44 protein-coding genes (1 of these 44 running past the window's edge) are annotated in these 57,671 nt (G+C 61.9%); 27 read left to right on the forward strand and 17 right to left on the reverse strand.

What is annotated here, in order from left to right:
• Window positions 1–909: 3-hydroxyacyl-CoA dehydrogenase (locus VL752_RS01355; RefSeq protein ID WP_325351933.1), on the forward strand; the 909-nt coding region annotated here is incomplete at its 5' end.
• Window positions 910–1,079: 170 nt separating this feature from the next.
• A complete protein-coding gene (locus VL752_RS01360) occupies window positions 1,080–2,003 on the forward strand; it encodes an NAD-dependent epimerase/dehydratase family protein (protein WP_325351934.1) in 924 nt (307 codons plus the stop codon).
• Window positions 2,004–2,069: 66 nt separating this feature from the next.
• Here the strand turns inward: VL752_RS01360 and VL752_RS01365 are convergent, their stop codons facing one another.
• Entirely contained in the window at window positions 2,070–2,768 is a 699-nt protein-coding gene (locus VL752_RS01365) for a pirin family protein (RefSeq protein ID WP_325351935.1), read from the reverse strand.
• Window positions 2,769–2,854: 86 nt separating this feature from the next.
• Here VL752_RS01365 and VL752_RS01370 point away from each other — a divergent pair, with 86 nt between their 5' ends.
• The 3 genes from VL752_RS01370 (at window position 2,855) to kch (ending at window position 6,485) form a co-directional block, all read left to right on the forward strand.
• Complete coding sequence (locus VL752_RS01370; RefSeq protein ID WP_325351936.1) at window positions 2,855–3,832, forward strand: LysR family transcriptional regulator; 978 nt, start codon at window positions 2,855–2,857, stop codon at window positions 3,830–3,832.
• Between the two features lie 63 nt (window positions 3,833–3,895).
• Complete coding sequence (gene adhP / locus VL752_RS01375; protein WP_325351937.1) at window positions 3,896–4,927, forward strand: alcohol dehydrogenase AdhP; 1,032 nt, start codon at window positions 3,896–3,898, stop codon at window positions 4,925–4,927.
• A 295-nt stretch (window positions 4,928–5,222) separates the two neighbouring features.
• On the forward strand, window positions 5,223–6,485 hold the full coding sequence (gene kch / locus VL752_RS01380) for a voltage-gated potassium channel protein (protein ID WP_325351938.1): 1,263 nt from the start codon (window positions 5,223–5,225) through the stop codon (window positions 6,483–6,485).
• 64 nt (window positions 6,486–6,549) lie between these two features.
• Here the strand turns inward: kch and VL752_RS01385 are convergent, their stop codons facing one another.
• The 3 genes from VL752_RS01385 to VL752_RS01395 form a co-directional block, all read right to left on the reverse strand.
• Window positions 6,550–7,503, reverse strand: a complete 954-nt coding sequence (locus VL752_RS01385; RefSeq protein ID WP_325351939.1) for a sugar phosphate isomerase/epimerase family protein — start codon at window positions 7,501–7,503, stop codon at window positions 6,550–6,552.
• Between the two features lie 45 nt (window positions 7,504–7,548).
• The gene (locus VL752_RS01390) at window positions 7,549–8,403 is read right to left on the reverse strand and encodes a sugar phosphate isomerase/epimerase family protein (protein ID WP_325351940.1); all 855 of its coding nucleotides are present in this window, start codon (window positions 8,401–8,403) and stop codon (window positions 7,549–7,551) included.
• A 127-nt stretch (window positions 8,404–8,530) separates the two neighbouring features.
• Window positions 8,531–9,217 (reverse strand): GntR family transcriptional regulator, encoded by a 687-nt coding sequence (locus tag VL752_RS01395; protein ID WP_325351941.1) that lies wholly within the window; start codon window positions 9,215–9,217, stop codon window positions 8,531–8,533.
• A gap of 495 nt (window positions 9,218–9,712) precedes the next feature.
• On the opposite strand from VL752_RS01395, the gene VL752_RS01400 reads away from it, so the two are divergent.
• From VL752_RS01400 to VL752_RS01450, 11 genes are all read left to right on the forward strand, one after another.
• A complete protein-coding gene (locus tag VL752_RS01400) occupies window positions 9,713–10,765 on the forward strand; it encodes a TIM barrel protein (RefSeq protein ID WP_325351942.1) in 1,053 nt (350 codons plus the stop codon).
• Between the two features lie 23 nt (window positions 10,766–10,788).
• Entirely contained in the window at window positions 10,789–11,931 is a 1,143-nt protein-coding gene (locus VL752_RS01405) for a Gfo/Idh/MocA family protein (protein WP_325351943.1), read from the forward strand.
• Window positions 11,932–12,405: 474 nt separating this feature from the next.
• The gene (locus VL752_RS01410) at window positions 12,406–13,905 is read left to right on the forward strand and encodes an ABC transporter substrate-binding protein (protein ID WP_325351944.1); all 1,500 of its coding nucleotides are present in this window, start codon (window positions 12,406–12,408) and stop codon (window positions 13,903–13,905) included.
• A 113-nt stretch (window positions 13,906–14,018) separates the two neighbouring features.
• Complete coding sequence (locus VL752_RS01415) at window positions 14,019–14,882, forward strand: carbohydrate ABC transporter permease (protein WP_325351945.1); 864 nt, start codon at window positions 14,019–14,021, stop codon at window positions 14,880–14,882.
• Window positions 14,879–15,712 (forward strand): carbohydrate ABC transporter permease, encoded by an 834-nt coding sequence (locus VL752_RS01420; protein ID WP_325351946.1) that lies wholly within the window; start codon window positions 14,879–14,881, stop codon window positions 15,710–15,712. Before VL752_RS01415 ends, VL752_RS01420 begins: the two co-directional genes overlap by 4 nt.
• A complete protein-coding gene (locus tag VL752_RS01425) occupies window positions 15,712–15,987 on the forward strand; it encodes a hypothetical protein (protein ID WP_325351947.1) in 276 nt (91 codons plus the stop codon). The genes VL752_RS01420 and VL752_RS01425 overlap by 1 nt, the downstream gene beginning before the upstream one ends.
• Window positions 15,984–17,063: an ABC transporter ATP-binding protein gene (locus VL752_RS01430; protein ID WP_325351948.1), complete on the forward strand. Its 1,080-nt coding sequence runs from the start codon at window positions 15,984–15,986 to the stop codon at window positions 17,061–17,063. The genes VL752_RS01425 and VL752_RS01430 overlap by 4 nt, the downstream gene beginning before the upstream one ends.
• Window positions 17,056–18,138 carry an ABC transporter ATP-binding protein gene (locus tag VL752_RS01435; protein ID WP_325351949.1) on the forward strand — a complete coding sequence of 361 codons (1,083 nt, stop codon included), beginning with the start codon at window positions 17,056–17,058 and terminating at the stop codon, window positions 18,136–18,138. The genes VL752_RS01430 and VL752_RS01435 overlap by 8 nt, the downstream gene beginning before the upstream one ends.
• 59 nt (window positions 18,139–18,197) lie before the next feature.
• Window positions 18,198–19,418, forward strand: coding sequence for a Tm-1-like ATP-binding domain-containing protein (locus VL752_RS01440; RefSeq protein WP_325351950.1), 1,221 nt, complete (start codon window positions 18,198–18,200; stop codon window positions 19,416–19,418).
• A 10-nt stretch (window positions 19,419–19,428) separates the two neighbouring features.
• Window positions 19,429–20,250, forward strand: coding sequence for a phosphoenolpyruvate hydrolase family protein (locus VL752_RS01445; protein ID WP_408863041.1), 822 nt, complete (start codon window positions 19,429–19,431; stop codon window positions 20,248–20,250).
• A gap of 23 nt (window positions 20,251–20,273) precedes the next feature.
• Window positions 20,274–21,206, forward strand: a complete 933-nt coding sequence (locus VL752_RS01450; RefSeq protein WP_325351952.1) for an SRPBCC family protein — start codon at window positions 20,274–20,276, stop codon at window positions 21,204–21,206.
• Window positions 21,207–21,274: 68 nt separating this feature from the next.
• On the opposite strand, the gene VL752_RS01455 is transcribed toward VL752_RS01450, so the two are convergent.
• Entirely contained in the window at window positions 21,275–22,174 is a 900-nt protein-coding gene (locus VL752_RS01455; RefSeq protein ID WP_325351953.1) for an NAD(P)-dependent oxidoreductase, read from the reverse strand.
• 102 nt (window positions 22,175–22,276) lie between these two features.
• The gene (locus tag VL752_RS01460; protein ID WP_325351954.1) at window positions 22,277–22,996 is read right to left on the reverse strand and encodes a FadR/GntR family transcriptional regulator; all 720 of its coding nucleotides are present in this window, start codon (window positions 22,994–22,996) and stop codon (window positions 22,277–22,279) included.
• Window positions 22,997–23,344: 348 nt separating this feature from the next.
• Here VL752_RS01460 and VL752_RS01465 point away from each other — a divergent pair, with 348 nt between their 5' ends.
• The 8 genes from VL752_RS01465 (at window position 23,345) to VL752_RS01500 (ending at window position 31,088) form a co-directional block, all read left to right on the forward strand.
• Window positions 23,345–24,037 (forward strand): fumarylacetoacetate hydrolase family protein, encoded by a 693-nt coding sequence (locus tag VL752_RS01465; protein ID WP_325351955.1) that lies wholly within the window; start codon window positions 23,345–23,347, stop codon window positions 24,035–24,037.
• Between the two features lie 11 nt (window positions 24,038–24,048).
• Window positions 24,049–24,840, forward strand: coding sequence for an alpha/beta fold hydrolase (locus tag VL752_RS01470; RefSeq protein WP_325351956.1), 792 nt, complete (start codon window positions 24,049–24,051; stop codon window positions 24,838–24,840).
• A gap of 6 nt (window positions 24,841–24,846) precedes the next feature.
• Window positions 24,847–25,221 carry a DUF1636 family protein gene (locus tag VL752_RS01475; protein WP_325351957.1) on the forward strand — a complete coding sequence of 125 codons (375 nt, stop codon included), beginning with the start codon at window positions 24,847–24,849 and terminating at the stop codon, window positions 25,219–25,221.
• 41 nt (window positions 25,222–25,262) lie between these two features.
• Window positions 25,263–26,552, forward strand: a complete 1,290-nt coding sequence (locus VL752_RS01480; protein WP_325351958.1) for an amidohydrolase family protein — start codon at window positions 25,263–25,265, stop codon at window positions 26,550–26,552.
• A 64-nt stretch (window positions 26,553–26,616) separates the two neighbouring features.
• Window positions 26,617–27,657, forward strand: a complete 1,041-nt coding sequence (locus VL752_RS01485) for a substrate-binding domain-containing protein (protein ID WP_325351959.1) — start codon at window positions 26,617–26,619, stop codon at window positions 27,655–27,657.
• Window positions 27,641–29,200: a sugar ABC transporter ATP-binding protein gene (locus tag VL752_RS01490; RefSeq protein ID WP_325351960.1), complete on the forward strand. Its 1,560-nt coding sequence runs from the start codon at window positions 27,641–27,643 to the stop codon at window positions 29,198–29,200. Before VL752_RS01485 ends, VL752_RS01490 begins: the two co-directional genes overlap by 17 nt.
• Entirely contained in the window at window positions 29,197–30,147 is a 951-nt protein-coding gene (locus tag VL752_RS01495) for an ABC transporter permease (protein ID WP_325351961.1), read from the forward strand. Before VL752_RS01490 ends, VL752_RS01495 begins: the two co-directional genes overlap by 4 nt.
• Complete coding sequence (locus tag VL752_RS01500) at window positions 30,144–31,088, forward strand: ABC transporter permease (RefSeq protein WP_325351962.1); 945 nt, start codon at window positions 30,144–30,146, stop codon at window positions 31,086–31,088. The genes VL752_RS01495 and VL752_RS01500 overlap by 4 nt, the downstream gene beginning before the upstream one ends.
• 96 nt (window positions 31,089–31,184) lie before the next feature.
• Here the strand turns inward: VL752_RS01500 and VL752_RS01505 are convergent, their stop codons facing one another.
• From VL752_RS01505 to VL752_RS01540, 8 genes are all read right to left on the reverse strand, one after another.
• Complete coding sequence (locus VL752_RS01505) at window positions 31,185–31,985, reverse strand: carbohydrate ABC transporter permease (RefSeq protein ID WP_325351963.1); 801 nt, start codon at window positions 31,983–31,985, stop codon at window positions 31,185–31,187.
• Between the two features lie 7 nt (window positions 31,986–31,992).
• A complete protein-coding gene (locus VL752_RS01510; RefSeq protein ID WP_325351964.1) occupies window positions 31,993–32,856 on the reverse strand; it encodes a carbohydrate ABC transporter permease in 864 nt (287 codons plus the stop codon).
• A gap of 25 nt (window positions 32,857–32,881) precedes the next feature.
• The gene (locus VL752_RS01515) at window positions 32,882–34,183 is read right to left on the reverse strand and encodes an extracellular solute-binding protein (RefSeq protein WP_325351965.1); all 1,302 of its coding nucleotides are present in this window, start codon (window positions 34,181–34,183) and stop codon (window positions 32,882–32,884) included.
• Between the two features lie 133 nt (window positions 34,184–34,316).
• The gene (locus tag VL752_RS01520; RefSeq protein ID WP_325351966.1) at window positions 34,317–35,453 is read right to left on the reverse strand and encodes an ABC transporter ATP-binding protein; all 1,137 of its coding nucleotides are present in this window, start codon (window positions 35,451–35,453) and stop codon (window positions 34,317–34,319) included.
• 78 nt (window positions 35,454–35,531) lie between these two features.
• Entirely contained in the window at window positions 35,532–36,455 is a 924-nt protein-coding gene (locus VL752_RS01525; RefSeq protein ID WP_325351967.1) for a sugar phosphate isomerase/epimerase, read from the reverse strand.
• Window positions 36,452–37,573 carry a Gfo/Idh/MocA family protein gene (locus tag VL752_RS01530; RefSeq protein ID WP_325351968.1) on the reverse strand — a complete coding sequence of 374 codons (1,122 nt, stop codon included), beginning with the start codon at window positions 37,571–37,573 and terminating at the stop codon, window positions 36,452–36,454. The genes VL752_RS01525 and VL752_RS01530 overlap by 4 nt, the downstream gene beginning before the upstream one ends.
• 126 nt (window positions 37,574–37,699) lie before the next feature.
• The gene (locus tag VL752_RS01535; protein WP_325351969.1) at window positions 37,700–38,740 is read right to left on the reverse strand and encodes a LacI family DNA-binding transcriptional regulator; all 1,041 of its coding nucleotides are present in this window, start codon (window positions 38,738–38,740) and stop codon (window positions 37,700–37,702) included.
• Between the two features lie 6 nt (window positions 38,741–38,746).
• Entirely contained in the window at window positions 38,747–39,901 is a 1,155-nt protein-coding gene (locus tag VL752_RS01540) for a zinc-dependent alcohol dehydrogenase (RefSeq protein ID WP_325351970.1), read from the reverse strand.
• 845 nt (window positions 39,902–40,746) lie between these two features.
• Here VL752_RS01540 and VL752_RS01545 point away from each other — a divergent pair.
• Entirely contained in the window at window positions 40,747–41,760 is a 1,014-nt protein-coding gene (locus tag VL752_RS01545) for a fatty acid desaturase (protein WP_325351971.1), read from the forward strand.
• 75 nt (window positions 41,761–41,835) lie between these two features.
• Here VL752_RS01545 and VL752_RS01550 read toward each other — a convergent pair whose 3' ends face one another.
• Window positions 41,836–42,060: a hypothetical protein gene (locus VL752_RS01550; protein ID WP_325351972.1), complete on the reverse strand. Its 225-nt coding sequence runs from the start codon at window positions 42,058–42,060 to the stop codon at window positions 41,836–41,838.
• 1,601 nt (window positions 42,061–43,661) lie between these two features.
• On the opposite strand from VL752_RS01550, the gene VL752_RS01555 reads away from it, so the two are divergent.
• Window positions 43,662–48,515 carry a hypothetical protein gene (locus VL752_RS01555; RefSeq protein WP_325351973.1) on the forward strand — a complete coding sequence of 1,618 codons (4,854 nt, stop codon included), beginning with the start codon at window positions 43,662–43,664 and terminating at the stop codon, window positions 48,513–48,515.
• 23 nt (window positions 48,516–48,538) lie between these two features.
• Window positions 48,539–52,108 (forward strand): hypothetical protein, encoded by a 3,570-nt coding sequence (locus VL752_RS01560; RefSeq protein WP_325351974.1) that lies wholly within the window; start codon window positions 48,539–48,541, stop codon window positions 52,106–52,108.
• Here the strand turns inward: VL752_RS01560 and VL752_RS01565 are convergent, their stop codons facing one another.
• Window positions 52,109–54,772, reverse strand: a complete 2,664-nt coding sequence (locus VL752_RS01565) for a hypothetical protein (RefSeq protein WP_325351975.1) — start codon at window positions 54,770–54,772, stop codon at window positions 52,109–52,111.
• Window positions 54,769–57,671, reverse strand: the 3' portion of a protein-coding gene (locus VL752_RS01570) for a glycosyltransferase (RefSeq protein ID WP_325351976.1). The gene runs 208 nt beyond the window's last position; only the last 2,903 of its 3,111 coding nucleotides appear in the window; its start codon lies beyond the right edge, outside the window; the stop codon is at window positions 54,769–54,771. The genes VL752_RS01565 and VL752_RS01570 overlap by 4 nt, the downstream gene beginning before the upstream one ends.

The following is a 57,671-nucleotide window of genomic DNA, read 5'->3' on the forward strand; positions in this document are numbered from 1 at the left end:
GGTTCCGGCCTTATCGGCCGCGCCTGGTCCATCGTCTTCGCGCGTGCGGGGCATGAGGTGGCACTCTGGGACCCGGTTCCGGCGGCGGTGCCGGCGGCGCGGGATTTCATCGCGGCCCGTCTGCCGGAGCTTGCCGAGGCCGGTCTGTTGCGGGGCGAGACGCCGGAGGCGATCATGGCCCGGCTGCACCCGGCAGAGACGCTGGAACAGGCGCTGGCTGGCGCGGACTACGTGCAGGAGAACGGGCCCGAGCGCATCCCCGACAAGCAGGCGCTGTTCGCCCGCATGGACGCGCTGGCGGGACCCGAGACGATCCTCGCAAGCTCCACCAGCACGATCCGCGCGAGCCTTTTTTCGGAAACACTGCCGGGACGGTCGCGTTGTCTTGTCGCCCATCCCGTCAATCCGCCCTATCTGATCCCGCTCGTGGAACTCGCCCCAGCACCATGGACGGCACCCGACGTCGTCGCCCGCGCCCGCGCTCTGATGCAAGGAGCCGGCATGGTGCCGGCTACGGTGAAGCGCGAGATTGACGGTTTCCTCCTCAACCGTCTGCAGGCGGCGCTGATCGCTGAGGCGATGTTTCTGGTAGAGGAAGGCTATGCCGATCCCGGCGATATCGATGCGACCGTGAAGGACGGTCTCGGTCTCCGCTGGTCCTTCATGGGACCTTTCGAGACGATCGACCTCAACGCACCCGGTGGCCTTGCCGATTACTGTGCGCGTTATGGCGGGCCGTTCCGGGAGATGCTGGCGGCGAGCAAGACGCCCTCGTGGAGCGATACCCTCATCGGGGGGTTGCACGAGGCTCAGCGCGACCGCTTGCCGACGGAAGACCATGCCGGCCGCCAGGCCTGGCGGGATCGGCGCCTGATGGCGCTCCTCGCCCATAAGGCGCGCCAAAGCTAACGCTCGGGGACCGCCAGCCGGTCTCCGGTTCTTCCCCTTGCCAAGCCTGTCATGGTCCTTAAGGTCGCGGCAGCGAGGCCGAACGCAAGCAGAAGACCCGCGCAGGAGACACCGAAGGCGAGACGGGCGGGACTCCTGACGAGATTCGGTCGCACGGATGGAGGATGCACGTGACCGAGGCTGAATTCCGTCGGCCGGCAACCGTGATGGTCACGGGGGCCGGAGGCAATCTTGGCCGCAAGGCCGTGGAGGCCCTGGCGGTCGCGCCGTGGTGCCGCCAGATCATCGGCACGCTTCACGGCGATGAGGCACCGGATTTCTCTGAGACGGCGCGCGCCAAGGTCAATCTCATCCATGCCGATCTCACCCGGCGCGAAAGCGGCTGGGAGGGCGCGATGGCCGATGCTGATGCCGTCCTGCATTGTGCGGCGGCCCGCCCCGTGCCGGAGGCAACCTGGCGGGAGGCCGCCATCTCCTTCGACATGGTGCAGTTTGTGGGTCTTGCCGCGCTGCGCTTCGGTCTGCGGCGGCTCGTCTTCTTCTCCTCGAACCATGTCATGGGCGGCTACAAGGATGCGCCGCTCGCCGAACGCATCGCTCCGGGTGGTCTGACTACCGATCTGCCGCCCGCGCCCGGCACAAAGTGGCGCAATGGTGCAAACTTCACCGATGCCACGCCCTATGCGGCATCAAAGCTGATGGGGGAGCGGGCGGTCGCCGGTTTTGCGCGGGAAGAGGCCAGCCGGCTTACCACGGTCACCATCCGCATCGGCTGGTGCCAGCCAGGGGAGAACCGGCCGGAGGGCATCAATATTTCGGGTTCGCCCGGCCTGGTGGGGGAGGAGCCGAAGGACCCGGAGGATCAGCGCACCTTGCGCTGGTTCCGTTCCATGTGGCTCTCCAATCATGACTTCGCGCGCCTCGTGCGGAACAGCATCGGTGCCGATCCGGCCGGCTGGCCCGGCCCCGCCATCCTGGTCAACGGCATGTCCCGCAACCGCGATATGGGTTGGAGCCTGACCGAGGCCGAAACCTGGCTCGATTACGCGCCGGAGGACGACCTTTACGCGACTGTTCCTTTCCCGGAGGGCTAGAGTCCGAAGCGGGATCTGTTCGGCTGACGCTTCCCTGTTGTTTCGAGGGAAGCGCCAGCCTCACCGTTAGGCGGCGTCGACCAACACCACCTCTGCCTCCTCGACGGCGGTGAAGCTGAGGGTCGTCTCGCCGGTGATGGCGGCGCCGTCTCGCGCCCCGAGCGCCGTGCCGTTGACTGTTACCGAACCGCGGGCGAGCACGAGATAGGCGTGGCGGGTCGGGTTGAGCGTCAATGTCAGCTGCTCGCCGGCCTTCACCGTTGCCCCCAGCACCCGCGCATCGGCGCGGATCGGCAAAGCGTCCTCGTCACCCGCAACACCGCTCGCGAGGGTCACGAACCGGCCAGAGCGGGCGTCCTTCGGGAAAGGCCGTGCGCCCCAGGAAGGCTTGCCGCCGCGCGTCTCAGGCATGATCCAGATCTGGAAGATGCGCGTCGTCTCATCTTCCTCATTCCATTCGGAATGACGGATGCCGCTGCCGGCGGACATCACCTGAACGTCGCCCGCTTCGGTCCGGCCGGCATTGCCAAGGCTGTCCTTGTGGGTAATGGCGCCTTCCCGGACATAGGTGATGATTTCCATGTCCGCGTGCGGGTGCGGCGGAAAGCCCGACTTGGCGGCGATCTCGTCATCGTTCCACACCCGGGTGGCGCCCCAGTTCATGCGCTCCGGGTCGTAGTAATTTGCGAAGGAGAAATGATGCCGGGCATTGAGCCAGCCATGGTTGTCGCCGCCGAGGTCCTTGAAGGGTCTGACATCGATCATGAAAAAATCTCCTGAAGAGAGGAACCTTGTTGTTCCGTCCTTGGGACAGAAAATGGACCTGGACAGGGCTGCGTTAAAGAGAAAAGATGGAAGCTTATCCTTTCCATTTCTTTTGGGTGACCATGGCGCTACCTGATCTCGAGGCCTGGGCGATCTTCGCGAAAGTGGCGGAAACCGGCTCATTCGCCGCCGCAGCCGCCGATCTCGGCATCACCGGGCCCACGGTCTCCAAAGCGGTCGCCCGGCTCGAGGCGCGCTTCGGCGAGCGGCTGATCCACCGCACGTCCCGCCGCTTCGCACTGACCGAGACGGGGCGGGTCCTCGCCGTCCGTGCGGCGCAAATCCTGTCGGACGGCGAGGCGGTAGAGGCCGAGGCCCAGGCCAAATCCGCCCAGCCCCGCGGGCGCCTGAGGCTCGCGGCACCGATGTCCTTCGGGCTGCGCCATGTTGCCCCCGCCGTGCCGGGATTTCTGGCCGCCTACCCCGAGGTCTCGCTCGATCTCCATCTCGAGGACCGGATGATCGATCTCGTGGCGAACGGGATCGACATCGCGCTGCGCATCGCGCGGTTGCCGGATTCCGGCCTCATCGCGCGCAGGCTTTGTCCGGTGCGGCGCCATGTCGTGGGCGCGCCTGCCTATTTCCAGCGCCACGGCCGGCCAATCAAGCCCCGTGATCTGGCAGGCCATCGTTGCTTCGGCTACGCGAATCTCGCCAGCGGAAATGCCTGGCACTTTCACCACGCGAAGGACGGGGAGGAGAGCGTCTACGTCACGCCCCGGCTCAGCGCTAATAATGCCGAAGCCCTGTCAGCCTCCCTCGAGGCGGGCGAAGGGATTGCGCTGCAGCCGGATTTCATCGTCTGGGAAGCGCTCGCGGCCGGCCGCCTCGTCTCCGTGCTCGACGAGTGGGAGAGCCCCGAACTGGCGCTGCACCTCGTCACCCCGGCGGGCGGGCCGAGACCCATGCGCACCCAGGTCATGGTCGATTTCCTCGTCGCACGTTTCGCGTCCGGCGCCGCTCCATGGTCCCTAGCCGCCAGGGACCGCACCGCGAGGGTTTGATTTCGGTCAAGGCATGAGCCCCGGCTTCGGTGCAGCATCTCTCCAACAACCCGGAGAGTGACGATGGTTCAGACGATGAAGGCTGCAGTCGTTCGTGAGTTCGGCAAGCCGCTGGTGATTGAGAACCTGCCGATACCCAGGCCCGGCCGAGGCGAGTTGCTGGTCAAGGTCATGGCCTGCGGCGTCTGCCATACCGACCTACACGCCGCTGAGGGAGACTGGCCGGTCAAGCCTACGCCGCCCTTCATTCCGGGGCATGAAATCGCGGGTGTCGTGGTGGGCATGGGGCCGGATGTCACCGGCTTCCGCGAGGGCGACGCCGTGGGCGTCGCTTGGCTGCACGATGCCTGCCTCGCCTGCGAATATTGCGAGACGGGGCGGGAGACACTCTGCGAGCATCAGCACAATACCGGCTACAGCTGCGACGGCGGCTTCGCCGAATATGCCATCGCCTCCGCCGCCTTCGCCGCCCGCCTGCCTGCGGGCGTCGATTTCGCGGCGGTTTCCCCCATCCTCTGTGCCGGAGTGACCACCTATAAAGGGTTGAAGGAGACCGAGGCGCGGCCCGGCCAATGGGTCGCCATCGCGGGCGTCGGCGGTCTCGGTCATGTCGCCATCCAATATGCCAAGGCAATGGGCATGCATGTTGCCGCCCTCGATGTGACGGATGACAAGCTCGATCTGGCGCGGGCCAGCGGCGCGGACATCGCGATCAATGCCCTGAGCACCACAGCGGCGGCCGAGGTGGTGAAGGCCACCGGCGGCGGCGCGCATGGTGTGCTGGTCACCGCCGTGTCGCGCCCAGCCTTCGCCCAGGCGCTCAGTCTCGTGCGGCGCGGCGGCACGGTTGCCCTCGTCGGCCTGCCGCCCGGTGATTTCCCGACACCGATCTTCGATGTCGTGCTCAAGCGTATCACTGTGCGCGGCTCCATCGTCGGCACCCGCCGGGACCTGGACGAGGCGATTGCCTTCGCGACGGAGGGCAAGGTCCATGCCGAGATCACCCGCGCGCCGCTTTCGGACATCAACGCTATCTTCGACCGCATGAAGGCGGGCAGGATCGACGGCCGCATGGTGCTGGATTTCGCCGGCTGACCTTCCGGCCTTGGCACAGCCGCTGCGTGAGCCCGCTCGCTTGCTTGATTGCACGCGCGCCGGATCCAGATAGAGTTTTCGTACCGTGACGCCCGGCCTCCCGACGGGCGTCGATATCGGCGGCTCTGCGGTCAAGCCGGGTTTGATGACTACGACGGGCGCGGTGCTCGGCCGCCGCGCCCCCCTCCGATCCGAACTACAGTTTTGATCCTTGCGCCATGGCGATCGGCCGGTGACCGGTCTGTGATCCTGCCGGCGCTCGCCAAGCGGCGCCGGCTCGGCTAGGCCTGGGGTCATGCAGGTCGCGCCCGCCCTCCGCCGTCTTTTGACTTTCCCACGCACCCGGTCTCTCTGGCGGCGCATCTATCATCGTGGGCGGCTCGATCTCTGGTTCCCGCAACTGCCGCTGGCGCTCGCCGTGGGTGTCGCCGGTGGCCTCGCTCTGCTGCCGGCCGTCACCCGCTACCTCGACGACTATCTTCACCTGAAATTCGCCGGACTCACCAGTTCGTTGCATCCCCTGGCCATGAGCGTGCCCGAACTCATCCTCAAGGGCGTGCCCAATGCCGCGATCGGTGCGGTGCAGCTGCTGGTCGCGATCGGCCTCATCCTGCGCTCCCGCTTCGCCTGGGTCACGGCGCTGCTGATGACTTTGGCGCAGGTCGCGATCGCCATCGGCTACAATCACCAGGCCTTCTATGCACCCAACGTGCTCTACGTCATGGCGCTCTTTGTGGCGCTCCTTGTTTCAGGCGGGGCCTTCACGCGCTCATCGGTCACCGCCAGCACCCTCTTCGCCTTCGCCGCAACCATGCTGCTGCTGGCTTACGGCGTTCTCGGCTCGCTCTTCCTCGGACAGGGCTTCGCCCCGCCGATCAATGACCTGCAGCAGGCGGTCTACTTCACCGTCGTGACGATGAGCACCGTCGGCTATGGTGACATTCTGCCGAAGACCGACGATGCACGGCTCTTCGTTGTCTCCCTCATCGTGGTGGGGATCACTGTCTTCGTGACCACGCTCTCCGCCCTCGTCGGCCCCATTCTGCAGGGCCGGCTGTCTCATATCCTCGAACCCAGAGGGGCCAAGAAGATGCGCCGCGTGGACCACTACATCATTGCCGGCACAGGGGCGCTCGCCCGCAATACCGCGCGCGAGCTGGTACAGCGCGGCCTCGGACTTGTCGTCATCACCGATGACGAGACAGCGAGGGTCGACGGAGCGGAGATGGAGTTGGGTGACGCGACGGACCTTGACGTGCTGCGCCGGGCCGGCGCCGAGAATGCGCGGGCGGTTCTTGCGCTGTCGGAGGACGATGCCGAGAACGCCTTCGTCATTCTGGCATTGAAGGATCTCGATAGTCCGGCGAAGAAGATCGCGGCGGTGAACGCGCGCAAGAACATGGAGCGCGTACGCCGCGTTCAGCCCGACATGATCATGGCGCCCAACGTCTTCGGTGGCGAGGTGCTGGCCATGGCGCTGACCGAGGAGAAGATCGACGGCGAGAAGCTGATGGAGCGCTACCTGGACGTGCGCGCCGCCGGCAACAGCCCGGCGTAGCGCGACGTCCGAATGGCCTGGAGCGCGGCGGCCCCCGCTATTCGGACGCCCAATCGGAAGCGCCCTACAGCGACCGAGCCTTCGGCAGAAGGGTGCGTAGATAGTCGCGATTCCGCGCACAGACGCTCAGGCCATCGCCGCCATAGTGTTCAACCAGAAATGCACTCTTAAAGCCCGCCTGAATGGCCATTTTCACGGCGATCCGGTAGCTGATCAGGCCGTATTCCAACGGCGCCGGCATTGTCACGACCGCACCTGTCGCCGGATCTTCGTCGCGAAAATAGTTCTTCACGTGCCAATATCTGGCGTAGGGCACTGTCTTTTCGAGCATGATCTGCCATTTCTCGATCGGACGGTGAAGGCGGATCAGATTGCCTAGGTCGAGGTTGAGGCCGACCGCCGGATGGTCGACATCGGTCACGAGCCGCACTGCACTATCTGCAGTTCCCAGATATGTATCCTCATACATTTCCAGAGAGACTTCGATACCCATTTCCGCCGCGTGGCGCCCAAGTTCCCGAATGCAGGACACGGCGTGCCGCCAAACAGCAGGATCATCGGGGTTTGTCACGCCAGGCTTGGTCCAAAACCAGAGGACTTCCTTTTGCGCGGCTGAGAGGGGGCCGAACAAGCCGAAGGACACGGCTTTGGCGCCGATCGCGGCCGCTGTATCGATCAGCCGATGACTATACTCGAGATACTCACTGCCATGTTCGGGATCTATCACGCTCCGACGGGAGGTGGAAATAGCCGGTATTCTGAGGCCGAGTGACGTAACCACACTCATGAATTCATCGAGACGTCGAGGGGCAAGGTCTGCGACACGCAGCCAGGAATCGGTCGGATCGAGATCCGTGAAACCTGCGTCGACAATATCCTCCAGCGTCGCTGCCCACCCTTCAGCTGATTGTTCCTGAACGGACGTTCCATCGGCCAGAACATTGGGATATTGGATCATCGCGGCGGCGATCGGCCAGTTATCCCGCGTCCAGACGTCGTTGTAAGGCGTGACAGGCATATCTACTACTCCACAATTCCGAATTTTGGATCGGATCAAGGCACCTTAGACGCCTGAACCTTCCCATTGACCGCGCAAGAAATCATGCCCCTGTTGATAGACTTCCTCTTCTGAGGGGAAGAAGTCACGCCAGACGCGTGTGGCTGCTGCCACCTGCGGCAGCGCGCGGCCGAATGCCTCTATGACAAACCATCCGTCATAGCGAGCCGAGCGAAGGGCAGATAAGGTCGCAGCCCAAGGAATATGGCCCTTGCCCGGCGTTCCGCGATCATTTTCCGAAAGATGCACATGGCTGATCTGGCCTATGCATGGATCTATGATCCCAACCGGATCCTTCTCCTCAATATTGGCGTGGAAGGTGTCGTAGAGCAGACCATAATTCGGCTCTGCCACCTGCCGCACCAGCTCAGCTGCACTTGATACGGTGTTGATGATGTATGTCTCGAAGCGATTGAGGGGCTCGACCGCGAGGCGCATCTTTTTCCGGCCCGCATAGACAGCGGCTTCCTTGTGGACCCCGGCGACGAAGTCGATCTCGTCGCGGGTGGGTGGCGCGCCGGAAAACACTCCGAGCGGGTGGTAGAAAGGTCCGCACAGAAGCTCTCCGCCGGCGGCTTCGAGACAGTCTGTGGCCCATTTGATGTGATCCAGTCCAGCCTGCCTGGATGCGGCCGTGCTGCTGGCGCAACTCCGTGCCTCGTCCGGGATGACGGCAATGCCTGTGCACTGCAAACCATTGTCCCGCAGTGCCAGGCCGATCTGCCTGTAGTGCTCGGGCGTTCCCTCGAAGAGCGGCAGTTCGACGCCATCATAGCCAACTTTCTTCAGGCGCTCGAACAGGGGAAAGTGATCCTCTGTGACGAACGGTGTCCACAGCAGCATATTGAGGCCGAGCAACATGGCACATTCTCCTCTTCCCGGGACTAGGCTGTACGATCAGCATCCACACTTAGACGCCACCGCAATCATCACATTCACTCTGCCACAGGGGTCTTTTCGCTGTTGCGTGTAGATTACAAAAGAACAGTTAGTGGCTATCAACGAGGCTTAACGTGTTTTGAAGTGACGTGTCGAGATGCTGTCCCATCGCCTCGATTGCCGCTTCCGCGTCATGCGCGCCGAGCGCACGTGCTATCGCGCGATGCTGCACGATCGTGACCTCGCCCCAGCCAGGTTGCGGAATAGACAGATAGCGTCCTCGGTCCATCTGTGCTTTCGAGATGTCAACGGCACGCCAAAGCATGGAAAGGCCGTTGATCTCGGCGATCGCTCGATGAAATTGATCGTCCAGTCGAATAGCCTCGGCATAGCGTTTGCGGTGTATCGCGGTCTGATGAGCGGCGATGATGTCGTCTAGTCGCTTTGTGTCTGCCTTGGTTGTCACCTCAGCCGCGCGGCGACAGCTTTCAAGCTCGAGTGCCTTTCTAATGATATAGGCCTCTTCCAACTCCGATCCGGAGATGTCAGCCACGAAAGTACCGGCTTTCGCGTAGACGTTGATCAATCCTTCGTCGCTGAGCCGTTTGACTGCCTCCCGCACTGGGGTTCGTGAGACGCCGAGTTGGTCTGCGATTTCGACCTCATTGACCGGCTGTCTTGGTCGGAGTTGGCCGATGATCACCAAGGTGCGGATCAGCTGGTAAATCTGGTCCCGCAATGGCAATTTGCGGTCCAGCGTTACCAGCTGCAACTGTAATACCGGCGCTTCGACCAAGGTTCCCTCGTTTGCTTGCGGCATAGTTCGCGGCGTCGCAGCAAATCTGCACTACGACCCACCGAGCTTTCAGTGCCGGGGCGCGCTGCCGTCATTGTTATATCAGCGTGATGGACCAGAACCGGCCAAGTTGACGTTCTTCTCCCAGACGCGGCCATCCACTTAAAGATATTTTAACAAAAAAGGCAAGTAAAACCGTAATTTAGTCCGTTCAGGGCGCCAGTTTTGGGAAGGAATGATATGCAGAAAAATCTCCCGAGACATAGATGGAGCCGCTTGACACGCCCGACTGATATAACAGAAGGTGAGCATGCGCTCAAATCGGCCGGTTTTATAATGGCCGTCAAGCGTGGGGGAGACGGTCTCGTTTCGTGACGGCGACCAGAGCGGCGTCCATTGGGCTGCCGAATTTCTGTATGCGCTGTCGTCCGGGAAACGATCCTCGATACCGTCAGCTGCCGAGAGGCGGCGGATGAGGCAGGGAGGACGAACAGCATGGCGCAGCAGAACAATTATCCCAAGCTGCACAACGCGGCATGGCCGGGCGTGGTAGGCAAAGGGGCGCCTCCGGCCGAGCCGATCATTCCGCTCGATACATTGCTTGAGCTGACCGCTAATGCTGAGGTCGATGGCCAGGAGTTTGACGGCATTGATCTGTGGCTGGCAGATCCACACATTTCGATCGATAGCGACAAGGACCAGGTTAAACGCGCAGTTGAGCATATCGCGCGCTATGGCCTGAAAGTCGGGTCATTTGTGGCGCCCGTTTGGGCCGGTGCCGGTGGCGGCTCCGCGATGGGTTCCGAAGACGATCGCAAGCGCTTTGTGAGCCAAGTGCGGAAAGCGGCGGCAATCGGACAGCAGATGCGCGAATTCGGGATCCGACCCACAGGTGGCATACGCGTCGACTCATCGACGAGTGTGTCGGAGTGGGACAAGGATCCCAAGGGCAACACGCTACTGATTGCCCAGACCTTTCGCGAAGCCGGCAAGGCGGCTCAGGACCACGGCGAATTCATCGTGGCAGAAGGCGAGATCTGCTGGGGAGGCATGCAGTCCTGGCGGGAGAACGTCAACCTCCTCGAAGAAGTCGGCATGCCTGGCGTTGTAGGCTATCAGGCCGACATGGCCCATTCGATGCTCTTCACCCTCGGCTATAACGCGGAGAAGGATCGACTTCTTCCGGAAGATTATGACTGGACTGATCGTTCGGTGCTGGACGTGGCGTACAAAAAAGTTGCCGATGCGCTGCGCCCCTGGACGTTTGATTTCCATGTCGCGCAGAATGACGGCACAGTGTTCGGCTCGGGTGATCATGAAAAGACCGGGCGGCATGTACAGGTGACAGATCCCAATGGGAAGCTCGATATCACCAAACACGCCGGCTATTGGTTGCGCGATGACCGCGGCGAACTGACCAGGCGGATGCGTCACATCTCTTGGGATGGCTGCATGTTTCCCAATTCTGTGATGACCGCTCAGCAGACCTGGAATGACGTTCTGGGCGCCATGCTCAAGGTACGCGAAGCCCACGGCTGGCGCGAGTAACCCGGGATCCAGGCAACACACAAATGGAAAAGAAAAAACTCAACGTTGGCCTTGTCGGCGCTGGATTCATGGGGCGCACCCATAGCAACGCCTTCCGGCAAGTCGGTGAATTCTTCAAGCTCGACTATCAGCCGGTGCTAAAGGCGGTCGCCACGCGCAACGCGCAGAGTGCCGCGGACTTCGCGGTCAACTGGGGCTTTGAGAGTTGGGAAGACGACTGGCGTAAGTTGATCGAGCGCAAGGATATCGACGTCATCGATATCGCAAGCCCGAACGATACGCATGCCGAAATCGCTATCGCCGCCGCACAGGCCGGAAAAATGGTGATGAGCGAGAAGCCGCTGGGTCGCAACGCCGCAGAATCAGAGCAGATGGTTGCGGCGGTGGAAGCGGCCAAGGTGCCCAACATGGTATGGTACAATTACCGGCGGGTGCCGGCCGTCACGCTCGCCAAGCAACTGATTGATGACGGTCGGCTTGGCCGCATCTTCCATTATCGGGCGAAATTCCTGCAGGACTGGACGATATCGGCAGATGTGCCACAGGGGGGGGCAGGGACCTGGCGTCTAGATGCTCAGGTCGCCGGCAGCGGTGTAACCGGCGATTTGCTGGCGCACTGCATCGACACAGCACTTTGGTTCAATGGTTCGATCGACAGCGTGACGGCGGCGACCGAGACCTTCGTCAAGCAGCGGACGCACGCGGTGAGTGGCAAGGTCGAGGATGTCAAGATTGACGACGCTAGCGCCTTCCTCGCCCGCTTTCACAACGGTTCGCTCGCGACCTTTGAGGCGACCCGTTATGCGCGTGGGCACAAGGCGCTTTACACGCTTGAAATCAATGGCGAGCACGCGTCCATTGCCTGGGACCTGCATGACCTGCATCGGCTGTCATTCTTCGATCATGGCGATGAGGGGCAACTACGTGGCTGGCGTTCCATCCACATAACCGATGGCGATCATCCTTATATGCGTCACTGGTGGGTGCCGGGTCTGCAGATCGGCTACGAGCATACCTTCATCCACCAGGCGGCTGATTTCATCCAAGGCCTGAGCAGTGGCCAACCGGCGACACCGACCTTTCGCGACGCGCTGAAGACCGATTATGTCACGGATGCGGTGCTGGCCTCCGCGCGATCGGGCCGTTGGGAGCAGGTCAGGAGCTGAGCGCCATAACGACGGTCGATTGGGCGACCACGCTGCCGATCCGGGTGCAGGGTGTGGCCAAAAGCTTTCTTGCCACGCGCCATTGAGGGCTGATTGGACTTGCCCCGCCAGGGGCAATCGGTCATGTTTGATGAAGTAATAAAGTCGGTGTCAAAAGTGCCGATAGACGAAACGGTACCTCTAAACCTGGTCCTCGCGCTTGCGGAATAATCGCGCCCATACGAGTAAGCGAGATGCCACCGATGCAACGCGGGGGCTTGGATGTCGGATTGGCCGCGATGAACGGCTTTGGTGACAGGGCGGGCTGTTCGCTCGTGGCGAGGTGGGGCGGTTAAAGCGCTTTTGGCTAGGCCGGGAAGCCAGGCTTTAGTCCAAAGGAAGTATTCAGCGATGTTGCAGCCACCTCGGTGAAACGGCTAACGTTACGCAGAATAAAAGTCCGCACAAAGTGGACGATAAAAAAGGAAATGGGGCATGTCTGAGAAAGAGCCTTCTTTGCCTGCGCTCACCCTACCGACTGACAGCCTATCCCTGCCGCGACGCAGCCTGCTGACAGGGGCGGCCGCATTGGGAGCGACGGCACTCTATGCGCCAAACATCGCCCGTGCTCAGGGCAAGGAGGCGCACCCCCTCGCCGGGAAGTCGATCCATATGTCGATCCTCGGCGTTGCCGGTTGGCTGCCGAGCAGCCTCGGCGTCGACATGTCTCCGGACTTCGCAAAATACGTCAAGGACCGCTACAACTACGACGTGACCTTCTCCTTCGCCGGTGCGCCATTCGGCGCGTTGTTCCAGAAAGCCGCCACTTCTCTGGCGACCAAGAGCCAAGAGTACAACATCATCATCAGCGACAGCCAATGGCTCGGCGCGCTGGCGACACCGAAATGGATCGTCAAGCTTAACGACATCATTGCCAAGGATCCGGCGCTCAACATCGACTGGTATGCGCCGGTGGTGCGCGCGGCCTATCAGGTCTATCCGGACGGCACCGACAACCTCTACGGCTTTCCGCAGGTCGGCGATGTCGAAGGCATCTTCATCCGCAAGGACTGGCTGGAAGCGCCCGGCGAGGCTGACGCCTACAAGGCCAAATACGGCACGCCGATGCCGATGACCTGGGAAGACTTCGAGAAGATGGATTTGGACGATTGGAAGAAGCTGGTTGCCTTCTTCAACCGTCCGGAGAAGGGCTATTACGGCATCGCGATGCAGTATTCCCGCGAATACGACGCGGTCAGCTGCCCCCTGATTTCCTTCATCCGCAGCATGGGCGGCGATATCTGGGACCCCAAGACAGGGCAGGTCGAGGGGATTATGAACACGCCTCTCAACGCGAAGGCCATGGAACTCTATAAGTCCATGCTGCAGTGGAATCCGCCGGGTGCGCTGAACTACTTCATCGCCGAAGTCGTCGATGCCTTCACCCAGGGCAAGGTCTTTGCCGCTTGGCAGTGGGTGGCGACTGGTGCGACGATGGTGCCGGACGCCCTCAAGGGCAAGGTGATGGTGGTGCCCCCGCCTGGCTTCAAGGATGCCAGCGGGAAGCTCAACCGCAATTACATCATCGGCGGTCAGCCATGGGTCATCAACGCCTTCAATGATGACGCCCATATGCGCGTCGCCTTCGACTTCATGCGCTGGTGGTACCTGCCGGAGACATCGGCCAACTATCTCAAGCGGGGTGGCCTGCCTTGCGACAAGGCGACACTCACCAGTCCCGGCTTTGATGACGTCTATCCATGGAACCGCACCTATAAATACATGCTGCAGCGGAGCACGGACTTCTGGCATGATCCGCGCTACGCGGAAATGTTGGCGACCCAGCAGGAAGGTTGGACCGGTTACATGACCGGGCAGTTGAAAAATCCCGCGCATGTGCTGGATTATATTGCCTGCCGGCAGCAGGGCATCCTGTATGATGAGGGTACCGCGGACAAAGCGCCGAGCGGCGCCTGCAACGGTATTCGGCTTTAAGCATGAAGCCCGGTGCGCCAGCGACCTTGAGCCCGTCGCACGACGCGCCTGCGGCTAGATTTGCGTTCTGGGAGGACTTCACCCGGTTCCTTGGCCGGCGTGAAGTTCTCCCGTTGCTTCTCTTGCTGCCGGTGCTCATCTTCTTCATCGTCTGGAACCTGATCCCGACCTTGTGGCTTTTGGGGTTGGGCTTCTATCGGTTCTCACTGACGAGTGGGCATCCGCCGCGCTTCGCGGGCCTTTACAACTATCGGACCATCCTGAACGATTCCGGGATATGGCTCGATCTCAGCCGAACCTTTCTTTTCGTGTTCTTCGCCGTGGCTCTGGAGACGGTGCTTGGGATGGCACTCGGCCTGCTGTTCTGGAACAGTCATCGACTGCCGGGTCGCCGCATCGCTCTCACCATGCTTTTCGCGCCGATGGTGCTGACCCCAGTAGCCTCGGGCACCTTCTGGCGTCTCATCTATGACCCGACCTTCGGCGTGCTCAATTTCTTCATCCGCGGCCTTGGCTTTCACAGCGTCGATTTCCTGGGCAACAGCAGCGTGGCCTTCGGCGCGGTGCTCGCGGTCGATATCTGGATGTGGACGCCGTTCATGGTGCTGATGACGCTGGCGGCGCTGGCCTCGGTGCCGAAGGCAGAACTGGAAGCGGCCGAGATCGATCGTCTTGCCTGGCATCAGCGGCTGCGGCTGATCGTGCTCCACCATGGCAAGTTCATCCTGATGCTGGGCATTCTTCTGCGCACCATTGATGCCTTCAAGACCATGGATCTCATTTACGACATGACCTATGGCGGACCCGGCTCAACGACGCAGCTCGTCGCCATGACGCTTTATCGGCGCGCCTTCGAGGCCTTCAATATGGGGTTTTCATCTGCGCTCGCCGTAATCCTGCTGCTGATCTCTATTGCCTTCACGGCCACGTTCATCTTCGTATTGCATTGGCGTGAGCGGCGGGAGGCATCGCCATGAGACAAACAACCTGGCGCGAGCACGGCTATCACGCATTGCTCTGGCTGGTGGCGCTGATCTTTTTCGCGCCCATTATCTGGATCGTGCTCTGTTCGTTCAAGACGGCGGATCAAATTCTGGCCGTCCCACCCAAACTCATCTTCACACCGACCGTCGCCAACTATGCCAAGCTCTTTTCGAGCAGTGCCTTTCCACGGGAGCTGTTCAACAGCGCCGTCCTGTCGGTGGCGGCGGTTGTGATCGCAGTTGCCGTGTCGTTCCTGGCTGCCTTTTCATTTTCCCGGTTCAAGCCGGCGGGCACGAATTTCCTGATGTTCCTGCTGCTCTCCATCCGCATGTTGCCGGGGTCGGCCGCTATTCTGCCGGTCTACCTCATGTATGTGGCCTTCGGCTGGAAGGACAGCTATGCGGGTATGATCCTGTTTTACGCCATGTTCTCCATCCCCTTCTCGGTCTGGATCCTGAAGGGCTTCATTGACGGCGTCTCCCCGCGCTTTGATGAGACAGGCATCATCAACGGTGCCTCCTGGCTTCGGATCATCGCGCGCACCATTCTGCCGCAGGTAATGCCGGGTGTGATCGCCGCCTCCATCTTCAATTTCATTTTTGTTTGGAATGAATTCCTGTTCAACTACATCATCGGGGGACTTTCGACCTCCAATATTCCGGTGGCGCTGGCCAGCGGTCTTTATTCCAATGGCGGCGTTGACTGGACTTTCATCTCAGCCTTGACCACGGTTTATATCGTGCCGCCGATCCTGGTCGTCTATTTCTTCCAGCGTTACTTGCTGGTGGGCATGACCTTCGGCACCGTGCGCGGGGAAGTGTAATGCGCGGAATTGTGCCACGCGCGGAACTCGCGCTCATCCTCATCATGGTTCTAGGCTTCTTGCTGATCGTGCAGCAATGGAGCTTCGGCCTCTATCAGATCGGACTTCTGACCGTCATGACGGCCACGATCCTCAATATCGCAGTGGGCAACCTGCCGCGCACCGCGGGTCTTTGGCAGGCACTGCGCCTTACCGTGCTGCTGCTCTTCATTGTCGCCGCCGTCTTCGTCATCGGGATCCTTCTGGTCCCCTATCTTGCGCGGCTCGGCGGATGAGCACAGTGCGGCTTGAAGGCGTCAGCCGATCCTACCGTAATGTCCGCGCGCTGGATGATGTCACGGTCGAGATCGCGTCACGCAGCCTTACCGTACTCTGCGGGCCGCCGGCCGCAGGCAAATCGGTGCTGCTCCGGCTGCTGGTCGGTCTGGAGCAGCCGAGTGCGGGTCGCATTCTTATCGATGACCGAGACATCACCGACCTTCCAGCGGCGCAGCGCCGGATCGGCTATGTGCCGCAATCCTTCGCCCTTTTCCCGCATGTCAGCGTCTTCGACAATATCGCCTATCCGCTGACCTTGCAGAAAGTGGGACGCGCCGAAATCAAGCGCCGCGTCGACCAGGTTGCAGATATTTTGCGGATCAAACCGTTGCTGTCCAAGCGCCCCGCTCAGCTCAGCGGCGGGGAAAAGCAACGGACGGCGATTGCCCGCGGCATGTTGAAAAACGCCGAGCTCTTCCTTTTAGATGATCCGCTCGTCGGCCTTGATTTCAAGCTCCGTGAGAGTCTGATGGAGGATCTCAAGGACATGCGGGCCGAGCTTGGCGCGACCTTCCTCTATGTGACCTCCGACAGCCTGGAGGCGCTGACCATGGCCGAGAACCTGATCGTGCTCGATGCCGGTCGTGTCGTCGATGTCAATGCGGCCGGCGACCTGTATCGCACCCCCCGGCATCTCCGTGCGGCGGAGCTCGTCGGCTTCCCACGCTGTAACATGCTGGCCGGCAGGCTGGAACCGGGCAGCCTATGCCGTACCGGGATCGTCGATTTTCACCTTTCGGCACCGACCAATTTCGTTGGCGAGGTCGCCGTCGCTGCCCGTCCGGAGCATCTTTTGCATGACCCCGGCGGGATGCCGTCAACGATCCGCCTGATGGAGAATATCGGCGCGGAATGCGTCGTCTATTTCGAGACCGGGGGCGAGACCCTTGTCACCTCCGTGCCATCACCGAGTGTGGCGCATTTGGACATGGGCTCGCCCTTTCCCTTCGCGATCAATGTCGACGGGCTTCTGGTCTATGACCGCGCCTCCGGAGCACTGCTGGGTCGCGGCCAAGGGGGCCAGAATGCCTGACATCCGCCTCTCTCACATCACGCGCAGTTTCGGCGCCTTCAAAGCCGTCGACGACATCACGACGGTCTTCCCCGAAGGCACCGTGACCTGCCTGCTCGGTCCGTCGGGCTGCGGTAAGACGACGCTCATGCGGATGATCGCCGGGCTGGAAACGCCCACTACCGGTAGCATCAATTTCGGTGACCGCGACGTCACGCAGCTCGCAGCCGGCCAGCGGGATGTCGCCATGGTCTTCCAGTATCCGGTGATGTACTCAACCTGCAGCGTCATCGAGAATATCGAGCTGCCCTTACGCCGGGATCGCTCGCTGTCCGCCGCCGAGTGCCGACGCCGGGCGGACGAGGTGCTGGAGGTGCTGCAATTGGGCGCGGATCGCCACGCTCATATCCGTGACCTCGATATCGGTACACGGCAGAAGGTGGCCGTCGGCCGCGCCATCGCGCGCCGATGCGACGTCATCCTGTTTGATGAGCCGACGACGAATGTGGAGGTGCATGCCAAGCTGGCGCTGATCCGCGCCTTCAAGGAGTTCCGCGCCCGGCTGCGCCAGACCGTGATCTATGTCACCCATGACCAGACTGAGGCGATGACACTCGCCGATCAGATCGCGCTCATGCAATCCGGCCGCATCTCCCAATGCGCGGCACCGCATGTCATGTACGACAAGCCCGAGAGCCGCTTCGGTGGCTGGTTCCTGGGCAACCCGGGCATGAATTTCCTCGCTCCCCGCAACCGCGAGGGCGCGACGCTGCGTTTCGACGTGCTGCCAGGGGCGCTGGCCCTGCCCGCGGCGACCACGGGCGAGGTTTCGCTCGGTATCCGGCCGGAGCATGTCGATGTCCTGCCGGCGCCCACTGCGGAGACGGTGCCGGCCCGTATCCTCCGCTCCAGCATCACGATCGGTGGGCAGAATCTGCTGAGTCTGGTCGTGGGGGAGACGCGGCTCAAGGCCAAGACGGCACCGGGTATCCCGCCTGAGGATGGTGCGACGGTTTTCGTCCGCTGCCCGCTGGAGCATGCGGTGTTCTTCGTGGACGGATTGCGTTTGCCGGAGGCAGTCCAGCGCGCTGGCTAGCGTCCGATCCGTGAATTACACCCTGATCAATGACTTGGAGTGAGGGGAGGCTGAGTGCCATGACGAAGGCGCGCGTCTATGTAGTCGGGACCTGTGACACGAAGGGGGCCGAACTATCCTATGTCCGGCAACTCATCGCCGAGCGGGGACATAGGGTGACGCTCGTGGACGTGTCGACCCGCAGCTTCGAACCGGCGCCCAATATTGCCGCGCCCGATATTAGCGCGGCCGAGGTCGCGGCTCACCATCCCGCGGGCGTGGACGCTGTCTTCACCGGTGATCGCGGCCGATCGGTGGCCGCCATGGCGGAGGCGCTGACCGCGTTCATGTGCGCGCAGGATGATATCGGGGGTGTCATAGGCCTCGGTGGGTCGGGTGGCACGGCGCTGGTTGCGCCCGCGATGCGCGCGCTGCCCATAGGCACGCCGAAGCTCATGGTCTCGACCGTCGCCTCTAGTAATGTTGCACCCTATGTAGGGGCCAGCGACATCACGATGATGTATTCGGTCACCGATCTCGCCGGGTTGAACCGCATTTCCCGCATCGTGCTTGCGAATGCTGCCCATGCCATCTCGGGCATGGTGGAGACGGCACCACCTTCGGCCGCCTCGGACAAGCCTGCCGTGGGCATCACCATGTTTGGTGTCACCACGCCCTGCGTGAACCGCCTGGTCGAACTCCTGAGTGGCAGCCATGACTGCCTCGTGTTCCACGCAACCGGCACCGGTGGCCAGTCCATGGAGAAGCTGGCAGAGTCCGGCCTGCTGCAAGCTGTGATCGACGTGACGACGACGGAGGTCTGCGACCTGCTGATGGGCGGCGTCTTTCCCTGCACCGAGGACCGGTTCGGCGCCATAGCGCGGACAGGCCTACCCTATGTCGGCTCCTGCGGTGCGCTCGATATGGTCAATTTTGGCGCGCAGGAGACGGTGCCGGCTCAGTATAAGGGCCGCAATCTCTATATCCACAATCCTCAGGTCACGCTCATGCGCACCACACCAGAGGAAAATGCACGCATGGGCCGCTGGATCGGAGAGCGGCTCAATCGCTGCGAGGGGCTCGTGCGCTTTCTGCTGCCTGAAGGCGGGGTCTCGGTGCTGGATGCGCCGGGCATGGCCTTTCACGACCCGGCCGCCGACGAAGCGTTGTTCGCAGCACTGGAGCAGACGGTCATTCAAACTGCACGCCGGCAGTTGCTTCGGCTGCCCTATGCGCTCAATGATCCGCTTTTCGCGGATGCGCTGCGCGATCAGTTTCGCGCGGTGCTGGAGGAGGTTTGAGATGGCACGCATGAACCGGGCAAAGTTGATGGATCGGTTCCAGTCCATGGCACGGGCAGGCCAGCCGATTCTAGGCGGGGGCGCCGGCACCGGGCTCTCCGCCAAATGCGAGGAGGCGGGCGGGATCGACCTCATCGTCATCTACAATTCCGGCCGCTACCGCATGGCGGGGCGCGGCTCCCTCGCCGGCATGCTGGCCTACGGCAATGCCAATGAGATCGTGGTTGAGATGGCGCGGGAAGTGCTGCCCGTGGTGCGCCACACGCCGGTTCTGGCCGGCGTCAACGGCACCGACCCGTTTTGCAATCTCGACTATTTTCTCGATCAGCTCGCAGCCCTTGGCTTTTCCGGCGTGCAGAATTTCCCGACCGTGGGGCTGATCGACGGCACCTTCCGGGCGGGGTTGGAGGAGACCGGCATGGGCTACGGGCTGGAGGTGGAGATGATCCGCCTGGCGCATGCCAAGGACCTTCTCACCACGCCCTATGTCTTCAATCCTGACGAGGCGACCGCGATGGCGGAGGCCGGGGCGGATATCCTGGTCGCGCATATGGGGCTGACCACCGGCGGCGCGATCGGGGCCTCGACCGCGCTCACGCTCGATGATTGCGTGGAGCGGATCAATGCAATCGGGAAGGCCGGGCGCGCGGTGCGGCCCGACATTCTCTTGCTCTGTCATGGCGGGCCGATCGCCGAGCCCGAGGACGCGCAGTATGTGCTGGCGCGCTGCCCGGATTGCCACGGTTTTTACGGCGCCTCCAGCATGGAGCGGCTGCCGAGCGAAAGGGCGCTGATCGAGCGGACGCGCCGCTTCAAGCAAATCACCCGCTGAGCGGCGGGGAAGGGGAGGACAGCATGGCACGGGCTTACGCGAGTGCGATCATCGAAGCGCCGGTCGAAGCCGTCTGGGCGGCGATCCGTGATTTCGGCGCTTTGGCGTCCTGGCATCCCGCTCTCGCCTTCAGCGAGATCGAGGGCGGCGGCGATCCGGATGTGGTCGGCTGTGTCCGCAACCTGAAACTGGAGGGCGGTGGCACGGCAAGCGAGCGGCTGCTGATGCTGGACGATAGCCGCTATACCTTCTCCTATAGTTTCGAGACGCCGGCTTTCCCGATCGACAATTACGTGGCGACGATCGAACTCATCCCCGTCACCAATGGTGATAAGACCTTCGCGCAATGGACCGGCACCTTCGATCCGCGGCCGGAAGAGACGGGCGATTACGCCGAGCTGATATCGAACGCCGTCTTCGCCGCGGGATGGGCGGCTTTGGCCGAGAAGCTGAAGGGTGCTACCGCTCCAGCAGGGCAGGGGCCGCGCTGGCAGGGAATGCGGCCAGCCAAGATCTTCTGCTCGTCCATTATCGCGGCGCCTGCTGCAGAAGTGTGGTCGGTCGTGCGCGACTTCGCGAGCATGGACCAATGGCACCCGGATATCGCCGACATGAGCATGAAGGGCGGCGTGTCGTCAGCGAAAGTCTCGGGTGTCCGCAGCTTCCGCGTCGGCGAGGGGGCTCTGGAAGAGCAGCTTACCCTTCTCTCCGATCCTGACCTCGCCTTCCGCTACCGCATCGTGAAGAGCGAGTTACCTTGGTTGAATTATCATGCCGGGTTGCGTCTTTACCCAGTCACGGCGGGAAGTGGGTGTTGCGCTGTGTGGACAGCAGACTGGACAGCGGCACCTCAGGATGATCTGCAGCTGATCCCCTTCGTGCATAACGACGTCTTTCAACGCGCCTTTGACACGCTGGCGGCCCAGCTTTCGTCTGGCGCACCGACATCCGTTTAGGGTTTGACGGTTTCAGATTGAATGGCGCGCGCCATTCAATCTGAACGTGGATCACAGGCGAGGCTTGCCTACCGGCGGTCGGCCGTCGCGGGACCGGACAGCCCGGATAACTGCTCCAGGACCTGATAGACGACCGCTGAGTCCAATGAGCCTTTTCCCTGCGCGCGCGCGGCGCGAAGCACATGCAGAGCCGCGCCCGCAACGGGCGTTGCCGCGCCCAGGCGATCGGCAAGACTGACGGCGGTCGCGAGATCCTTGTGCATGTTGTCGGTGGAGAAATGGGGAGTGAAATCTCCAGAGATCATGCGTGCCCCGCGCGTCTCCATGGCACCCGTGCGTGCGCCCCCCACGCTTGTGATCTGCCGCACGCAGTCCGGGTCGATCCCAGCCATGCGGGCCAGCACCAAGGCTTCCGCCACAGCCTCGATGGCAACGCCGAGGATGAGGTTATTGACGAGCTTCAGGGTGGAACCGGCGCCGGAAGGGCCGGCATGGACGATTACCGCCGACAGGGCTTCAAGCACCGGCCGGACCTGCGCCAGTGTTTCCGCCGCACCACCCACCATGATGCCAAGCTTGCCCGCCTCGGCCACTTTGGGATTGCCCGTTACCGGCGCGTCCAGCATCGCAACTCCGCGCGCTTCCGCCTGGGCTGCGATGGCGCGGGACATCTCCGGCGCAATCGATGCCATGTCGATAAGGATCGTGCCCGGCCGGGCATGGTCGAGCACGCCATCCTTGCCGCAGATCACCGCTTCGGACGCTGCCGCATCCGTCACCATGGTCATCACGACGTCGGACTCCCGGCTCAGCGCGCTGATCCGCTCGGCCCAGTGCGCCCCGGCCTCTAGCGCCGCAGCCGCTTTTGCCTGTGTCCGGTTCCAGACAGTGACTTCGAAACCAGCCTTGCGGAGATTGAGGACCACGGGCGTCCCCATCATGCCAAGCCCGATAAAGCCGATGCGCATGCCTTGTTTCCCCCTAAGGTCCGCGTCAAGGCGGACCAAAGCAACCATTAAGAGCCAATTTGGTGCCTGCCCAGCCCCAGACTGTCAAGCAGGGCGCTGCTTCTACTCGCCGAACATATAGGCTCGGACGTAGAGGATATGCTCGCGCATGAGGCTGCGGGCGGCGTCGCGGTCACGGTCGCAAAGGCTGGCGACGATATTCGTATGCTGCGTGTGCAGGGCGCGGCGATGTTCCGGGGTCATGCTGCGAGCCTTGAGTTGCCCCCATTCGCCGCGCGTTCTGACGACGGCGAGGGCCCGCGCCATGGCGACGATCGTCTGGTTGTGAGTTGCGAGCGCGATCGCCTCATGCAGCGCGCCGTCCCAATGCTCGAACTCTTCCACGCCGGTAGCCGCGGCACCGCCCTTCAGGCAGCTTGCAAGCCGTTCAAGATCTGCCTGAGTCGCGCGCGCAACAGCCAAAGGGGCCATCTCGGGCTCGAAGATCAGGCGGCATTCAACCACGCTCGCCGGGCTGAGCGAATCCGAACTCGGCAGAAAGGCCTCCTCGGCCGAGGCGTTGCCGCCGGCTTTGAACGTCCCGCGTCCGACATGGCGAATGATCAGCTTTTCCTGTTCCAGCACCTGCAAGGCGCGCCGGACAGTGTTGCGGGAGACTCCATAAGTCTCTCCCAGTTCCCGTTCGGTCGGCAGCTTGTCACCCACGCGCCAGCGCGGTGAGCCGATTTCACGGCCGAGCAGCCGTCTCAGTGTCTCTGCGTCGCCGCGCACCGATCCCTCGGTACTCGACTCGGCCTCACGTCCAGGTGTGTCAGCGCTCATGAGTCCGACTTGACATGGCTTAGCCAATGACTGCAAATTGGTTCCTAATTGGAAGCACAAATAAGAAAATTGGTCTAGATTGGATCACTCTAGATTGGATCAAGAATGAAGCTCGCGACCATTTTGCATCATGGACGGCCAACCGTATCGGTCATCAATGCGGCAGACGGCCTCTATTGGCCGCTGACCGAGGTCATTCCGGGGCTGCCAGACCAGATCGGGCATGACATGGTGGCCGCGATCAGCCATTCCGACCGTCTCTTCGCGGCTCCGTCGCCTGTCTCAGCCGGACACAGGCTGGACCGGGCGAAGCTGCTGGCGCCGATCCCGGCGCCACCGCATAACATCATGTGTGTCGGCAAGAACTATTATGCCCATGCACACGAATTCACCAAAAGCGGCTTCGATGCAGGGGCCAAGGCCGAAGAAGCGATCCCGGACTGCCCGATCGTCTTCACCAAGCCGTCGAGTTCGATTGCGGCACAAGGGGACCCGATTCCGCTTTGGGACGGGCTTGATGCCGCCGTTGATTACGAGGCCGAACTCGCTGTGATCATCGGCCGCGGTGGCCGCGCCATTGCGCGGGAGGCGGCCCTATCCCATGTCTTCGGTTATACGATCATCAATGATGTGACCGCGCGGGACTTGCAGCGTCGCCACAAGCAGTGGTTTCTTGGCAAAGGCATCGATGGGTTCGGTCCGATGGGGCCATGGATCGTGACTGCGGACGAAATAGACGGCAGCAACCTGCGCATTGCCTGCCGCGTCAATGGCGAGTTGCGGCAGAATTCATCGACCGCTGACCTTATCTTCGACATACCGGCGCTGATCGAGGCCATTTCAAAGAGCGTCACTCTTGCCCCGGGTGATATCATCGCGACTGGAACGCCGGAGGGCGTGGGTATCGGCTTCGATCCGCCGCGTTTCTTGAGAGACGGCGATATCGTTGAAGTCGAAATTGAAGGCATTGGCATACTGAGGAACGCCGTGCAGCGGGCGCCCGCCAAAACATCAGAAGAGGCCACCTTAGCGGCCCAGTAGGAAAGAGCGTCATGGAATACAATAATGACCGATTTGTTGAAGAATTCGGCGCACAGGGAGAGCTTCTTGTCTTCGTTCACGGCTTGGGCGGCAGCACGAATACTTGGTTTCCACAGAGCCAGATTCTGAAGCGGGACCTCAGGCCCGTGGCCTACGATCTGCCGGGATCGGGACGCACGCCCGTGCGCGAGAATGTCACGATCGACAGCCTTGTCGCCGATTTGAATGAGGTCGTGGAGCATGCCGGTGGCACGGCACGCGTACATCTGGCAGGGCATTCGCTCGGCACCATCATCTGCCAACATTATGCGGCCCGCTACCCGGATCGGGTGGCGAGCCTAGCGCTGATCGGCGCCTTCCCGGAACCCCCCGAGGCCGCTCGGAAGGCGTTGCGCGACCGTGCCGCAAAGGTGCGGGCGGAGGGGATGGCGGCCATCGCCGATGCCATCGTGACGGCCGGCACCTCGGACGACACCAAGGCCAACAATCCGGCCGCGGCATCCTTCGTGCGGGAGAGCATCATGGCGCAGCCGGCGGAAGGCTATGCCCGCGCCTGCGAAGCGCTGGCGGCACTCTCCCGTGCGGATCTCTCCGCTGTGCGGTGCCCCACGCTGGTGCTGAATGGTGATCAGGATCGCACGTCCCCGCCCGATACCGGCTCGGCACTCGCCGGGGCGATCGAGGGCGCCGAGTTCCGCAAGCTGGATGGTTGCGGTCACTGGGCAACGATCGAGCGCGCCAAGCAGGTAAATTACGCGATGACGCTGTTTTATGCGCGGCAGCGCTCATCCAAGGCGGCCTAGGCGGTTGTGGCCCGCATTTTCATTTGCACGACCTGCAATCGCTATGCGCAGGCCCCGCCGGGCGAGATGTCGCCCGGCCTGAGGCTGGCGCAGGCGATGAAGCGTGAAGCCGCGGCTGCAGGCAATTCCCTGGCCGTGCGCATGGTGGAATGTCTCAATACCTGCCCGCAGCCTTGCGCCGCCGCGCTGCGGGAGCCGGGCAAGGCGGTGATCCGCTTTGGCCGGCTGGAGCCCGAGGATGCGCCGGCACTTCTCGCCGTGGCCGAAGCCTATGCGCAAACCCGGAATGGCGATCTGGCTGACAGTGCAATGCCAGCTCGACTGCGCGCGAAGGTCACTGGCTGCATCACGCTCGGAGTGCATGAGTTGGCGGAAGGCTGACCGAAGAAAAAGAAGTCCGCCCAAAAGAAGGGGAAAAGACAATGGCGAAAACGCTGTTCAAGAATGTGATGATTTTCGAAGGAACCGGCAAGACGCTGATTCCGGGCGAGGTCTTGGTGCAGGGCAACCGCATCCAGGCGGTGGCGGCCCCGGGCGAATCACTGCCGCATGACGGGGCGCAGGTCATCGATGCCGGGGGCGCTACCTTGATGCCGGGGATGGTCAATACTCATTGCCACTTGACCTATAACAACGGAACCTCCGTAGCCGCGTTGACCGCCATGCCGGTTGAAGAGCATGTGCTGATGACCATGCATAATGCGAAGCTCGCGCTGGATATGGGCTTCACTTCGGTCATCGGCGCCGCTTCCGCCAAGCCGCGCCTCGATATTGTTATCCGCAACGAGATCAATGCCGGGAAAATTCCCGGGCCGCGCATGCTGGCGGGCTCGCCGGAATTGACCGTTACCGGCGGTCTCGCGGATGACAACCAGCTTGACGCGAAGCATCCGTCGATTTCCATCATCTGCGACGGCGCGGAGGAGTTTCGCAAGTGCGTGCGCATGTTGATCCGTGAGGGCATCGATCTCATCAAGTTCAACAATTCTGGCGATAGCTTCTGCTATCCGCGCATGGCGGCCTATGACAACCCGATGACCGACGCCGAGGTTGCGGCGATCTGCGATACTGCGAATAATATCGGCAAGCGGATCGCCGCCCACGCACATGCGGATAGTTCCGTGCGGCAGTGCATGAAATACAATGTCGAGTTCATCTTCCACGCGACTTTCGCGACCGATGAAACGATCGGAATGTTGGAGAAGGTTAAGCACAAGCACTATATCTCGCCGGCGATCGCGGCCCGCTACAATACGACCTACGAGGCGAAGGACTGGGGCATCACCACCGATGTCGCCGAGATGATCGGCAACAAGCGTGAGCTCGAGGAAGGCATCGTCGTGATGAAAAAGATGCATGCCGCAGGGATCAAAGTGCTGCCCTTCGGCGATTACGGCTTCGCCTGGCTGCCGCATGGTACCGAGGCGCGCGATTTGGAGCACTTCGTCAACCTGTTTGATTTCGAGCCCTGGGAGGCGCTGCGTGCCGCGACTGCCTATGGAGGTGAGGCCTGGGCCGGCCAGTCGGGGGAGAAGATGGGTCGCATCGCACCCGGCTATCTCGCGGACATCCTGCTAGTTGATGGCAACCCGTTGCTCGATCTCAGCCTGCTACAGGATCGGCATTCCTTGCTCGCCATCATGAAGGACGGCCAGTTCTACAAACCGTTCCAGGGACGCGTGGCGCTCGATCGTCAGATGGCGGCAGACTGACGGCGCTTCCAGCGACGGTATAGAAAAAGAAAAAGCACCAATAGCGGGAGGATAGAAAACGCGTATGGATCGGAGACAATTTCTGGCCGGGGTGGCGGTGGCGGGTGCCGGCGCTGCCGGGCTCGGTTCCGCACGCTCAGCGCAAGCTGCAGGCGATGTGGTAATCGGCCTGTCGAACGGCTATTTCGGTACCGAGTGGCGCAACCAGATGGTGGCGGGTGCTCAGGCCCAGTTCGATATGTACAAGGCTCAGGGGAAAGCCTCCAAGCTGATCGTCCAGCAGGCCGGTGCGGACATCAATCAGCAGATCCAGGACATCCGCAACATGATCCTGCAAGGGGTCTCCGTCATCACGATGGATCCCAATTCCGGAACCGCTCTCGATGGGGTCATCAACGAAGCGAAGCGAGCCGGAATCCCTGTCATCGCCTTCGATCAGGCGGTCAAGAATCACTATGCGCTCAGCGTGACCATTGACCACTACGTCTGGGCGACGCGCTATGCAGATTGGATCGCCAAGACGCTCAACGGCAAGGGCAAGGTTGTCATCATGGACGGCCTGCCCGGTAACCCGGCGGCGGAGACGCGGCGCAAAGCGGCCTTCGATACCTTCCGAAAATATCCGGGCATCGACATCGTCTGGTCAGGCTACGGCTCCTGGGATCAGGCGAAGGCGCAGGCCGTGATGGCAACCGTCATCGCGGCTCAACCTCAAATCGATGGCGCCTTTGTCGAGGACTCCATGGGGCTCGGCGTTCTGCGCGCGTTTCAGAATGCCCGCCGGCCGATCCCGGTCATGACCGGCGAGGCGCAAAAGGCCTTCCTGCTCGCCTGGAAGAAGGAGCTGGACAGCGGCACAAAGATGCAGGCTTTCGCCCAGCCAAACCCGCCTGACATCAGCCGCAATGCCATCGGCATCGCCGTTCGGCTCGCGGCGGGCCGCAAGCTCAAGCCGCAGCCGGACAACACGATCTATTATCCGATCCATCTGGAAGTCACGGGTGCCAATCTCGACCAGACCCTGGCGGGCATGAAGGACAAACCAGACAGCTACTTTCTGGCAGAGTGGTTCTCGGAATCGCAGCTTGATGCTCTTTTCACCTGATAGCCTGGTGGCGGAACCAGCCGAGGATTTCGCCGCCCTCCACCCGATGGAGACGCTGCTTGCGGTAAGTGGGATCACCAAGCGCTTCGGCGGCGTCGTGGCGCTGGATGGTGTTGATCTTGCGCTCACGCGCGGCCGGGTGCTGGGACTGCTCGGGGCCAATGGCTCTGGCAAGAGCACGCTGTCGCGCATCATCGCAGGGGAGGTTGCCCCCGATGGTGGCACGCTGGAGTTGGAGGGGGCGGTACTGCGCCACGCCTCGCCGCAGGCGGCGGCGAGGCGTGGCATCGTCATCGCCCATCAGCACCCGAGCCTGGCGCCGGACATGCCCGTCTGGGAGAACATCTTTCTCGGAAGCGAAATCTGCAGCAGCAGTGGATTCATCAATCGTGCCGAGGGACGGCGGAAGGCTGCGGCTCTGCTGGACGATCTTGGCAGCCGGATGGACATTGACAGTCCCGCGGGGACGCTGCCGGCCGCCGGACAGCAACTGGTGGAGATTGCTCGCGCCCTGGCCCGTGCACCGCGACTGCTGATCCTTGACGAGCCAACTGCGGCGCTCGCCGCTGCCGAGGTCGCGCGGCTCTTCGCGGCCATCCAGCGGTTGACGGCCCAAGGAATTGGGGTGATCTTCATCTCCCACCGCCTTGGCGAAATCGAGGAGATCTGCGACGATATCGTCGTGATGCAGAATGGTCGCACGGCCGGCGCCTGGACGACCTCCGGCCGATTGGATGAGGCGCGCATCCTCTCGCTGATGACCGGTGACCCCGATGCCGTGCTGCGCCCGATTGCACGGCGGATCGTGGGCGAACCTGTGCTCAAGCTGCAGAATCTTCGCGCGGGCATTGCGGTGCGCGGGGTCGATTTGGAATTGCGCCGGAGCGAGATCGTGGGGCTTGCCGGGCTGCAGGGCCAGGGTCAGGCGGAACTGCTGGAGGTGATTGCTGGGCACAGGCGCATCGATGGCGGCACGCTCTGGCACCGCGACCGCGCCGTCTCTCCCGCGTTGCCGCGCGATATGATCCGCCGTGGCGTCTGTCTGGTGCCGGACGATCGCCTCCGACAGGGATTGTTCAGCGACGAGAGCGTTGGTGAGAATCTGGGTTTCGTGAAAGTCGCGCTGGCAAAACGTCCTTGGACATTGCCGCTCACAGAACTGACCCGACTGGCATCCGATGCAATCCGCCGGCTGCTGATCAAAACCGAGGGGCCGGACCAACTCGTCTCGGCGCTCAGCGGCGGCAATCAACAGAAGGTGGTGATCGGCAAATGGCTCGCGACCGATATCGAGGTGCTCCTCCTGAGTGACCCGACCAAAGGCGTCGATATCCACGCCCGATCGGAAATCTATTCCATCATCGGGGAATTGGCGGCCGGCGGCACGACCGCCCTGATCTTCGCTTCTGAAATCCAGGAACTGCTGCTGCATTGTGACCGCATCCTGGTGATGTATGAAGGCCGCATCGTCGAGGAATTGACGGGTGAGGCGATGACGGAGCCGCGCATCATGGCCGCCGCCTTCGGCAGGACCAAAAGATGAACCGGAGCATGAGGGCGTTGCGACATGCCGGCGTCATCCCGAGCCTGTTGATGCTGCTCGTGGTTCTTGCACTCAACGCACGGCTGCAACCGCATTTTTTTGGCCTGCCGTCGCTCGAGGCCAATATCGCAACCTTCACGCCGACCATCATGATCTGTCTGGCGCAGGCTGTGATTGTGCTGAGCCGAGAGCTCGATCTGTCATTGGGCGCCGGGGTGTCGCTCATCAACTGCTTCATGGCAGTCGTCCCGGCCTATGCCGTCGGCGGCCCCTGGGCGCTCATGGGGCTTGCCCTGCTGATGGCGCTCGGGCTCGGCGCGATCAACGGGCTGATCATCACGGTGCTGAAACTCCCCTCGCTCATTGCGACCTTCGCGACCGGGGCGGTGTGGTACGGCCTCGCACTGACCTTCATGCCGCAGCCCGGTGGCGAAATTGACGAGACGATCGGCAATGTCTACGGGGATACTGTTTTGGGTGTTCCCGTTCCCCTGCTAATTGTCTTTGCGGCGCTGTTGCTCTGGACCGTGTTGAGCCGGCATCGACTTGGCCGACGGATCGTCGCGGTCGGCAGCAATCCCGTGGCCGCCTACCAGGCCGGCATTCCGGTGCCGGCGGTGAAGTTCACCGCCTATCTCGTGGCGTGGCTGCTCGTCGGGCTCGGGGCCCTGTCGATTTCGGCGCAGACGCTCTCCGGCGATGCCGGTGTCGGCACCGCCTATACGCTGACCTCGGTTGCCGCCGTCGTCATCGGTGGCATTTCGCTCGGTGGCGGGCGCGGCACACCCTGGGGGGCGCTCATCGGTGCCCTGGTGCTGGGGATCGTCACCAATGTCATCTATTTCGCAGGAATCCCGAGCATCTGGCAGGAGTTTTTCAAGGGGCTCGTCGTTGTGGCGGCACTCGGCTTCATGGTGCTCGAACAAAGACGGACGGCAATCGTATGATGCGCATGGGGTTCGGCCGGCCGGTTTTGCTGCTGGCACTGACCGTTATACTGCTGATCGTCGGGCAATGGGTGTTGCCGGGTTTCGGGGGCTTGGGGCAGATCGCCAACCAGCTCAAGATCGCTGCCTTCCTCGGTCTCTTCGGGCTTTGCCAGACGGTGGTCATCGCCGCGGGCGGGCAGGGGCTCGACCTCTCGGTGGGGGCGGTCGCAACGCTCGGCGGTATCCTGGGCGCGGCCTTGATGGCGGGCAGCAATGGGATGACGCCGGTGGGCGGCCTGGCCGCCATCGTCGCTGGTTCAGGCGTCGGCTTCCTCAATGGAATCGGCGTCGCGGTTTTGGGCGTGCCGCCGCTGGTAACGACCCTGGCGCTGTCATCCGTCGTCAATGGCGGCCTGATCGTCGGCGTGTCGCTCGTGCATCCTCAGAATTCGGCGAGCCCGGGGTTGGTGGCTTTGGCCGGCCGCAGCCTCGGCGGTATGCCGAGCGTGGCACTCCTCTGGGTAGGGATCGCGATCGTCGCAATCTGGCTCTTGTCGCGCTCTGCCTGGGGGCGGCAGCTCTGCCGCACGGGTGCCAATCCCGTGACGGCGCGGCTGAGCGGCGCAAACACGGTGCGCGTGCGCGTCATCGCCTATATGCTCAGTGGCGGCGTTGCGGCCTTCGGTGGCTTCCTCCTCACGGGCTATGTCGGCCAGGCCTTCCTGGGCCTGGGCAATGCCTATGTCCTGACCAGCGTTGTCGTGGCAGCGATCGGCGGGGTTGCCTTGGCTGGCGGCAAGGCACCCTATGCGGGCGTCGCCTGCGCCGCAATCCTGATGACGGTTCTCGTCAGTCTTCTTACCGCCATCAATATGGGCGAGAATGGCCGACAGATCATCTTCGGCGCGACACTGCTGGTCTTTCTGATGATCGATCGCCGGCTGGCGAAAGCGAGCTGACCTTGCGCGTCGCAAGTCATGATGGACGGCTGACAGAACAGCCGGGTTAATCTGTAGCGATCTCGGCAGGCTTGCGCCCTGCGGCAAGGCAGTGGACTACCCTTTGACGGCGCCGCCCAGCAAAAAGCCACCTGAAAAGAATCGCGCCACGATCAGGTACAGAAGGATGACCGGCAGCGAATAGACGATCGAGAAAGCCGCAATATCGCCGTAGCGGACATTGGCGGCTGCGATGAGCCCGTAGATGGTGAGTGGCCCCGTTTGTTGGGACGGATCGCTGATCAGCACCAAGGGTACGATAAAGGATCCCCAGGCGTTGATGAAGCTGAAGATCGCGGCGGAAGCGATTCCGGGCAGTGAAACCGGCACTACGACATGGAGGATGGTCTGCAAAAGGCTCGCCCGCTCCATGAGTGCTGCTTCCTCCATTTCCCGCGGCACGCCGTCCATTGCGGTCTTGATGAGCCAAAGAGCGAATGGCAGGCTGTTCGCGCCAAGGAAGATGCCGGTGGGCACAAGGCTCAGCCAATCCATCGCCGCGAAAATCTGAAACACCGGGATGATCATGATGCCGACCGGAATGCCGGTCAGAAACAGCACCGTGACCATCAGGCCGTCCCGCAATGGGATCTGGCGGCGCGACAAGGCATAGGCGCCGAAGACACCCGGCACGACGGCGACAACCGTCGCGACAAGGGCGAGCAGCATCGTATTCCAGAGAGACAGGAGATAGTCCGCCCGCGTCACATTGGCGAAATGCACAAAGGTGACTTGCGGCCAGTCCAGTGACCAGCTCGCGTGCTGGTCGACCGACGCTGCTACGAGCCACAGCATGGGTGCCAGCAACAGAAGGGTCAGAATGCCGAGAACCGCGGTCGCGAGAGGGTTCGGACGCATGAAAGGGTCAATCCTGCCGCAGCGCGCGGACATAGAGATAGGCGAAAGCGGTGGCGATCAGCACCAGCACGTCCCCCACCAGCGCGCCATAGCCGAGATTGCTGAAGGTGAATCCTTGTTGGTAGGCGTAGATCGGCAGGATGTTCGTCGCATCATTCGGGCCGCCCGCCGTCATGATGTAGGTGAGCGCGTAATTGGCGAGGATGATGAGGGTGACGAGGAGCAGATTGGTGACCAACGTGCGCCGCATCAGCGGCAGCGTCACGAAGACAAAGGTCTGGATCCGGCTCGCATTCTCCATACGGGCTGCTTCCCGCACCTCACTTGAGATCCCGCGCAGCCCGGCACCCAGGACCATCATCGAGAAGCCAGCGGTCGCCCAGACGTTGGCAAGGATGACAATGAGCATGGGGTGGGAGTCGAGCGGGTCCGTATGACCGCCGGTGAGCAGGCTGAGAGTTCCCCCCGTGGTGCTGAAAGCGTACCAAACCATGGCCGCCGTCACGGGCGGCAACATCCAGGCAAGGATTGCGACCGCACCCGCCAGGCGCTGCCAGAAAATACTTGCGTGCTGCATGAGTAACGCAAGCGCCATGCCAATGACAGTGACCCCCAGGATCGATGAACCAAAGAGAAACACCGCCGTCAGCCAGAGCGAATGCCAGAAGGTACGATCCTGCCAGAGGCGCCGCAGATTGGCGCCCCCGGTGAACCAGTAGTGCTGCGCATGGACGCCGATGAGCGAGGCATTGGTGAGGCCGAGATAGAAGGCATAGGCGACCGGCAGAAGAAACAGCACGGCAAGCAGGACACCGGCCGGTGCCAGAAGCAGCAGGCCGATTCCATCCACACGCTTCCTTGCCTGGCTCATGATGCGCTCTACCCGGCGATCACCATCAGCGCGTCGCCATCTGATCACTGCCCAGTTGATTGGCAACATAGCCCTTCATGTCACTGATCGCCTTGTCGACTGTCATGTCCTTATGCTGTGCGAGGTTTCCTGTCGCCTGCTGCAAGGCGTGTGACCACACCTCGTATTCCGCTTTCGCCGGCGTCAGCTTGCCATAGGGAAGAACCTCGGCGGAGACGGCATTATAAGGCGGCGCGAAATCGACGAAGGCGGGTGACTTGGTATAGCTTTGCGCGGCAGGCACGAAGCCTGCCCAGTTCGCGGCATCGATCTGGCTCTGCTCCTCTTCCATCACATCCAACAACTTCCATGCGTAGTCCTTGTGCTTGGTCGTCGCGGCGACGGCGAGGTCCCAGCCGCCGAGCGTGGTCGCGATGCCGGGCGCCTGTCCTGAAACTGTCGGGATGGCAACGACGCCAATCGTCTGCGGCGCTTCCGCCCAGCAGGGGGAGCAGATTGTCTTTGTCCAATTGCCACCATAGTAGTTGGAGCCCACGGCGATCGCGAGTTTGCCCTTCTGGAACAGCGTCAGCGGCACGGTGACGGCGGAGGGTGAGAAAAGATCGCTCAGGCTGTCGCCTAAATCCTCATTGTACATCGTCTTCACAAAGGTCAGTACTTCGCGCAGGCCCTTACTATCCACCACCCATTTGCCGCTGGCATCCTGAATGGTCGGATCGCTGGACCCGTTGAGCAGATTGCCGGTACCTTGCAGTAAGCCGTTGTCGCCGGAACTTGTGCCGACATTCAGCCAGAGCGGCACCACTCCGGGGACCTTGGCCTTGATCGCTCGCGCGGCGGTCAGAATGTCATCCCAGGTCTTGGGGTGCCAGTCTTCTGGCAGGCCGGCCTGTTTGAACATTGCCTTGTTGTAGTAGAGTTGACTGTCATTTTCTCCCGTGCTGACGGCATAGACCTTGCCATCAAACCGGCCTTCCGACTGAATGGCAGACGGGAATTCCGTCCACCAGGATGCAGTTGCCAGCTCATCATCAAGCGGCAGAAGCCAGCCTGAAGATTGGAATTGACCGAGGGCAGGGGTTGGCAGTTGCGCTACGTCGGGTGCCGTGCTACGCGAACGATAGAGCAAACTCAATTTGTTGATGATGTCCGTGTAGCCACCCGGAATCGGCACGAGTTTGACTTCGGCCTCGGGATATTTCTTGTCGAAGGCCGCCTTGACGTTGTCATACCATTTCTTGGCGAAGTCATTCGTGTCGAACACGTATTCCGAGCCGTAGGCCAGCGTGACCACGACCTTGCTTTGCGCGTGGGCGCTGACAGACACGGCGGTAACGGAGCAGGAGGCGAGAAGTGCAAGCGCCAGTCGGTGAAGTCCGGTCTTGGGCATGTCGCTGTAACTCCATTGGGATGAAAGGATGCAGTCCTTTAGGCTATGGATTCGGTCGCAGTCGAAGGTCTCAGACAGGAATGCGGCGCGCGGCCAATGCCGTTTGCCCTAATCGGGAACGATTGATGAGGGATTGGCCACCCGTCGAATCGAAGGCGTAGAGGAAGTCGCAATCGGGGTAGAGCGTGACGGTCTCGCCAATCGTCAGCGGCGCACGACCCGGCGCACGTGCGACGATAGCCTCGCTGCCGCAACGCAGGGTCACGAAGGTCTCGCTTCCCATTGGCTCGAGAAACTCCACCACCCCGGCAAATCCGGCCGTTCCCGCAATGGGTGGCTTGAAGGAAAGGTCGCTCGGTCGGAAGCCCACCTGTACCGGCGTCTCGTTTGCGGTCGCCGTGGTCAATCCCGCGCCGAGTGCCAAGTGAGTGCCGAGACAGCCCAGGAAGACATCGTTCCCGGCGCGCAGAATTTTGCCGGGAACGATGTTCATGCGTGGCGCGCCGATGAAGCGTGCAACCCGCAAGTCACTCGGATCATCAAAAACGGCGGCTGGCGATCCAGCTTGGTGCAGACGGCCTTCGAACATGACGGCAATATGGGTTGCCATCGTCATCGCCTCCACCTGATCGTGGGTGACGTAGACGGTGGTAATGCGCAGGCGCCGATGCAGGGCGACGATCTCTGACCGCATCTGCCCGCGCAAGGCGGCATCGAGATTGGACAGGGGCTCGTCCATGAGGAATAGCTTGGGCTCGCGCAGGAGAGCGCGGCCGAGCGCAACCCTTTGACGTTGCCCACCGGAAAGTTCCGCGGGTCGGCGGGAGAGGAGCGGGGTCAATCCCAGCATCGATGCGACTTCCGCGAGTTTCTCGCGGGTCTGCGTCTTGTTTTCGCGCCGCATGCGGGGTCCGAAGGCAAGATTTCCCTCGACCGTCATGTGTGGAAAGAGCGCGTAGGACTGAAATACCATGGCAACATCCCGTTCACCGGGCGGTACATGGTTGACGACGCGACCATCGATGCGAATGTCACCTTCGCTCGGCTCTTCAAGCCCTGCCAGCATCCGCAAGGACGTGGTTTTGCCGCAGCCCGAAGCTCCGAGCAGGACCAGAAAATCGCCGTCGGCAATGTCGAGACACAGGTCCGCCACCGCTGCATGCGGGCCGAAGCGGCGCCATACATGATCGAAGGCGACGCTGCTCATGCGCTTTCCTCCTCCAACGTCAGAGAAGGTGTCATTGCGATGTGGAACGCAGAAGAAGAAGGAGAAAAGCGCTGCATCTCAGAGGCCATGATGCCGCAGAACGGCGAGATTGGCGCGCTGATCGGCGGCCGCACGCGCGATACCCTCCGGACTCGGCAGAATGTCCTGCTCAATCACAAGCCAGCCCGAAAACGTTTCGCGGACCAGGCGAAAGATGGCGTCGAGCGGCAGATCACCCTGGCCAAGAGCGCAGAAGGCGCCACGCTCCCAGATCGCTTCTGCAGGTGCGGCGTCGAGCACGATCTCGGCAATTGCGGCGCTGCGCGCGTCCTTAACGTGCAGGTGGTTGATCCGCGTGCCCCAATCCTTCAGCGCCTTCAAAGGGTCACCGCCGCCGATGATGAGATGACCGGTATCGAGACAGAGGCCGACGCTGGTCTTTTCGAGCATGCGCTCGATTTCCCAGGGCGCCTCAATGAAGGTGCCGGTTTCGTTATGAAAGGTTGGCTCGTAGCCGCGCCCGCGGCAGTGATCGGCAACCCGCTCCACACCAGTGACAAACCGCGCGAAGCCGGCCTCGTCAAGCCCGAGTCGATGATCGCGCACGGCCTGGCCGGGTTTCGCCCGGCGTGCCGTGTTGCTGAAATCCCCAAGCGTTGGACGCGGTGGCAGAGCGCCAATCCCGGAGACTGAGTCGAGAGAATCGAGAAGAGCATCGAGTTGCGGCAGCATTTCCTGGAGCGATTCAGGCTCGCTGAAGGGTAGTTCGAGATAGGCACCGGAAAGCCCGAGCTTGCGACGGGAAAGCCGCTCGGCGAGCTGGTCGCCCTGGCCGAGATAGCCGACCGGACCAAGATCGATGCCCTGGTATCCGGCTTCGGCCACGGCATCGAGAACCGCCTCCGCCGCGGGCGTGTTCGGGTCGATGCCAACGGTCACTTCGAAGGCGCCGAAGCTTACGGGCGCGTTGGCGATGATGATGCGGGGAGGGGGGCCACTCATGCTGCGTCTCCGATGCGGGTGGGAGCGATCACCGGCCGGCCACTAAGATGAGCCTCGATGATCGCGCGGCAGAATGCGATGTCCCGCAGAGCATCGGCGGGCGGCGTGCGCGGGGCGTCACCACGGGTGATACAGCCATGGAAATGGACAAGTTCTGCCTTGAAACTCGATTCATAAGAAAAGACATGTTGGTTTGCCGTGGACTCCGTCCTGCCCGGCACGCCGTGCTCGTCTGCGAATTCGGCGGCCGCGTTTCGCAAATAGGGAGACGGGAAGGTGAGCTTTAGCCGCCGTTCCGGGGCGAAGACCGCAAATTCCATGCCGTAGCGGGCGAATCCCGGCAGATCGATCCAGGTCAGGACGGCGCGCGCTTCGCCGAAGCGCATGGCGAGCGTCGCTCCGTGGCGGCCGAGATCGGCGTGATCAAGCCGGTCCGGCTCCCCCAGAAGGGCACGGATGGCGTTCAGCTCATGCACCATACTATCGAGCAGCACGGCGTGATAAAGTCGCTTGATTTCGGCGTCGCTGCCGATTGCGGCGCTGAGCCGATCGGCCGTGTCCTTCTGCAAGGCATGCAGAACCGAGGGCGCAGGTGGCGCGCCGCGCAACAGAGGATAATGAGCGACATAGGGCTCGAAGGGGGATTCGTAGGTGGTCACCCGTGCCAGGCGAATGTCTGGCACAGTTTCCAATTCGGCCTGCAACCGTTCAAAGGCGGGGTCGTAGCGCTTGTTGTAACCGACCAGCATGGTGACGCCGCTGCGTGCGGCCGCTGCCACAACCGTCTCCCCTTCAGCGACTGAGAAGGCGAGCGGTTTCTCGATGAAGACATGCTTGCCCGCCTCGGCAGCTGCAATCGCGATGGGAGCGTGGCTCCCGGGGGTGAGCACCATTACGGCGTCGATCTGCAGGCCCAGTAATTCCTGCCAGTCCGTGGTGGCGACTGGGACGCCGTAACGGTCGGCGCAAGCCTGGGCGAGTTCGAGCGAGACGTCGCAAACCGCCGCGATTTCGAACAGATCAGACAATTCCGTGAGGTAGTGGAGATGCATCACCTGGGCGATGACGCCACAGCCGATCAATCCGATCCTCACGTGAGGCGAAACGCTTCCAGGCACCGGGCGCTCCTATTTCGTTGAAATGGAACGTTCCATAGCTCATGGTTTGACGTCAATAGAGAGTTGGAGGGCACGGTGCCGATTCCAGGGTCGACCGATGGTCGGCCCTGAGGGCGCACCTCATCATTAAGGGTGAGGAGCGCGCGCCGTGGTGCGCCGTTTCAGCAGGCTGAAATCTAAACTGTGGCGCATGGCGCGGCCCTGGATATCTCCGCGTATGCGGCCAATGAGGAGTTCCACCGCGATACGTGCCAGCTGCTCCTTTGGCTGCGCGATCGTCGAGAGGGAAATGCGCGCGATCCGGCTGATGGCAATGTCATCGAAACCAATGATGGAAAGATCCTCAGGGACTCGCAAGCCGTACTGATCCGCACAGTCCAGGATATCCATGGCATGCAGATCGTTCGCCGCGAAAATGGCGGTCGGCCGGTCGGGTCCCGCGAGGATCGCTTCCATCGATCGGATACCGTCGTCGTTTCGCACAAGGCGCGGCCTTTCGTGCCAGCGCAGGACGCGCGGCGCCAATCCGGCCTCGTTAATGGCGGCCAAGTAGCCGTCCCGGCGTGCGCTTTCCGCTCGCGCTTCCCGCACCGTATCTGCGAAATAGATGATCCGCTGATGGCCGAGCTCGATCAGATGGCGGGTGGCGGCCGTCGCCGCCGCCAGATCGTCCACCGCGACGACATCGCCCCAGTCGGCATCGCAGGTGACAAAGACCACCGGCAGCTGGTCGCCCACCGCCAGCCGCGCCCCGTCCGCGTCCCCGGCATAGGCGAGGAACAGCAGGCCCGCTACGCGGTGCTCGATAAGCGAGCGGATCCCTTTCAGCTCGGTGTGCTCATCAACCTGCGTATTGCAGAACATCAGCTGGAAGCCGCGCGCCGCCGCGAAGCCTTCGATCAATTTCGCCATTTCGGCGTAGAAGGGGTTGCCGAGATCACCAATGACGATGCCAAGGACGGTCGTTCGCTGCTGCACCAGCTGACGCGCGACGACATTCGGACGGTAGCCGAGCGCTTGGATGGCCTTTTCCACCCGCTCCTTGGTCTCTGGGTTGACGCCCGGAGCACCGCGGATGACGTTGGAGACAGTCGATTTTGAGAGTTCTGCCAGTCGTGCGACGTCGTGAATCGTGGCCGGCTTCTGCCGGCTGCGTGGGGGGGTCATGGAGGCCTAAAGGGCCACGCCGTTCGGGGCGATGACCACTTTCATCGCGTCCCCGCCTTGGGCGATCGCCATCGCTTCCGCGGCCCGCTCCAGCGGCATCCGGTGGGTGACGATCCGATCGAAGGGAAGGCGATCCAGATTGGCCGCCATCAACCGCATGCCAGCAAGGTAGGAGGTCGCCGTCTCGCCGCCGATCCCGATGATGCTGACGTTCTTCGTGCAGATATCTGCATTGGGATTGATCTGTACGGGGCCGAGATCCACGAATGCGCCGGCTTCCACAACCACCCCGCCGACCCGGACTATGCGCACCGCTTCGACAAAGCTCTCCGGCACGCCGGAGCAATCGAGTACAATATCGGGTCCGAGGCCATCCGTTGCTTCGCGCGCCTTGGCAATGCGTTCTTCCATCGTCGTGTCGCCAACTTTGAAGGTTTGGCCTGCACCGAATTCCCGCGCCATGGCGAGGCGCGCTTGATGGCGGTCGGTCGCGATGATCTGGCCAGCGCCAAGCAGGCGGGCTTTGATGAGATGGCAAAGGCCCAGGGGCCCGACACCAAGGACGGCCACTGAGCCGCCGAAGGGCGTGCCGCCAAACTGCCCCAGAAGGGCGTTGGCCTTTTCCACGCCGTGAGTAACCGCCATAATTTCGGTGAGCACGGCGACATGGTCCGGCAGGTTGTCGGGTACGCGGAACAGGACCGAACGCGGCAGTAGATAGAGATACTCCGCCCAGCCACCCAGAAGGTGCGGCGGCCGGCCGCAATGCAGGCTGTTGCCGTAATCTTCCAGATGTTCGCACATGTAGTAGGGATAGCTGTTCAAGCAGAAGCGGCAGTGCCCGCAAGCAACATTGGCGCCAGGCACGATCCGGTCTCCTGCGCGCAGGACATGGCCTTCACTGTCGCGTACTTCCCCGCCGGTGGCGACGACAATACCAACATTCTCGTGCCCGCAAATCAGCGGATAGGTGAGGTCCCGCTCATGCGGCGTGCCGGCATACTGTTTGCTTTCGCCGAGGAACGTGTGCTTGTCCGTTCCGCAAATGCCCGAGTAGCGCATCTTCAGGATCACGGCGCCGGGTTCAGGATCAGGGATGGCGAAACTCCGAAGCTCGATGGCTCCGGGTTTTGCAACCACAGCCGCGCGCGCCGTTGCCATCGTGGGGCCTCCTTATTCGCCAGCGGTTATGGAGCGTTCCAATACCCCAAATGCTGCTGCGCTATCAAGGCGTCCCATGCACCCGTCCGGTCCGGCCCAAGCTGATCGCATCGCCCTGATGGAAGCCAACGCCTGCTCCGAGATCCCTCGGAGCCGAATGCGTAGGCTATTCTTCGCCGCGGGAGTAGGAGATGATGGAAAGGAAAGCGGATCGGCGGTTGCACCACCTTCTGCGGCCCGTGCGGCGCTTGCCGGCACGAGCGGGTTCACCTTCGGGCGCAGTCCGACAGAGGCTTCTCTGAACCGCGGCTCATCACGCACGCTGGCATTGGTTTGTGTTGTTGCCGCAAGTGCGCTCTGCCCCCGTGGCAGCGGCGTTCGTGCTGCCATATTTGGTCGGGGCCGATCGGCCCCGGCATGGTGCAGGACGACGCCGATCAGTTCGCAGCGGCGCCTGAGGGCCTGGGGCCGGACGGGGTCCGTTGGTCGACGCGGGTGGGATTAAGGCAATTCCCGCTGACCGGTTTTTACTTTCCTGCCTTCCGGTGACGATCCGTGGTGCTTCGGCGGAGTGGGCGAGGGTTGTCGCCATCCTGTCGGCGTAAGGTGGTATCGGTTGACCCACCAGGACAGGGGGCGTAATGCCCTATCCCGCACCGGAAACCTGTTTGCGATGGCGTCGTTCCACGACAGCGCTTTCCGCCACATGAGCAAATTCCGTCCTCGCGTTGCCGTGAGTAACTTCCGACCCCGCCGCAAGTTCCGGCGCGAGAGCTTAATGGCATGGGTGCGCACACTGCACCGCCCTTCGAACAGGTGACGGCTGGACAATGAGAGGGATTAGGTTGGCATCTCCTGATGAAGACATCAGAAAACTGAGCCGAAGTCTTGGGACATACCGTCAGGCGACGACGTCACGCAGCACCGTGGAGTTAGTCCTTACGGCAGTGCCCTTCGTGGCGCTATGGGCGCTGATGTGGGTGGCTCTCGATATCAGCTATTGGCTGTGTCTGCTACTGGCCGTGCCGACCGCTGGCTTCCTGATACGACTCTTCATCGTTCAGCATGACTGTGGACACGGCTCGTTTTTCCAGCGCCGATCGACGAACGACTGGGTAGGCAGGGTTGTCGGCGTGATCACGTTCACGCCTTACGATTGTTGGCGCCGCACGCATGCGATGCATCATGGAGCCGTCGGCGATCTCGAACACCGCGGTGTCGGAGATATCGAGACGCTCACGGTCAGGGAATACCTGGCGCGAAGCTCCCTGAGCCGCCTGCGCTACCGTCTTTACCGCCACCCGGCGATCATGTTCGGTCTCATTCCTGCCTATCTTTTCCTTCTGCACTACCGTCTGCCGGTGGGACTCATGCGGAAGGGCTGGCGGCCATGGGTGAGCTCAATGGCGACGAATGTCGCGATCGCGGCGGCTGTCGGGTTGATGGCTTGGCTTGTTGGGGCGGGACCTTTCCTCCTTGTGGAGGGCCCGGTGGTGTTGATCGCGGCGTCGGTTGCCGTGTGGCTGTTCTATGTTCAGCACCAATTCGAATATACCCGATGGGAAGATGGGGCGAACTGGAACTTCCACGCGGCGGCGCTTCACGGAAGTTCGTACTATGCCTTGCCGCCCGTCCTTGCCTGGATGACAGGGAATATCGGGGTGCACCATGTGCATCATATGTGCAGCCGCATTCCATCCTATCGTCTATCTGAAGTCTTGCGTGATCATCCCGAGCTGGCAAAAGTCGGCCGGCTGACCGTTGTTCAAAGTTTACGATGCGCCGTACTTGCTCTTTGGGACGAGCAGGAGAGGCGACTGATATCGTTCCGAGAATTGCGGGCACGGGTTTCGGGCTGAAGTCCTGCGCAGGCAGCCCCGCCCATGAGGGCAGGGCTGTTGGTCGCAAGAGTGGTCCAGTCAGCGACGCTTTGCTTACTGGGCCATACCTTGTTTCTTTTTGACCAAGGTCCCGATACAGGTGGGCGAAAGTTCTTTCATATGTTTCTTCATGCACTGCTTCAGATGGCCAGGGCCAGCATTGGGGCAGTAGCGCTGGATATCGGGGCCGCAGGCCTGGAGGACGGTCTGAGCCACCGCCGCTGATGATAGACCCGCAACTCCGGAGATCATTAGCAAGGCCGCAAGGTAAGTTTTCATCGTCCGTCCTGTTGCAACAGTTTGGGTTTGTTTCTTGTGAGCAGATCGGGAGCGGGCGCGCGAGAAGGCTGCGAGCACGTCCCGCGCCACCTTATACGCGCCTGTCGCTCGGCATGAGCCGACTTATTTTGCCAGGATGAAGCATCTTTGCCGCGACCTTGCCCGCAAGATATCATCGTACCTGTCTTGGCGGGACAGGTTAGAGGTGACGCGGAGCAGAGACGGCGGTGTTACGCACCGTAAAATCGATGGTCAACCCGACATAGATCGGCGAACGCCGGTCGAGAAACGCGGCGGAGGACGGGTCAGTCGACAGACCCCATCATGCCTTTCCAAAAAGCGCCGGATGGTCAGGATATTGGCCAGAATCCGCGCGCTACGCACAGCCGCCGCTGCGCCGCCAGCGCCTGCGGTGTGCTCGCGCCCCTGCCGATTGCAGTAAAGTGGTCAAGTTCGATCACGGCAGGCAGCGCGGCGGTCACCCGGTACCCCACATGCCGCTCATGAATAACGCGGGCAAGAGGTCTTCCATGTTGCCCCTATTGGAACTGACATTTCCCGGAAGCCCATCCGCACGCTTAGTAACAGAGTTTACTAGCCTCTCGCAGTGGTGTCGGCGCTTGATGGACCCTTGGCGCTATTGCCGCAGAAACCCGGGTCGCTGTAGATGTTTTTCTCTGGCTTCGCTGAATCCTGTGGCTTAGGCTGTAAGAAACGCATATGTCTTCAGTCGAAGATCGGGAGATGGCGGTACGACCGGTCCTGCTGGCGAAGGCCATCACGGCATCGGGCGCGTCTGGCGTCTTTGCCGCATGCTATCGAGACGTTACTTATGTCTTTCACGGTCAAGCCGGATTATGCTCGTGTGCTGTCGGACGATTGGCGTGAATTCCGGATGAACCGACCCATACGCAGCGATCGCGATCGCTAAGGGCCGCAGTTTGGCCGGATTACGCTAGCTTTGCATGCATCGGCTGTGCCGCCGATGGTAAAAGCGCTTCGATAAAAACGGCGGCCAAGCAGTTGATATATCTTGCCTAAGTGTATCGAGCCCTCTCAGGTCAGCATATCGACATTGGAGCGATTGCGGGCAGAATAGTCGATTGTTCTGGCAATGGTTTGCAACGAAGTAACCTATTTCCAGTCAATCCAATTTGGTTTGGCACGATACAAGATGCGTAGCTGCTCATCTTGATGAAGTTTGTATGACACGACCTCGGCCAAAGCCAAGGGATCGACGCATTTGAAAGCCACAGCTCCCTCTTGTTGCGCCTAGACAGGACGATAACCGAAGAGTCGAGACGGACCTGAAGGTCGCAATTTGCGTATCGAAGAGTTCTCGCCGCTATCCCGGACCATGAAGTGGCAAAGACAGACAATGCCTGAAGTGTCACTTCGCTGCGGGCCAAATAACGAAGGGAAGAAGTCGTCAGAGCTGCGGGGGCGGCCGTCCGAGTGGGGCCTGACGATAGCGGTGTCATAAGCGGCTGGCCCGCTATCGACTGCAGATATCTGTCACGGAATAGATCGAGAGCAGACGCTCTTAACATCAGGCGCTCGTGAGCTGGGATACAACGGCCAACTGCGCGAGGAGACAGCTTGTGGAACGATCATCAGCGCTCGTTAAGCTGACGGCTGTCACGGCGGGGCTTTCTGCCACGGACGGAACCTCACAGGACGATCTGTTCAAGGCCCGCTCTGCACTTGCTGCGAGCCTGTTGCACCACGCGGACGCCACCGCGAGATCAGCGCCGGGTCTTCCATCCGCGCCACCACGTGCGCCGTCGGCCCTCGATGCCGTCGCGCTCGGGCAAGTTCTGGATCAGGCGGCGACGTCGGTCCAGCCCGTACCACTTGCGGTTTTGCGTGGCCTTCCGGCGCCCGTCTTGGGAAATGCGGCGCTAACGCCTGCTGCTTCAACCGGGATGGTGCCGCGATCGATCGGTCCATTCGCTGACGAGATCGGGGCCCTCCACTGGGTCGATACTTTCCCGCCGCTGAAAGAAGCGAGCATTTTCCGGGCTGCGACCGCCGCCCCGTTCTTTGTTTTGCCCTTGGCGATTAGTTCAGGCGCTGTTCCGAACACGCTCACGGTGGGAGAAGGCAGTCTCTGGATCGAGGCTAAACTACTGGCGGCCGGCGCGCCGGAAGGGGGCTATGCTGGCATCGCCATTAAGGGCGGAACCCTGACATTCTCGGCCGCTGCAACCCACCGGGCCGGCGGTCTGCAGGTTGCCGCCGCAACCGAATTGACACTTACAATCGAGCTTGGAGGCCAACCCGGACCGAGCGGCGGCTGCAATCCGGGCGCCGATGGTGGCGCGGCCGTCGCTGATATGCCGAGCCAAGTGACATTCGTCTTCACGCCGTCGGCAGCGTCGGTCACGGCATCCGGACCGGCGTCGGTAACCATCTTTGGCACCACTGTCGACTTGATCTGGCACAATGCATCTGCGGTCTATGAGTCCGCACTCGCCCAAATCCTGATCCCATTCACGCCGCGGTCGGCCCAATTCGCGGTCACCTCCGTCCTCTCCACATTGTTCCAGCTAAGCGGCGCGGCGCCGATCACGTCCGCAGCCTGGGCCTTATCCGTAGTGGTCACCGCGCCGCAGCAGCTTAGCACGGCCGCGACCGCTGGGGCGCTCGCACTCGTGGTAGGGGCAGGCTTGCGCGCCAGTTGGACAGGGTCCGCAGGCGCCCCTGTGGGTATTAGCAGTGCGTTCCTGGAAGCCGCTGGCGGTGTGCTGTCGCTGCTCGGAACGATGAGCATCACCCGGCAATTCGGTTCTACCATCAAACTCTGGCCTAACAAACCAACCGGCACGCCGGGGAATAAGTTCTTCAGTACAGCCGGGTTTACGGTCTCGAACGGCGCGACACTCTACTACACTAGCATTGCCGCCTACGCTGGTGCCAAGCAGGTCGAAATTCTGTCCTGCGGGGCGCTGGTCACTGCGCGTATTGACCGACCCGTCGCCGCCGACGGCAGCCATCTCGGCCCGACCCTCCCGGGAACATTCGTCATCTACGAGACCGCCACCCGGCGTGGCGTCATTGTGGCCGGCGAGGTGGCCGCCTCAGCTTTACCCGCCAAGCCCATCTCACTAGCGCTGCGCAATGCGCTGTTGGTAACCACCCCGCCACTGCTGCTGATGGTGGCTGGCAGCTTCACCAATACGCCCGAGGAATTGACCGCCGGCGGATTACTGCTCGCGTTTGGGATGGAGGTGCTGCTGCCTACGTTGCCCGACCCCTATGCGGCGAACTTCCTCCCGCTGCGAGCGGCGTCGGCCACGGCAACGGGGACCACCGTGCCCGGGCGCATCTCGGGCCAGGGCGCTCAACTCTCCAACCCAGAGTTGTTGGCGCTCGTCACATGGAGCCCCGCCGAGGGCCCGCAGCTCACTTTCGGCGATAGCGTAGCGGCCGCCGGCAACCTGGTGGTCCAACCTCTGAGTGCCTCTACCGTCGCGCCAACGCCCCCGCGCTCGACCGCCACTGCGGCCGCTCAGGATCAAGCATGGCAGAACGGATTGCGGGCGCTGTTCAACAGAAGTCTCGGCGGCCAAAGCCCCGAACTGTTCCTACTCGACGTGTCCAGCAATATTGACCAATTCGGTGTCGGGATTGCGCTGGAGCGCCCGGAACCAGCAGCCCTTACCCAATCAGGTGGCCCCCTGTTGTCGATCTCAGGTCTCGATCTGGTCGCCCCGAGCCGAGACCTGCGCGTGTTCACCGTACCGCCCGTGCAATGGGAACCCGTCGTCACCATACAGAACCCAAAGGTCCTGCCGTCGCCGTTCCCGTCACCCGTCGGCTTTCTGAACGATGGCGGCCCTATGATGCTCGGCGTCAACGACGTCACCTTGGTTGCCGTGGCGCCGTCGACACTTCTGAAACAAGTGTTGAGCGGCTATGCTGGCGGGAAGGCCGGATCCGCCGTGTTCCCCATGCCGTTCGGCATGATGGCGTTGGTCATTCTCCCAGAGCGTCCGCCGACGGCTCCCCCATTGCTGCAGCGGCCCGGCCTCGTGCAAGTGCGGCCGGCATTCCCTGCCAATTCGATGACCGGCGGAAACCAAATCAGTCTGACGGCGGCGACGGCCGGCTCCGCCATCGGACTGCCAGGTGCCACTGTGCAGTTGCGCAACCTCGTCGACAAGAATGCCAATCCGGTGCTGGATGATCGGCCGCCCCCGCCACCGGGCGGTCTGCAACTCAGCGTGCTCGGTCCGGACGTCGATGAGATCTTCAACGCCAGCTTCGCGCCGGGTGCAGCTGGAGCGCTCGTGCCGGTCAGCCGGCTTGATTTCTCCGGATACGGCGCCTCAAGCTTCAGCGATTGGACTGACCCGGCTGCGGTTCCTCCTGCCGTGGTAAAGGCGCATTTTAATATCATGGTGGGTCGCACCAGCCGTGAAGTTGTCCAGGTAAAAAGCATCCTACACCCATGGGGTGCAATCGTCGTTCGCACGATCACCATCGACCGTCAGGACAACGGCCAGGTCTATCGTCGCGACAGCGGCTGGGTCGCCGCGACACCGGGCCTTTTCGAAACCGGTGGCATCACAGTGCATCCCGGGGCGATCCGTGGCGCTTACAATATCCGCCAGATCAGCGACACCAGTCAGAGCTATGCCTCAGGTGCCGTGAAGCTTGTTGGCGTCTATTTCGATGCGGATCTCGATATTCCTAGCGCCATAAAGGGCGTGTCCCAGGGCAAGGTAGCAAGCACCGGCTTGTTCGGCTGGGTGCAAACGGAGCCCGCACACACTCCGTTGACGGCGGCGCAACTGGCAGCGCTGATCGCGGCGCAGGGGGCGCCGGGCGGTCCGGTGGATTGCGTCACGTCAATTGCAGGCACCGCGCAGACAATGCGGATTGTTCGCGTAGAAGTGGACAATGCTCCCCACCCGGGAGCTCCAGAACCACACGAATTCTGTGTTGCGGCGCGAGGAAGCCTGGTGCTTCCGCAACCGGGAAATTGGAGTGTGCTTTCAAGAATTGACAAGATGAGCGAACCGGCCCCCGTGGACCCTGCCCGGGGGGTAGCATTAATACAGGAAGGCGTCGCGGGCGGCAGCGCCAGCACGATGCCATGGCGACTGGCGGAGCCGGCGGATCTTTGGACCTCCGATTCTCCGTCGATGGATTATTGTCTGTTGCACGCGACGGACGCGACGCGGATTTTGTTTCCACGCCCTGCGATCACGTCGGGCGCCAATGCTTTCACCAGTGACCAGACGCCACTGCTGGCCGACGGGTTTGCACTGATGAACTCGACTTCGGTCTGCCCGAGGCAGGACAGCTGCCTCGCTTTCCCCGACGCAAATTACGCGCTCCAGATCGGCGGCGCCGGTCTTTTTACCCTGGCCAATGTTCCGGCATCATTCCCCCCAAGCATGCCGCGCCGCTCCCTTGCCGCCGACAGCCAGGGTGCCATCTGGTTCGAGTATTCGGATGCGGCCCAGACTCCCAATCCGACCCAAGTCTCGGTTGCCATCAGTTCGAGCAACTGGTCGATTGCGCTTTCGCCCACCAATGTCAGGGTCGACGTAACGCCGTTCGACGGGCTGATGCGCACGGTCGGCAGTTTTGCCGCATCCAGCACCAGCGGCGTTTCGTTTCAAAACTCTCAATTCGTTCTCGGCTCGGTATTGCTCCCGCTCGAGGAATTGCTTGCCTTTCTAGCTGAACTAGGCTTTCCGAATCCGTTTGCCCTGGCGTTTTCGAATTCCGGATCCCAACAGGCCGTAAGCTATAAGTTAAGTGCGTCTCTAGGCTTTTCATTGCCAAGTCCACTAGTACCAATATTGACACCGATCCTGCAGCCACCCGCCCCGAGCACGTGGAAAATTGGACTTTCGGTAAAAACTGGCTTCGGCAACAGCTTGAGCGTCACATCAAGTTCGACAACGACCATCACCGAGCAGTGGTCGTATTTCTTCAACCTCGGCGGGAACATGCAATGGGCGGTGATCCCGGGCGTTCCCGTCTACGTTGGGTTCCTGTTGTCTTTCGGTGTGAGCCATGGATTTGCCGCCGGCTCATCGCCGGCGAGCACACAGGTTAGCTTCCAATTGGGAGGCATTGCATCGATAGGCGGCACTCTCATCCCCGGTGTAATTGCCGTTCAGGCGTCTCTGTCACTGGCGTTCAGCCTTTCAATCAGCTTTGCCTCGACCGACTCCGTTGCGCTGGGATTGATACTGACGCTTTCCGTGTCGGCGAGTATTCCCGCCTCCGGGAGCGCGAAAGGATTGTTCGCGATTTCCTTTTCTGCCGAGGCGAGCGGAAGCATCATTGACAACAACCCTTCACTGACGGACCTCAATCTTTCCTTGCAGGCGACTTTTGGTGTCTCGGTCGACGTGAGCGTGTGCTGGTTTATCAATATAAGCTTTAGTGAAACCGTCCAATACACGCAGGCATTGCCCACGGTCTCCCTGTGACCCCATAGACAAGGCTCCGAGCAATGAGCGCAAGCCCCGCTTTCAGACTGAGTGTCCAGGTTTTTCCGCAAAGCTGGGATGGCGCAAATCTGCGATTGCGCATTCTTATCCTGCCGCAAGGAGATCCGCTCTCTTCAACGCTCCCCGGTATTTTTCCGGTCCCGGACTCTCCCGCGTTCGCCGATGCTCAGCCAAAATTTGTCGCGCAACTCATTCCGTCGTTAACCAGCCTGCCAATGCAAGCTTCGGTTAGTGCACAGGTTGCTCTACCGACCGTGGCGCCCGCGGGATCGCGCCCGCTATTTCAGCAGCTTGCTTCGGAATTCAACATCGTTCCCGATCTACCGGGCCAGACGCCTCGGCGGACGGGCTTTAGCATTAGCAAATATCTTCCCGACAGCTATCGCAACGCGTTCAATTTTGATCGACCAAAGACTCCCTTTGCGGTCACGGACGATTCTTACCATTGCCTATTGGAGAACCTGCCGGCTAAGCTAACGCCGCAGGCGGCACCTCCCAATACGGTCAGCTGGGGACGCGTCCTTGGCTTCGCGTTACGGCAGCCTCTGGTTTCGACGGCGCTCGGGCTGCTTTACGAAGTCGATTGCCCGCTGCCTACGACGACGTTCTATGCCGACGGCGGCTGGATATATGTCAACCTTGATTCGTCCGGTGATTTCGCGCCGCAGATCGCCGCAAATTCCACCCTATTTCAATCTTATGCGGCCCGATTGCCGGTGCTCTCTGCGCCCCGGCCGCTCTTTGCGGCGGTGCTGTTCCCGGTAACTTCGACTCCGCCATCCAGCTCATACGACTCTGTTTTTATAGAAGCGGAGGAGTATGATGATGGGTTCGCCAAGATCGTCCATGGGTCGCAACCAATTGCCCTCGATCTGCTTGACACATCAGGCGCCGGGTTGCCGCCGGCCGCGGATTACGGGCTGCGTCTCGGCTGGGATGATGAGCAGATCACGACATGGTTCAATCGCCAGATCGATGCGACGCAAATCGACGCTCCTTTTGGCACAGCCGGATATTGTATCGATGTACGCCAGAAGGGGCACGTGCCCTGGAACTCGCTTTGCCATGTCACTGGTTCCTTGGCAATCGGCACTACCCAACTGGGGACGTTCGATGGTGAACTTGCATTGGAAACTCTTCCGGCATCCCTCGATCCGACATCGCCAACCGCCCTGTGGCTCTCGAGTTATTTCGCGCAGTGGCGGGGCGGCTCAGTCGTGGTCACTGATCCGATTGCTCTGAGGCTACACGGCACGGCGAACCCTTCGGTCGGACAAACCTATATCGCCGCACCGGACGCTACCGCGGTCCCTCTGCACTACGGGAAGAGTTACGATGTGCGCGTACGGCTGATGGACCTTAGCCGGGGTGGGCCAGGGCTTTCCGATAACGCTGTCAATCCTGGGCCCGCACCTATTGCGACCATTCCGTTTCGGCGGTTTGTACCATTCAAGCCGGTAACACTCACCGATCTCGACCTTACAGCTACACCCGCGACCCCGCAGACCAGCTACCAGATTGCTCGCCCTTTGCTGAATTATCCGGCGGTGGTCTTTACTGGCTTGGCGAATGCCGTCGAGAGCCTGCTCGCCGATCTGCCAAATGCCATCGCGGCGGGGCGGGAAGCCGCATTGCCGGACCCTGATGCGATTTCGCTAACCATCCAAGTGCAAGTGCGTCAGCTTGTTAACGATGCCGAGATCTATGTGGAAGGGGATGACCCAGCACCGTACTCGTTGCTTTATCAGACAACTCGTGAGTTTCCCGCCGATTCATCTCAGCCGTTGCAACTTGACATCGCGTTCCAGGATGTGCCCGATATCGCTGCCTTTTCGGCCCAGCCTGCCGTAGGTGCGCTGGTGCTGCCGCGCCAGCGCGCCATACGGCTGGTTTTCAGCGCAGCCGCTGCGCCGGACCCGCAACTACTGTATTGGGGATCCATCGCCGCCACCGTCGGGCAGAAAATTGAAGTGCTGACGGGGGCTTACGGCTTGGACGAGAGCGGCATCTTTACGCCGGAAATCGAAGCTAGCCGCATTTGCGGCATCATGCTGCAGCCCGACCCCGTATTGACAAGCAATGTGGCGGCCAGCTTGGATGTGTTGGGCCAGCGAGGCACAGCCCCTTATGACGTTTCGACACGCCTTGCCCTTAGTCTTGGGCTTAATGTCAGCGGCCTGACGTACACGGCCCAGGCCGGGGAGCGGATTCTCTTCGGCTGCGGTTCTACTCTCGCGAAAACGCTATCGCCTGACCATGGCAGTATCACCTTCGCCACAAAAGGCGAGCTCACGCACCATTGGCTGATTGTCGTTTCCCTTCACCTTGCACGCGATTGGACTTGGGGCTTGCTGGCTCCGATCAGCTTCGAAATCAGGAATGCAGCCAACGAGATCGTCGGCACTATCGACATGACCATGTCCGCCAGCGCCGCGGCGCTTCAGGGTCGGGCAAGCCGGAGTGGCACAAGGCTGATTTTCTTCGATGCGATTGATCCCAAGCCGTCATCTGGGTCGTTTCCTGCGGAGTTGACACCATCCTATACGGTGACCCCGATCTGGCCCGCAGCTCCGGTGACGCAGGACCCGCCGCTGCAACTGCCACTGCTGCTGCCCGTTGCCGCCCGACCGATGCAAACCCCGCAGTTGGCTTCGGCCGGAATTGCTCTCACACCCTACGCGCCAGCAGCGGACTATTCGTTCACTAATGCTCGGCAACGCGCACTCTGGATTGAATTTGCGCAGCCCGTCGCCGATCCGGATGACACTTACTTCGCTCGGGTCCTTTCTTACGCCCCGGATCAAATCCTGACCGGCGCACCCCTGGACAACGGGAACTCCGTCCTGACGCCTCCGGCACCTCCGCTTCCCATTGATCCCGAATTGATTCGCACCATTGTGCCCGGCCAATCGGATGACCGTTCCGGACTCAACGCCATGCAGCCACTGATTCCATCTCCCACATCCGACGTGCATTTCATATTGCCATTGCCGACCGGTCTTTCCGTCGAAGCGCCGGAACTGTTCGGCACGTTCGTCTATGAATTCAGGGTCGGCCATTCTCGTCGATGGTCTACCGCCCAGGGACGGTTTGGGTCCGCGTTAACCGTGGCGGGCGTGATGCATCCGCCGCCGACACTGCTGGCATCCGTCAACAGCCTTCCCACCAGTATCGGCGTCAGCGCGCCCTATGCGAAGCCTGTCTTCGGCGGCCGCAGCCTAATGCAGTCGCCTCCTCTCACTCAGCTCTGGGGTTTGCTTTATGCTCAGGTCACGCAGGCGGATGGCGGCAGCCAGCGCAATGTTCTTCTCGACCGCTTGCGGCTGGGCAAAAACGACAGGCGGGAACTCGTGCAGTTGATCGGCACTGACAGTGCCGGAGGCCTGTGGGAACGGGCAACCATCCAGGAAATCCTGGCCATGCTCGCCCTTCCACCGACGTCGCCACTCAGTGTCATCGTCGTGGAGACCTTTAAGGATGTCGGCAACATAGCGGATCCGCTTGGAGGTGACCTCGGGCATGTTCGAATTCTGCGCGTGTCTCCCCTGGCCGCTGTTCCGCCCCTTTGCTGATCAGGTTAGGAAGCCGCTAGGGTCTTGCACGACCTCAAAATCGCCCATCTGGGCAGGTTGCCCGCGCACGGCGTCTTCCACGTCGTCGCCGAACAGAGCATCGAAGGCCAGATAACCGAGGAAGCCTCCCACGAAGCCGACGGCGGTGCCCAGCAGGGGCACCTCCGATAACCCGATCGCACCCACCGCCCCTGCCGCCAGGGCACCGCTCAAGCCGCCAGCGGTGCCAGATACGAACGATCTCGTTCCCTTAGCCTCGTAGTCCACGGTCGTATATTCTTTGTCGCTGAGCGCCATTTGTCCGAGTGTGAATATCGCCGCGGCTGGGCCGCCGGCGAAAGCTCCACCCAGGGATCGCCCGGCCGCGGATTCTATGCTTGATGCTTCTGCACCGCCAGTGGCGGAGGCGAAGGAGCGCGCAAAGGTGGACTCGATGGTCGCTCCCGTCGCGCCACTCGCGGTGCCTAAGAATGCCGTGGTGACGAGTTCCCGTACCGCCTCCGGATGCGCGTCGGGGTTCCATAGAATCTGGATTGCGTTAATAAGCGTCGCGATGCCGCCACCTAGCGCGGCCCCGGTTGCGGCCGCATTTCCGGTCCCACCCCCACCAGGGCCGGCTCCGCCGCCGCGTGTCGGCGTGGTGGCGGAGTCAATCGGAACTTCCACTCCGTTGACGGTCATTCTGCCCTGACCTTGCGGGCTGAAGTCAACCGTATCAATTTGCACCGGACTGATGCGGCCTGCAGCGTGAGCGTCCCGAATGCCTTGCTCGGCGGCTGGGTCCGAGAGGCGGAAATTTCCGTTCGGGCCAAACGTGTTGGCCAGTTCCCCCAACCATGTTGGCTTTGCCGTCCCCGGGGAGGTCTTGAACGGATTCGTTGTGTATCGCGAGGCGGTGTCGGCGACGTTGATCTGGTATTCGCCACTCGGAAGGCGCGACGCTGTGGCGTAGTCGAGGCCTCGCACCGAAGCACCCTTCGGCGCCAGAATGCCGATCTCGCCTTGAGCGCGGCGCGCTTGGTATGCGGAGACTTCCGCCGTCTGGCCACGGATGAGCCGGTTGATCGAACCCTCCGTGCTTGCGGTGGCCGAGGAGATGTTAGCACCTGGCCGCCCGTAGGATGGGTCCAGAAAACCAGCTGCGATCTGGTCTTGAATAGCTGCCTGTGCCGCCTGGCTGGGATTTGCCCTGTCCCAGGCACCCGAGGACTCCAGGCCCAGGTTAGCAGGCTGACCGCTCACCGGCGGCGTGGCGCGGGGCACGTTTGGCTGGTTTGAAGCGGCACCCACGGCGGCGGCCGGTCCCCAAGGGAGAATACTGTCGTCTGCCGACGAATTCCCAGCCGTCGTGGCGCTAGCCGGGGGAGGGGGCTGTGCACTGCCGGCACTTGTTGCCGTGCCCGGGGCGTTCGTTGGCGTCGCCGGCTGCGTCTGTATTTGGGCCTGCTGAGACTGAGCGGCCTGGGAGGCCGCCAAGTCCTGGTCGTATTTCTGGAACCTTTGTACCATCTGCTGAATGGCAGCATCCTCGTTGTCGAGTGTGTCACGCTGGACGGGAGTTGGGCCTGTCTGGTCCCCTGTCGAAGCCGGGCTGGCGACCACCGTATTCGAATATGGCTCCGTGGGCAGCGTTCCCGTGTATTGGTTGCTGCCAACGCCCTCCTGCGGGCCGCCCGAATAGGGACCGACGAGATTACCTGAATATGGCGTATAGGGTCCCGTCCCTGGCATGTTGGTATAAGAATCAGTCGTCTGCGTGCCGATGCTGAGCTGCCAGCCCCCTACCTGAAATCCTGCGATTGGGGTGAACCCGGAGGGAGAGGTTGCTGCAGGGAATAGCGGGCCACCAGGCGTGTCCATGATCCTGACGATCGTCTGATCGGCTGGCAGATTGAGATCTATTCCCGGCCTTGGCGCAATGTCGACACCGCTGGCCGGCAGCGGATCATCGGTGGTGCCGGTGGGCGCATCCGGCATGTCGCCGCCACCGGAAGCTCCGCCCGCTCCGCCATAGGAAGTGCCACCGCCGCCAGCCCCCGAGGTTTCCGTTGCCAGAAACATTCTAGGGACAAATCCGGCGCCGCGACCGATCGCGCCAATCGCTCCGGGCTGCATGGCGGAGGGATGTATCGGAACATACGGCTGGCCGGGCAAGGCCGGCGGATCGTGATCGGTTGGCGCCCGAGCAAGAGAAATCATTGACCCAAGCTGGTCCGTCGGGCTGATCTCGCAGCGAACGCGCCCGCGCGCGTGCCGCACAAGCGCCACCAAGCGCACGTTGTCGCTTTCGCGCAGGCGGATCCCTCCCGCGGTGGCCTGAAGCTCGTCATCGCCACCGCCGCCCTGGATCAAGAATCTGAATCGCCCGTGTGCATCCGCCAGGGCCGCCTGGTCCGTCTCAGGCTCTAGCAAGACCACGCTCGCGGCGGCATGCCCCTTCCCGTGGTCCGCTTTGGCGATAGCCCTGACCGCGTAAGTGCCAAGCGGCGTGTCACCGTACAGCCGAAGCGGATTGCGCGATGCATTGCCGTGAGCCAAGGCGAGATCATCATGCGAGCGTCCCGCAGCGGGCACGGGCCCGAATATGATTGCACCGTCAGCGTCGAGAACAGTCAGCCATCCCGCGAAGTCTCGATCATCGGGGAGGCCTATGCGAATTTTCATGTTCCGCCTCCGGTCGCAACGCAGCGGGTCGACACCTCCTCGACATTTTCGGCTAAGTCGAGGTCGCACTTCATCCCGGTGAATGTCTCGACATATCCAGAAACCATGCGCGACATCGGGAACGCCAGATCAACATGACGGCGGGCCGCGATTCCGAATGCTTCGCGCATCGCGGGGTCCCGCAACAGAATTTCGACAGCACTGGCCAGATCCGTGGGATTCGCGGTGGGGACGATGAAGCCGTTTATGCCATGGAGAACCTGCTCAGCGGTTCCACCCGAGTCGTTGGCGACAACCGGAACGCCGGCAGCCATTGCCTCAAGCGACGCGTTGGGGCACCCCTGGTCGTCCGATAGCATCACGAAGACGCGGAAACTTTGCAGGAAAGGCGTCACATCCGTATGGGCGCCGACAAACCGTATACAGCTCAAGCCGGCGCGTCCGATCTTGTCGGCCACATATGCCGCATAGCCCTTATGCCATGGATCAACCGCGCCAACGACGGTGAGCGTGACGCCTGGGATGCGCGCCGCCAGGACTTCCATCATGTCTACAAGTTGCTCAAGCCGCTTGCTTGGGACGATACGGCAGCACGTGCCGATCGTCAGCTCTGGCATCCACCCCGTCGGTAGCGGTGCCGCGGGACACGCGAAGGCTGTTGGCACGCCATTGGGAATAACGCGAACTCGATCCCGAGAGCCATTCCGCAGCTCTAGCGGCATGCCGTCGCTATACTTGGCCACGAAACAGTCGATGCGCGCGAAGTAATCGGCGATGCTCAGGGAGAGACGGCGCGAGTAGTCACTTGCGGCGAACAACTCGTCACGCAGCATGGGTCCCGGACTTACGTCCACGAGCCGCAGCGGCCGCACCTCCAGCACTTTGGCAATTGCAAGCTTGAGAGCAGCCGGGACGTTCCAGAACGCGAGCGTGGTTGCACCCATCTGCTCCATCAGCTGCAGAACGCGTTCGCAGCGCTCCATGACCGTGGCTTGATTGTGAAGACTGAAGAGGAGGATGCCTGCGTCTTCAAGATGGTGCAGAAAGCCGGGCCCGTACAACGGTTCAAGGACGGCGACCGCAACTGGCTTTTCTTCGGGCCAACCGAGAAGCAGGTTTGACAGGGAACGTTGTGGACCGCCGAGATTGAGGTTCTCCGTCAAGATGAGCGTTACCGGCTCGGGCCTCGGCCGGACCGAACTTTCGGGAAGACCATAACGGCCCAGGAGTGCCCAAAGACGCGGCACAAGGTCGGGGTCGACGGGCAACGGATTGAGGAAGCGTTGCGGCCGAGTGGTGACCTCTCCGATCGCTCGGGCGTACATATCGACGTCCGAGGAGTCTTCGACGAGCATGTCGGTGGCGCTTAGCGCTTCGGCGTTGCCGCCGGCGTCCGCCGAAACAACCGGGCAGCCGCGGCCGATCGCCTCCAGCACCGCAATGCTAAGGCCTTCGTAGATGCTGGTGTTCAGGAAGACGTCGAAAGCTGAGTAGTAAGGCTCCGCAGGATGCACTGGTCCGGGCATGATCACGTCGGCAGTCACGCCCAGTTCCAGCGCCTGGCGACAGGTTGCCGTGTAGGCCGCTCGGCCGGCCCCCCATTCGTGATCCCAACCACCCAGGATCATCAGACGCGCCTTCACCCGTTCCTGCACTTTTGCGAGAACCCGCACCGCACGCGTGTAGGCTTTCTGCGCCTTGAACTGGCCGACCATGCCTATGAGCAAAGCATCATCCGGGATGCCGTGCCGCCGCCGGATCTCCTGCCGCTCCATCTCGGCCTCTTCGGCGGCGGGCGGTGGACGCTGCAACTCGTGGCGGATCACCACGACTGGCTTCCTGCACCCCAACGCCAGCATCTGGCGCTTGACCGCCTCCGAGACCACGACGACAAAGGGTATCCACGGCTTGTCGAAAGCCTGCGGCGCATCCCGCCACGCGGGTTGCGCGTTGTGAATGACCGGAATGACGTTAAGTCCCGCACGCGCGAGCGTCTCCAACTCGCGCAAGCTCACCATATGCGTAAAGACGGTCGCGGTAGCCGAGGCCAGCACCTCGGCGGCGATCGACCGCATCCGGGTGGGCGATGCTTGCCCGTCGAGGCTGACAACTCTGCAACCGACGATGGCGTCTGTCGGATATGACGGCTGGGCGTTGTTGAGGAGAAACAGGTTGGACGTCACCTGCGTTTCCTGCAGGCGACTGACGACATCGTGGACAAGACGTTCCGCGCCGCCGAGCGCCATGCTCGGAACGACGCTGTTGAGATGGAGCGAATTGGCGAAAGAGGGTGCTAGCGGCTGCGCTGCGGCGATCAAAGTCATCGGGACGCGCGGGGAAGGAACTGAGCGATGCGTTGACGGCAGGAGGCCAAACTGCTGGTACAGGCGATAGATGCGAGTCCCCGGCACTGGGTGGTTGTTATCGGGCACACGCATAGCGATTTTGTTGCCCCTGTAGGCGCCGCCTGACCTGCGAAGCGCGGTCCATAGCTCGTTCATCCAGTGCAGGCCGAACCAATTGGGATCGAATTCGGCATTGCCGTCAACGAAGGGTCGTATGCTTTCCCATTCATCGGGCGGCATCAAATCTGCGAGTATGAAATTCTCAAGGCTTTGTCGGTGAATTCCTTCGACGAAGGCCCGCGCCAAGTCAAACCATCGGGACTCGTCGCTAATCCGCCCCACGACATTGTCCAGGAGGTCCCCTGTCAGCTTCGTCCCCGCAGGGCACTTGATGACGTTCAACACGGCGCCCATGCGGTGGCCGCGAAATACATAGGGTTGCTCGAAGTCGAAGGGCCGAAGGCAGAGAACGTCCATGTCAACCCAGATCCCGCCCTGCTCGTGGAGCAGCTTGGTTCGGAACACATCGGCGAACAGCGCATAACTGCCCCCGC

Origin of the sequence: Acidisoma sp. (assembly GCF_035492295.1) — a bacterium.
In the GTDB taxonomy this organism is placed as follows: Bacteria; Pseudomonadota; Alphaproteobacteria; order Acetobacterales; family Acetobacteraceae; genus Acidisoma.

Bases quoted from the DNA above. Each gene is read 5' to 3' on its own strand.
- VL752_RS01365 (WP_325351935.1), bottom strand. From the start codon at position 2,768: ATGATCGATGTCAGACCCTTCAAGGACCTCGGCGGCGACAACCATGGC.
- VL752_RS01370 (WP_325351936.1), top strand. From the start codon at position 2,855: ATGGAAGCTTATCCTTTCCATTTCTTTTGGGTGACCATGGCGCTACCT.
- adhP (WP_325351937.1), top strand. From the start codon at position 3,896: ATGGTTCAGACGATGAAGGCTGCAGTCGTTCGTGAGTTCGGCAAGCCG.
- kch (WP_325351938.1), top strand. From the start codon at position 5,223: ATGCAGGTCGCGCCCGCCCTCCGCCGTCTTTTGACTTTCCCACGCACC.
- VL752_RS01385 (WP_325351939.1), bottom strand. From the start codon at position 7,503: ATGCCTGTCACGCCTTACAACGACGTCTGGACGCGGGATAACTGGCCG.
- VL752_RS01390 (WP_325351940.1), bottom strand. From the start codon at position 8,403: ATGTTGCTCGGCCTCAATATGCTGCTGTGGACACCGTTCGTCACAGAG.
- VL752_RS01400 (WP_325351942.1), top strand. From the start codon at position 9,713: ATGGCGCAGCAGAACAATTATCCCAAGCTGCACAACGCGGCATGGCCG.
- VL752_RS01405 (WP_325351943.1), top strand. From the start codon at position 10,789: ATGGAAAAGAAAAAACTCAACGTTGGCCTTGTCGGCGCTGGATTCATG.
- VL752_RS01410 (WP_325351944.1), top strand. From the start codon at position 12,406: ATGTCTGAGAAAGAGCCTTCTTTGCCTGCGCTCACCCTACCGACTGAC.
- VL752_RS01420 (WP_325351946.1), top strand. From the start codon at position 14,879: ATGAGACAAACAACCTGGCGCGAGCACGGCTATCACGCATTGCTCTGG.
- VL752_RS01425 (WP_325351947.1), top strand. From the start codon at position 15,712: ATGCGCGGAATTGTGCCACGCGCGGAACTCGCGCTCATCCTCATCATG.
- VL752_RS01430 (WP_325351948.1), top strand. From the start codon at position 15,984: ATGAGCACAGTGCGGCTTGAAGGCGTCAGCCGATCCTACCGTAATGTC.
- VL752_RS01435 (WP_325351949.1), top strand. From the start codon at position 17,056: ATGCCTGACATCCGCCTCTCTCACATCACGCGCAGTTTCGGCGCCTTC.
- VL752_RS01440 (WP_325351950.1), top strand. From the start codon at position 18,198: ATGACGAAGGCGCGCGTCTATGTAGTCGGGACCTGTGACACGAAGGGG.
- VL752_RS01445 (WP_408863041.1), top strand. From the start codon at position 19,429: ATGAACCGGGCAAAGTTGATGGATCGGTTCCAGTCCATGGCACGGGCA.
- VL752_RS01450 (WP_325351952.1), top strand. From the start codon at position 20,274: ATGGCACGGGCTTACGCGAGTGCGATCATCGAAGCGCCGGTCGAAGCC.
- VL752_RS01455 (WP_325351953.1), bottom strand. From the start codon at position 22,174: ATGCGCATCGGCTTTATCGGGCTTGGCATGATGGGGACGCCCGTGGTC.
- VL752_RS01460 (WP_325351954.1), bottom strand. From the start codon at position 22,996: ATGAGCGCTGACACACCTGGACGTGAGGCCGAGTCGAGTACCGAGGGA.
- VL752_RS01465 (WP_325351955.1), top strand. From the start codon at position 23,345: ATGTGTGTCGGCAAGAACTATTATGCCCATGCACACGAATTCACCAAA.
- VL752_RS01470 (WP_325351956.1), top strand. From the start codon at position 24,049: ATGGAATACAATAATGACCGATTTGTTGAAGAATTCGGCGCACAGGGA.
- VL752_RS01480 (WP_325351958.1), top strand. From the start codon at position 25,263: ATGGCGAAAACGCTGTTCAAGAATGTGATGATTTTCGAAGGAACCGGC.
- VL752_RS01485 (WP_325351959.1), top strand. From the start codon at position 26,617: ATGGATCGGAGACAATTTCTGGCCGGGGTGGCGGTGGCGGGTGCCGGC.
- VL752_RS01490 (WP_325351960.1), top strand. From the start codon at position 27,641: ATGCTCTTTTCACCTGATAGCCTGGTGGCGGAACCAGCCGAGGATTTC.
- VL752_RS01495 (WP_325351961.1), top strand. From the start codon at position 29,197: ATGAACCGGAGCATGAGGGCGTTGCGACATGCCGGCGTCATCCCGAGC.
- VL752_RS01500 (WP_325351962.1), top strand. From the start codon at position 30,144: ATGATGCGCATGGGGTTCGGCCGGCCGGTTTTGCTGCTGGCACTGACC.
- VL752_RS01505 (WP_325351963.1), bottom strand. From the start codon at position 31,985: ATGCGTCCGAACCCTCTCGCGACCGCGGTTCTCGGCATTCTGACCCTT.
- VL752_RS01510 (WP_325351964.1), bottom strand. From the start codon at position 32,856: ATGAGCCAGGCAAGGAAGCGTGTGGATGGAATCGGCCTGCTGCTTCTG.
- VL752_RS01520 (WP_325351966.1), bottom strand. From the start codon at position 35,453: ATGAGCAGCGTCGCCTTCGATCATGTATGGCGCCGCTTCGGCCCGCAT.
- VL752_RS01525 (WP_325351967.1), bottom strand. From the start codon at position 36,455: ATGAGTGGCCCCCCTCCCCGCATCATCATCGCCAACGCGCCCGTAAGC.
- VL752_RS01535 (WP_325351969.1), bottom strand. From the start codon at position 38,740: ATGACCCCCCCACGCAGCCGGCAGAAGCCGGCCACGATTCACGACGTC.
- VL752_RS01540 (WP_325351970.1), bottom strand. From the start codon at position 39,901: ATGGCAACGGCGCGCGCGGCTGTGGTTGCAAAACCCGGAGCCATCGAG.
- VL752_RS01550 (WP_325351972.1), bottom strand. From the start codon at position 42,060: ATGAAAACTTACCTTGCGGCCTTGCTAATGATCTCCGGAGTTGCGGGT.
- VL752_RS01560 (WP_325351974.1), top strand. From the start codon at position 48,539: ATGAGCGCAAGCCCCGCTTTCAGACTGAGTGTCCAGGTTTTTCCGCAA.
- VL752_RS01565 (WP_325351975.1), bottom strand. From the start codon at position 54,772: ATGAAAATTCGCATAGGCCTCCCCGATGATCGAGACTTCGCGGGATGG.